Origin of the sequence: Janibacter hoylei PVAS-1 (assembly GCF_004025845.1) — a bacterium.
GTDB lineage: Bacteria > Actinomycetota > Actinomycetes > Actinomycetales > Dermatophilaceae > Janibacter > Janibacter hoylei.
On the sequence record NZ_PIPF01000010.1, the window covers coordinates 1 to 54,905 of the forward strand.

The 54,905-nt window shown below is 72.5% G+C and carries 54 protein-coding genes and 4 tRNA genes (1 of these 58 running past the window's edge); 13 read left to right on the forward strand and 45 right to left on the reverse strand.

Going from position 1 to position 54,905, the window contains the following annotated elements; genetic code table 11:
- Positions 1-57: 57 nt before the first annotated feature.
- From rplA to CWN80_RS10010, 5 genes are all read right to left on the reverse strand, one after another.
- A complete protein-coding gene (gene rplA, locus CWN80_RS09990) occupies positions 58-801 on the reverse strand; it encodes a 50S ribosomal protein L1 (RefSeq protein ID WP_007928729.1) in 744 nt (247 codons plus the stop codon).
- An 81-nt stretch (positions 802-882) separates the two neighbouring features.
- Complete coding sequence (rplK, locus tag CWN80_RS09995; RefSeq protein ID WP_007928727.1) at positions 883-1,320, reverse strand: 50S ribosomal protein L11; 438 nt, start codon at positions 1,318-1,320, stop codon at positions 883-885.
- An 86-nt stretch (positions 1,321-1,406) separates the two neighbouring features.
- Entirely contained in the window at positions 1,407-2,279 is an 873-nt protein-coding gene (gene nusG / locus CWN80_RS10000; RefSeq protein WP_128277232.1) for a transcription termination/antitermination protein NusG, read from the reverse strand.
- 72 nt (positions 2,280-2,351) lie between these two features.
- Positions 2,352-2,624: a preprotein translocase subunit SecE gene (gene secE, locus CWN80_RS10005; RefSeq protein WP_040881485.1), complete on the reverse strand. Its 273-nt coding sequence runs from the start codon at positions 2,622-2,624 to the stop codon at positions 2,352-2,354.
- 38 nt (positions 2,625-2,662) lie between these two features.
- Positions 2,663-2,735: transfer RNA gene (locus tag CWN80_RS10010), tRNA-Trp, on the reverse strand.
- Positions 2,736-2,928: 193 nt separating this feature from the next.
- Between CWN80_RS10010 and CWN80_RS10015 the strand changes: the two genes are divergently transcribed.
- The 4 genes from CWN80_RS10015 to CWN80_RS10030 all read left to right on the forward strand — a co-directional run bounded on the left by CWN80_RS10015 (position 2,929) and on the right by CWN80_RS10030 (position 7,408).
- A complete protein-coding gene (locus CWN80_RS10015) occupies positions 2,929-4,227 on the forward strand; it encodes an aspartate aminotransferase type Ic (protein WP_128277233.1) in 1,299 nt (432 codons plus the stop codon).
- 2 nt (positions 4,228-4,229) lie between these two features.
- Entirely contained in the window at positions 4,230-4,730 is a 501-nt protein-coding gene (locus CWN80_RS10020) for a DUF5709 domain-containing protein (protein ID WP_040881484.1), read from the forward strand.
- 17 nt (positions 4,731-4,747) lie between these two features.
- A complete protein-coding gene (locus tag CWN80_RS10025) occupies positions 4,748-5,845 on the forward strand; it encodes an adenosine deaminase (RefSeq protein ID WP_128277234.1) in 1,098 nt (365 codons plus the stop codon).
- Between the two features lie 66 nt (positions 5,846-5,911).
- Positions 5,912-7,408, forward strand: a complete 1,497-nt coding sequence (locus tag CWN80_RS10030) for a S8 family peptidase (protein ID WP_238148185.1) — start codon at positions 5,912-5,914, stop codon at positions 7,406-7,408.
- An 80-nt stretch (positions 7,409-7,488) separates the two neighbouring features.
- Here the strand turns inward: CWN80_RS10030 and CWN80_RS10035 are convergent, their stop codons facing one another.
- From CWN80_RS10035 to CWN80_RS10080, 10 genes are all read right to left on the reverse strand, one after another.
- Positions 7,489-8,562 (reverse strand): UDP-N-acetylmuramate dehydrogenase, encoded by a 1,074-nt coding sequence (locus tag CWN80_RS10035; protein ID WP_007928721.1) that lies wholly within the window; start codon positions 8,560-8,562, stop codon positions 7,489-7,491.
- The gene (locus tag CWN80_RS10040; protein ID WP_040881482.1) at positions 8,562-8,987 is read right to left on the reverse strand and encodes a MaoC family dehydratase; all 426 of its coding nucleotides are present in this window, start codon (positions 8,985-8,987) and stop codon (positions 8,562-8,564) included. Before CWN80_RS10040 ends, CWN80_RS10035 begins: the two co-directional genes overlap by 1 nt.
- Before the next feature lie 2 nt (positions 8,988-8,989).
- Entirely contained in the window at positions 8,990-9,436 is a 447-nt protein-coding gene (locus tag CWN80_RS10045; RefSeq protein WP_007928717.1) for an FAS1-like dehydratase domain-containing protein, read from the reverse strand.
- Between the two features lie 92 nt (positions 9,437-9,528).
- Positions 9,529-9,699, reverse strand: coding sequence for a 50S ribosomal protein L33 (rpmG, locus tag CWN80_RS10050; protein WP_007928715.1), 171 nt, complete (start codon positions 9,697-9,699; stop codon positions 9,529-9,531).
- 165 nt (positions 9,700-9,864) lie between these two features.
- Positions 9,865-9,938, reverse strand: a tRNA-Met gene (locus CWN80_RS10055).
- Positions 9,939-9,975: 37 nt separating this feature from the next.
- Positions 9,976-10,048 (reverse strand) — tRNA-Thr (locus tag CWN80_RS10060).
- Positions 10,049-10,167: 119 nt separating this feature from the next.
- Complete coding sequence (locus CWN80_RS10065; protein WP_128277235.1) at positions 10,168-11,916, reverse strand: choice-of-anchor I family protein; 1,749 nt, start codon at positions 11,914-11,916, stop codon at positions 10,168-10,170.
- Between the two features lie 56 nt (positions 11,917-11,972).
- Positions 11,973-12,404 (reverse strand): acyl-CoA thioesterase, encoded by a 432-nt coding sequence (locus CWN80_RS10070; RefSeq protein ID WP_007928711.1) that lies wholly within the window; start codon positions 12,402-12,404, stop codon positions 11,973-11,975.
- 1 nt (position 12,405) lies between these two features.
- Positions 12,406-13,032 carry a DNA-3-methyladenine glycosylase I gene (locus tag CWN80_RS10075; RefSeq protein WP_192899859.1) on the reverse strand — a complete coding sequence of 209 codons (627 nt, stop codon included), beginning with the start codon at positions 13,030-13,032 and terminating at the stop codon, positions 12,406-12,408.
- Positions 13,033-13,104: 72 nt separating this feature from the next.
- Positions 13,105-13,190 (reverse strand) — tRNA-Tyr (locus CWN80_RS10080).
- Positions 13,191-13,270: 80 nt separating this feature from the next.
- Between CWN80_RS10080 and CWN80_RS10085 the strand changes: the two genes are divergently transcribed.
- Positions 13,271-13,765 (forward strand): YajQ family cyclic di-GMP-binding protein, encoded by a 495-nt coding sequence (locus CWN80_RS10085; protein ID WP_007928706.1) that lies wholly within the window; start codon positions 13,271-13,273, stop codon positions 13,763-13,765.
- 83 nt (positions 13,766-13,848) lie between these two features.
- Here CWN80_RS10085 and CWN80_RS10090 read toward each other — a convergent pair whose 3' ends face one another.
- From CWN80_RS10090 to CWN80_RS10135, 10 genes are all read right to left on the reverse strand, one after another.
- Entirely contained in the window at positions 13,849-15,198 is a 1,350-nt protein-coding gene (locus tag CWN80_RS10090) for an MFS transporter (protein ID WP_051988042.1), read from the reverse strand.
- Positions 15,199-15,302: 104 nt separating this feature from the next.
- The gene (locus CWN80_RS10095; RefSeq protein WP_007928702.1) at positions 15,303-16,967 is read right to left on the reverse strand and encodes an AMP-binding protein; all 1,665 of its coding nucleotides are present in this window, start codon (positions 16,965-16,967) and stop codon (positions 15,303-15,305) included.
- A 15-nt stretch (positions 16,968-16,982) separates the two neighbouring features.
- Positions 16,983-20,180 carry an acetyl-CoA carboxylase family protein gene (locus CWN80_RS10100; RefSeq protein ID WP_128277237.1) on the reverse strand — a complete coding sequence of 1,066 codons (3,198 nt, stop codon included), beginning with the start codon at positions 20,178-20,180 and terminating at the stop codon, positions 16,983-16,985.
- A gap of 16 nt (positions 20,181-20,196) precedes the next feature.
- The gene (locus CWN80_RS10105) at positions 20,197-21,393 is read right to left on the reverse strand and encodes an acetyl-CoA C-acyltransferase (RefSeq protein WP_007928697.1); all 1,197 of its coding nucleotides are present in this window, start codon (positions 21,391-21,393) and stop codon (positions 20,197-20,199) included.
- 52 nt (positions 21,394-21,445) lie between these two features.
- Positions 21,446-22,522 (reverse strand): acyl-CoA dehydrogenase family protein, encoded by a 1,077-nt coding sequence (locus tag CWN80_RS10110; RefSeq protein ID WP_007928695.1) that lies wholly within the window; start codon positions 22,520-22,522, stop codon positions 21,446-21,448.
- Positions 22,519-23,688 carry an acyl-CoA dehydrogenase family protein gene (locus CWN80_RS10115; protein ID WP_007928693.1) on the reverse strand — a complete coding sequence of 390 codons (1,170 nt, stop codon included), beginning with the start codon at positions 23,686-23,688 and terminating at the stop codon, positions 22,519-22,521. The genes CWN80_RS10110 and CWN80_RS10115 overlap by 4 nt, the downstream gene beginning before the upstream one ends.
- Positions 23,681-24,898 carry an acyl-CoA dehydrogenase family protein gene (locus CWN80_RS10120; protein ID WP_007928691.1) on the reverse strand — a complete coding sequence of 406 codons (1,218 nt, stop codon included), beginning with the start codon at positions 24,896-24,898 and terminating at the stop codon, positions 23,681-23,683. The genes CWN80_RS10115 and CWN80_RS10120 overlap by 8 nt, the downstream gene beginning before the upstream one ends.
- Before the next feature lie 15 nt (positions 24,899-24,913).
- Positions 24,914-26,440: a class I adenylate-forming enzyme family protein gene (locus CWN80_RS10125; protein WP_007928689.1), complete on the reverse strand. Its 1,527-nt coding sequence runs from the start codon at positions 26,438-26,440 to the stop codon at positions 24,914-24,916.
- Positions 26,437-27,255, reverse strand: a complete 819-nt coding sequence (locus CWN80_RS10130) for an SDR family oxidoreductase (protein WP_238148187.1) — start codon at positions 27,253-27,255, stop codon at positions 26,437-26,439. The genes CWN80_RS10125 and CWN80_RS10130 overlap by 4 nt, the downstream gene beginning before the upstream one ends.
- Entirely contained in the window at positions 27,255-28,016 is a 762-nt protein-coding gene (locus CWN80_RS10135) for an SDR family oxidoreductase (RefSeq protein ID WP_128277238.1), read from the reverse strand. The genes CWN80_RS10130 and CWN80_RS10135 overlap by 1 nt, the downstream gene beginning before the upstream one ends.
- Before the next feature lie 107 nt (positions 28,017-28,123).
- Here CWN80_RS10135 and CWN80_RS10140 point away from each other — a divergent pair, with 107 nt between their 5' ends.
- Positions 28,124-28,594: a MaoC family dehydratase gene (locus CWN80_RS10140; protein WP_007928679.1), complete on the forward strand. Its 471-nt coding sequence runs from the start codon at positions 28,124-28,126 to the stop codon at positions 28,592-28,594.
- Here the strand turns inward: CWN80_RS10140 and CWN80_RS10145 are convergent.
- Genes CWN80_RS10145 through CWN80_RS10155 form a run of 3 tightly spaced genes read right to left on the reverse strand, consistent with a single transcriptional unit; the run spans position 28,584 to position 31,056 of the window.
- A complete protein-coding gene (locus tag CWN80_RS10145; RefSeq protein ID WP_128277239.1) occupies positions 28,584-29,093 on the reverse strand; it encodes a thioesterase family protein in 510 nt (169 codons plus the stop codon). The two genes, CWN80_RS10140 and CWN80_RS10145, sit on opposite strands and share 11 nt — an antisense overlap.
- Positions 29,090-30,043, reverse strand: a complete 954-nt coding sequence (locus CWN80_RS10150; RefSeq protein WP_007928677.1) for an NADPH:quinone oxidoreductase family protein — start codon at positions 30,041-30,043, stop codon at positions 29,090-29,092. Before CWN80_RS10150 ends, CWN80_RS10145 begins: the two co-directional genes overlap by 4 nt.
- Before the next feature lie 11 nt (positions 30,044-30,054).
- On the reverse strand, positions 30,055-31,056 hold the full coding sequence (locus CWN80_RS10155; protein WP_007928676.1) for an NADP-dependent oxidoreductase: 1,002 nt from the start codon (positions 31,054-31,056) through the stop codon (positions 30,055-30,057).
- 135 nt (positions 31,057-31,191) lie between these two features.
- Between CWN80_RS10155 and CWN80_RS10160 the strand changes: the two genes are divergently transcribed.
- Positions 31,192-31,977: an SDR family oxidoreductase gene (locus CWN80_RS10160; RefSeq protein ID WP_007928675.1), complete on the forward strand. Its 786-nt coding sequence runs from the start codon at positions 31,192-31,194 to the stop codon at positions 31,975-31,977.
- 20 nt (positions 31,978-31,997) lie between these two features.
- On the opposite strand, the gene CWN80_RS10165 is transcribed toward CWN80_RS10160, so the two are convergent.
- From CWN80_RS10165 to CWN80_RS10180, 4 genes are read right to left on the reverse strand one after another with little or no spacing between them, the layout of a single operon-like run.
- Positions 31,998-32,678, reverse strand: coding sequence for a TetR/AcrR family transcriptional regulator (locus tag CWN80_RS10165; protein ID WP_040881489.1), 681 nt, complete (start codon positions 32,676-32,678; stop codon positions 31,998-32,000).
- Positions 32,679-32,688: 10 nt separating this feature from the next.
- Positions 32,689-33,729 carry a phosphotransferase family protein gene (locus tag CWN80_RS10170; protein WP_040881478.1) on the reverse strand — a complete coding sequence of 347 codons (1,041 nt, stop codon included), beginning with the start codon at positions 33,727-33,729 and terminating at the stop codon, positions 32,689-32,691.
- 15 nt (positions 33,730-33,744) lie between these two features.
- Positions 33,745-34,971: an acyl-CoA dehydrogenase family protein gene (locus CWN80_RS10175; protein WP_007928672.1), complete on the reverse strand. Its 1,227-nt coding sequence runs from the start codon at positions 34,969-34,971 to the stop codon at positions 33,745-33,747.
- A 41-nt stretch (positions 34,972-35,012) separates the two neighbouring features.
- Positions 35,013-35,681, reverse strand: coding sequence for an HAD family hydrolase (locus tag CWN80_RS10180; protein ID WP_007928671.1), 669 nt, complete (start codon positions 35,679-35,681; stop codon positions 35,013-35,015).
- Between the two features lie 146 nt (positions 35,682-35,827).
- Between CWN80_RS10180 and CWN80_RS10185 the strand changes: the two genes are divergently transcribed.
- Genes CWN80_RS10185 through CWN80_RS10195 form a run of 3 tightly spaced genes read left to right on the forward strand, consistent with a single transcriptional unit; the run spans position 35,828 to position 38,581 of the window.
- Positions 35,828-37,123, forward strand: coding sequence for an MFS transporter (locus CWN80_RS10185; protein ID WP_007928669.1), 1,296 nt, complete (start codon positions 35,828-35,830; stop codon positions 37,121-37,123).
- The gene (locus CWN80_RS10190; RefSeq protein ID WP_128277241.1) at positions 37,120-37,926 is read left to right on the forward strand and encodes an enoyl-CoA hydratase-related protein; all 807 of its coding nucleotides are present in this window, start codon (positions 37,120-37,122) and stop codon (positions 37,924-37,926) included. Before CWN80_RS10185 ends, CWN80_RS10190 begins: the two co-directional genes overlap by 4 nt.
- Positions 37,927-37,981: 55 nt before the next feature.
- A complete protein-coding gene (locus tag CWN80_RS10195) occupies positions 37,982-38,581 on the forward strand; it encodes a dienelactone hydrolase family protein (protein ID WP_007925642.1) in 600 nt (199 codons plus the stop codon).
- 3 nt (positions 38,582-38,584) lie between these two features.
- Here CWN80_RS10195 and CWN80_RS10200 read toward each other — a convergent pair whose 3' ends face one another.
- The 5 genes from CWN80_RS10200 to CWN80_RS10220 form a co-directional block, all read right to left on the reverse strand.
- On the reverse strand, positions 38,585-39,544 hold the full coding sequence (locus tag CWN80_RS10200; protein ID WP_007925641.1) for a phosphotriesterase family protein: 960 nt from the start codon (positions 39,542-39,544) through the stop codon (positions 38,585-38,587).
- 78 nt (positions 39,545-39,622) lie between these two features.
- Positions 39,623-39,949: a hypothetical protein gene (locus CWN80_RS10205; RefSeq protein WP_007925640.1), complete on the reverse strand. Its 327-nt coding sequence runs from the start codon at positions 39,947-39,949 to the stop codon at positions 39,623-39,625.
- Between the two features lie 27 nt (positions 39,950-39,976).
- Positions 39,977-40,540, reverse strand: a complete 564-nt coding sequence (locus tag CWN80_RS10210) for a methylated-DNA--[protein]-cysteine S-methyltransferase (protein WP_007925638.1) — start codon at positions 40,538-40,540, stop codon at positions 39,977-39,979.
- A complete protein-coding gene (locus CWN80_RS10215) occupies positions 40,537-41,016 on the reverse strand; it encodes an RNA polymerase sigma factor (protein WP_007925636.1) in 480 nt (159 codons plus the stop codon). Before CWN80_RS10215 ends, CWN80_RS10210 begins: the two co-directional genes overlap by 4 nt.
- The gene (locus tag CWN80_RS10220) at positions 41,003-41,530 is read right to left on the reverse strand and encodes a methylated-DNA--[protein]-cysteine S-methyltransferase (protein WP_040880801.1); all 528 of its coding nucleotides are present in this window, start codon (positions 41,528-41,530) and stop codon (positions 41,003-41,005) included. Before CWN80_RS10220 ends, CWN80_RS10215 begins: the two co-directional genes overlap by 14 nt.
- Positions 41,531-41,595: 65 nt before the next feature.
- Between CWN80_RS10220 and CWN80_RS10225 the strand changes: the two genes are divergently transcribed.
- Positions 41,596-42,588, forward strand: a complete 993-nt coding sequence (locus CWN80_RS10225) for an NADPH:quinone oxidoreductase family protein (protein ID WP_007925633.1) — start codon at positions 41,596-41,598, stop codon at positions 42,586-42,588.
- A gap of 156 nt (positions 42,589-42,744) precedes the next feature.
- Here CWN80_RS10225 and pepN read toward each other — a convergent pair whose 3' ends face one another.
- Positions 42,745-45,216 (reverse strand): aminopeptidase N, encoded by a 2,472-nt coding sequence (gene pepN, locus CWN80_RS10230; RefSeq protein WP_007925632.1) that lies wholly within the window; start codon positions 45,214-45,216, stop codon positions 42,745-42,747.
- 135 nt (positions 45,217-45,351) lie between these two features.
- On the opposite strand from pepN, the gene CWN80_RS10235 reads away from it, so the two are divergent.
- A complete protein-coding gene (locus tag CWN80_RS10235) occupies positions 45,352-47,670 on the forward strand; it encodes a molybdopterin cofactor-binding domain-containing protein (RefSeq protein ID WP_007925631.1) in 2,319 nt (772 codons plus the stop codon).
- Positions 47,671-47,681: 11 nt separating this feature from the next.
- Positions 47,682-48,158 carry a (2Fe-2S)-binding protein gene (locus CWN80_RS10240; protein ID WP_007925630.1) on the forward strand — a complete coding sequence of 159 codons (477 nt, stop codon included), beginning with the start codon at positions 47,682-47,684 and terminating at the stop codon, positions 48,156-48,158.
- A 12-nt stretch (positions 48,159-48,170) separates the two neighbouring features.
- Here CWN80_RS10240 and htpX read toward each other — a convergent pair whose 3' ends face one another.
- The 7 genes in view from htpX to CWN80_RS10275 are tightly spaced (at most 23 nt apart) and all read right to left on the reverse strand, a layout consistent with a single transcriptional unit that may run on beyond the window.
- A complete protein-coding gene (htpX, locus tag CWN80_RS10245; RefSeq protein WP_040880797.1) occupies positions 48,171-49,022 on the reverse strand; it encodes a zinc metalloprotease HtpX in 852 nt (283 codons plus the stop codon).
- A 23-nt stretch (positions 49,023-49,045) separates the two neighbouring features.
- Entirely contained in the window at positions 49,046-50,545 is a 1,500-nt protein-coding gene (locus CWN80_RS10250; protein ID WP_128277242.1) for a proton-conducting transporter transmembrane domain-containing protein, read from the reverse strand.
- Positions 50,542-52,014 (reverse strand): complex I subunit 4 family protein, encoded by a 1,473-nt coding sequence (locus tag CWN80_RS10255; RefSeq protein WP_128277243.1) that lies wholly within the window; start codon positions 52,012-52,014, stop codon positions 50,542-50,544. Before CWN80_RS10255 ends, CWN80_RS10250 begins: the two co-directional genes overlap by 4 nt.
- Entirely contained in the window at positions 52,011-53,858 is a 1,848-nt protein-coding gene (locus CWN80_RS10260; RefSeq protein WP_128277244.1) for an NADH-quinone oxidoreductase subunit 5 family protein, read from the reverse strand. Before CWN80_RS10260 ends, CWN80_RS10255 begins: the two co-directional genes overlap by 4 nt.
- Positions 53,855-54,154 carry an NADH-quinone oxidoreductase subunit NuoK gene (nuoK, locus tag CWN80_RS10265; protein ID WP_007925622.1) on the reverse strand — a complete coding sequence of 100 codons (300 nt, stop codon included), beginning with the start codon at positions 54,152-54,154 and terminating at the stop codon, positions 53,855-53,857. Before nuoK ends, CWN80_RS10260 begins: the two co-directional genes overlap by 4 nt.
- Complete coding sequence (locus tag CWN80_RS10270) at positions 54,151-54,663, reverse strand: NADH-quinone oxidoreductase subunit J family protein (RefSeq protein WP_007925620.1); 513 nt, start codon at positions 54,661-54,663, stop codon at positions 54,151-54,153. Before CWN80_RS10270 ends, nuoK begins: the two co-directional genes overlap by 4 nt.
- Positions 54,660-54,905: the 3' end of a NuoI/complex I 23 kDa subunit family protein gene (locus CWN80_RS10275; RefSeq protein WP_007925618.1), read on the reverse strand. Its footprint extends 276 nt past the window's final position; the window shows 246 of its 522 coding nt (coding positions 277-522); its start codon lies beyond the right edge, outside the window; its stop codon occupies positions 54,660-54,662. Before CWN80_RS10275 ends, CWN80_RS10270 begins: the two co-directional genes overlap by 4 nt.

Sequence of the window (54,905 nt, forward strand, 5' to 3'; positions counted from 1 at the left end):
GAGCACCCCATGAATCCGCCCGCGGGAGACGCCCCCTTCGTCAGGTGCGGCGCGGTGTCACTCGCCGGCGGGGACCTCGTCGGCGGCGACCGGGGCGGTCTCCTCGAGGAGGTTCTTCACCCGCGAGCTGTCGAGGACGATGCCCGGACCCATGGTCGTGCTGAGCACGGCCTTGGTGATGTAGCGGCCCTTGGAGGCGGACGGCTTGAGGCGCAGGATCTCCTCGAGCGCGGCCTGGTAGTTCTCCACGAGCTGGGTCTCGCCGAAGCTCGCCTTGCCGATGATGAAGTGCAGGTTGGCGTGCTTGTCGTTGCGGAACTCGATCTTGCCGCCCTTGATGTCCGAGACGGCCTTGGCCGTGTCCATCGTGACGGTGCCGGTCTTCGGGTTCGGCATGAGGCCGCGGGGACCGAGGACCTTGCCGAGACGGCCGACCTTGCCCATGAGGTCCGGGGTGGCGACGACGGCGTCGAAGTCCATCCAGCCGCCCTGGACCTTCTCGAGCATGTCGTCGGACCCGACGAAGTCGGCGCCGGCCTCGCGGGCGGCGTCGGCCTTGTCACCGTTGGCGAAGACGAGGACGCGGGCGGTCTTGCCCGTGCCGTGCGGCAGGTTGACCGTGCCGCGGACCATCTGGTCCGCCTTGCGCGGGTCGATGCCGAGACGGAAGGCGACCTCGACGGTCTCGTCGTAGGTCTTCTTCGCGCCGTCCTTGGCGAGGCGGATCGCCTCGAGGGGGGCGTACGCGAGGTCGCGGTCGATCTTCTCGGCCGCGGCGCGGTAGCTCTTGCTGCGCTTCATGAGTGCTCCTTGGTGGTGGTGGAGGTGTGGTGCGGGCCAGCGCGGGCCCTCCCACGGGGGTGGCTGGATCAGCCGTCGGGCTCAGACGCCCGGGGTCTCGATGCCCATCTGACGCGCGGTGCCGGCGATGATCTTCATCGCGGCGTCGATGTCGTTGGCGTTGAGGTCGGGCATCTTGGTCTCGGCGATCTCGCGGACCTGGTCCTTGGTCAGCGAGGCGACCTTGACCTTGTGCGGCTCGCCGGAGGCCTTCTTGACGCCCGCGGCCTTCTTGATGAGCTCGGCAGCCGGCGGGGTCTTCGTGATGAAGGTGAACGAGCGGTCTTCGTAGACCGTGATCTCGACCGGCACGACGTTGCCGCGCATGTCCGCCGTGGCGTCGTTGTACGCCTTGACGAACTCCATGATGTTGACGCCGTGCTGACCGAGGGCCGGGCCGACGGGCGGGGCCGGGGTCGCGGCGCCAGCCTGGATCTGCAGCTTGATGTAGCCGGAGACCTTCTTCTGCTTGGGAGGCATGCGGTGTTCCTACTTCCGTGTTGTGGGCCGACGCCGTGGGCGATGACCCGGTTGCATGAGGTGCCACCGATCGGTGGCACCGACCATCAGATCTTGGCGACCTGGTGGAAGCCGAGCTCGACCGGGGTCTCCCGGCCGAAGATGGAGACGAGGACCTTGAGCTTCTGGCTCTCGGGGAGGATCTCGGAGATCGTCGCGGGCATCGTCTCGAAGGGGCCGTCCATGACCGTGACGGACTCGCCGATCTCGAAGTCGACGTCGACGGCGGTCGCGGCCGGCGCGGAGCCGGTCTGGGCGGCGGCACCGGGAGCGGCTGCGGCGGCCGGCTTGTCGAGGTCGGCCGGCTTGATCATCGTGAAGACCTCGTCGAGGCTCAGCGGCACCGGGTCGTGGGCGTTGCCGACGAAGCCGGTGACACCGGGCGTGTGCCGCACGGCGCCCCAGGACTCGTCCGTCAGGTCCATGCGGACGAGGACGTAGCCGGGCATCCGCGGCTGCTTGCGGACCTTCTTCTGACCGGACTTGATCTCGGTGACCTCGTCGATCGTCACGGCCACCTCGAAGATGTAGTCCTCCATGTCGAGGTTGGCGACACGGGTCTCGAGGTTGTGCTTCACGCGGTTTTCGTAGCCCGCGTAGGTGTGGATGACGTACCAGTCGCCGAACTTGGAGGCGAGGTCGTCCTTGAAGGCCTGGACCGGGTCCTCGGCGTCCTCGGGCAGGACGTCACCGTCGGTGTCGACCTCGGCATCTGCCTCGGCAGGGGCCTCGGTCGCCTCGTCGGACTCGTCGGCGGCGGCCTCCTCGAGGGCCTCGTCCGCGGCGCGGGCGTCCTCGACCTCCTGGGCCGAAGGGAGGTCAGCCGGCGGCTGGGCGGCGTGCTCGGCCTGCTCGGCAGCGATGACGCTCGAGGTGCCCTCTGGGTCCTGGGGCTCGGGGGTCTGGGTCTGCTCGGACATGACCTGATTCCTTCACTTCGACAACTTCGGCGGCGCTGGGCGCGCCCGGGACGGACGGGTTCGCGGGCGGCGTCAGCCGCCGAACACCCAGAGCACTGCCTTGGTGAACGCCGCGTCCAGGCCGGAGACGATGAGCATCATCACGGCGACGAAGACGATCACGACGAGCGTGTAGTTGATCAGCTCGGACCGCGTCGGCCGGACGACCTTGCGGAGCTCGTCCAGCACCTGGGCGAGGAAGAGTCCGATCGACCCGAAGAAGCGAGAGATCGGGTTGCCGCCCTTCGGCCCGCGCCGCGCCTTGGTCGGCTGCGCTCCGAGCTGGCTCACGTCATCTCTTCTCATCCGGGATCACCTGGCTGCGCAACGGGTGTCGTGCAACGCAGGGCAGGAGGGACTCGAACCCCCAACCGCCGGTTTTGGAGACCGGTGCTCTACCAATTGAGCCACTGCCCTTCGGGAGACCGCGGTGGGGCCGATCTCCCGGGTCGGCTCCTCCCTTCGTCCCTGCGTGCGGGCACGCTGGAGAGTCTGGTCGAAGTCAACCGAGGGACAACCATACGTCACGTCGGGCACGCACCGCGAACCGGGGGCGAGGAGGTGCGGACCACCCTTCGCCCACGGCCCGCGAGGTGGAAGACTGGCGCCCGTGACCGAGCAGAGCAGCCGCCCCCTGTCCGACCTCTCCCCCGAGGAGCTCACCGCCCTCGCCGAGACCCAGCGCCGCGCCCACGCCGACCAGGCCGCCAAGGGCACCAAGCTCGACGTCACGCGCGGCAAGCCGAGCTCCGCACAGCTCGACCTCGCCGACGACATGCTCTCGCTGCCCTCCGCGACGACGGACCGCGCTGGCACCGACGTGCGCAACTACGGCGGCCTCGCCGGCCTGCCCGAGCTGCGCGAGATCTTCGCCGAGCTGCTGTGGGTCGAGCCCGAGCAGCTCGTGGCCGGCGGCAACTCGTCGCTGACGATGATGCGCGACGTCCTGGTCGACCTCCTCCTCTTCGGTGCCGTCGACTCCCCCCGCCCGTGGGCGAAGGAGGACAAGGTCACCTTCATCTGCCCCGTGCCCGGCTACGACCGCCACTTCGCCCTCCTCGAGGACCTCGGCATCGAGATGGTGACCGTGCCGATGAGCGACGACGGCCCCGACGTCGAGGAGGTCGCGCGGATCGCCGGCTCCGACCCGTCGGTCAAGGGCATGTGGGTCGTGCCGACCTATGCCAACCCGACCGGCGCGATCGTCTCGCACGAGGTCGCCAGCCGGCTGGCGGCGATGGAGACCGCCGCCCCGGACTTCAAGATCTTCTGGGACAACGCCTACGCCCTCCACCACCTCACCGAGGAGGAGGCCAAGAGCGCCGACATGATCACGCTGTGCTCCGGCGCCGGGCACCCCCACCGCACCGTCATGTTCGCCTCGACCTCGAAGATCACCTGGGCGGGCGCGGGCGTCGCCTTCCTCGCCTCGTCGACCGAGCAGGTCGCCTGGTACCTCGAGCACCTGGGCAAGGGCTCCATCGGCCCGGACAAGGTCAACCAGCTGCGGCACGTCGAGTTCTTCGGCGACGCCGACGGGGTGCGGGCGCACATGCGCCGGCACGCCGAGATCATCGCCCCGAAGTTCGCCGAGGTCGACCGGGTGCTCACCGAGCGCCTCGGCGGCCTCGGGGTCGCGACGTGGAACCGCCCGACGGGCGGCTACTTCGTCAACCTCGACGTGCTCCCCGGCACGGCCTCCCGTGTCGTCGCCCTCGCCAAGGAGGCCGGCCTGTCGCTGACCCCCGCGGGTGCCTCCTTCCCCCACGGGCAGGACCCGGACGACACCAACATCCGCCTGGCGCCCACCATGCCGCCGATGTCCGAGCTCACCGAGGCCATGGAGACGGTCGCCACGTGCGTCCTCATCGCGGCCGCGGAGCAGCTGGGCACGACCACCAAGGAGTGACCATGTCCGAGCGCGAAGACCTCGACACCGACCTGACGAGCTACAGCCTCGACGACGAGGACCAGCTGCAACCCGGCGACAGCCTCATGGGCAGCGGGACCGCGGACGAGGACCCGCTCGACGCGGGGTACTCCCCGCCCGACTCGGCGCGGGGCTCCTACGCCCACGGCGTCACCGCGGCGGAGCAGCGCGAGGGCGAGAGCATCGACCAGCGGCTCAAGCAGGAGGAGCCGGACACCACCTGGGAGGTCGACGAGCCCGGCCGCCGCGGGGACGACCGCATCGGCGGTGACGACCCGGACGCCATCGCCGCCGAGGACGACTGGATCGGCGACAGCGAGGTCGGCGACGCCCGCGCCGGGCGGCTCGTCAGCCCCGACGAGGGGGCCCACGACGACACCGACGACCAGGCCTGGGGCCGCGACGTCGGCGTCGACGGTGGCGCCGCCTCCGCCGAGGAGGCCGCCGTGCACATCATCGGCTCCGGCGAGGACGACGCCTGAGCGCGCCGGCCCGGGACCTGCGGACGCTCCCGAAGGCGCACCTGCACCTGCACTTCACCGGCTCGATGCGGGTGGAGACGGTCAGGGACCTGGCCCGCGACCACGGCCTGCGGCTGCCCGAGTCACTGCGTGAGGGGTACCCGCCACAACTGTCCGCAGCGGACGAGCGCGGGTGGTTCCGCTTCCAGCGCCTCTACGACGCGGCCCGGCACTGCGTGCGGGGCGAGGCCGACATGCGCCGCATCGTCCGGGAGGCAGCGCTGGACGACGGCGCCGAGGGCTCCCGGTGGCTCGAGATCCAGGTGGACCCGACCTCCTACGCCGCCGCCGTCGGCGGCATCACGCCGGCGATGGAGATCGTGCTCGACGAGGCCCGCTCGATCAACGCCACGGCCGACGAGACCGGCTCGGCCCGCGTCGGGGTCCTCATGGCGGCCAGCCGCATCCGGCACCCGCTCGAGGCCCGCACCCTGGCCCGCCTCGCCGCGCGTCTCGCCGGGCACGGGGTCGAGGGCGTGCACGGCTTCGGCCTCTCCAACGACGAGCGAAGGGGGGCCACCCCCGACTTCGCCCCCGCCTTCCGGATCGCCGAGCGCGCCGGCCTCGCACTCGTCCCGCACTCCGGTGAGCTGCTCGGACCCGAGGCCATCGCGCAGACGCTGACGGCGCTGCACCCGCACCGGCTCGGTCACGGCGTGCGCAGCACGGAGGACCCACGGCTGCTCGCCGAGATCGTCGAGTCGGGGGTCGCCCTCGAGGTCTGCCCCGGCTCCAACGTCTCCCTCGGTGTCTACCGCGAGGCACCCGCGGTGCCGCTGCGCCCTCTCTTCGAGGCCGGCGCGACGATCGCCCTGGGGGCTGACGACCCGCTGCTCTTCGACTCGCGGCTGCTCGACCAGTACGAGACCGCCCGGTCGGTGCACGGCCTCGACGACGCGCAGCTCGCCGAGCTGGCGCGCGGCTCCTTCAGGGCGAGCCGGGCGCCACGCGAGGTCGTCGAGACGGCGGTGCGCGACATCGACGCCTGGCTCGCGACGCCGGCCTGGGGCCACCCCCTTCGTCGATCCGACGGCGTGACCGCAGATCCTGCGGCGTTCGACGCGCACGAAGCGTGATCCTCTGCCAAGATCGCCGTGCCGCGGCTCGACCCCCGGCTGCGGTCACCCAAGGAGGAAATGCACATGTCTTCACGCATGCGACCGCACAGCGCCCGGTGGGCGGCTGCCGCCGCCATCATCGGGCTCGGCGTCGTCGGCGCCCAGTCGGCCACCGGAGCGACCCAGGACGAGCCCACCTCGACCCCGGTCCCGATCTCGACCCCTGACGGCCAGATCTCCAGCTACGTCGTCAACGCCAAGGTGGCCAACCCCGGCCAGACGCGCAAGGTCGAGCGGGCCGTCGAGGCCGCGGGCGGCGTCGTCGTCCAGTCCTGGCCGCAGATCGGTGTCGTCATCGCGCACTCGACGAAGGCGAGCTTCCGCACCGACGTCATGGACCGCGCCCGCAACTCCGTCGAGTCCGTCGGGCCGACCCGATCCGTCGCCGTGAGCGAGGGCACGCCCGCCGGCGCCCAGGCCCCGTGGGGTCCTGGCAAGGGCCAGCTGAAGAAGGCCCGGACCAAGCAGGGCGACGTCTCCGAGGGCACTGCGGCCACGAGCACCGACCCGCGCGAGGGTGAGCAGTGGGACATGCAGATGATCAACGTGCCGCAGGCGCACCAGATCACCACCGGCTCCCCTGACGTCACGGTCGGCGTCCTCGACTCCGGCATCGACCCCGACCACCCGGACCTGGTCAACCAGATCGACCGCGCCAAGTCGGTCGGCTGCACCGACGCCGGCCGCCCGACGACCGGCGAGTCCGCGTGGGCCCCGACGACGAGCGACCACGGCACCCACGTCGCCGGCACCATCGGCGCCGAGCGCAACGGCGTCGGCATCGTCGGCATCGCCCCCGGCGCGAAGATGGCGTCGGTCAAGGTGGTCAACGACGATGGGTTCATCTACCCCGAGTACGCGGTCTGCGGCTTCATGGAGGCCGGCCTCAAGGGCATGGACGTGACCAACAACAGCTACTACGTCGACCCCTTCGAGTTCTGGTGCGGTGACCAGCCGGAGCAGGCTCCGGCCATGGAGGCCGTGCGTCGCGCCGTCACCTGGTCGACGGAGCAGGGCACCGTCCACGCGGCGGCGGCCGGCAACAGCGCCTACGACCTGTCGGACAAGACGACCAATGCGTCGAGCCCCAACGACGCGGAGACCCCGGTCGCGCGCACGATCAACAGCTCGTGCAAGGACATCCCGACCGAGCTCGACGGTGTCGTCACCGTCTCCTCCGTCGACCGCCAGGGCAAGCTGTCGTCCTTTTCCAACCGGGGCCTCGGCTCGATCGACGTCGCCGCTCCCGGCAGCTCGATCCTGTCGACGATCGTCAACGGCAACGGCTGGGGCCTGAAGAGCGGCACCTCCATGGCCTCGCCGCACGTCGCCGGCGTGCTGACGCTCATGAAGTCGGCGCACCCGACGTGGGGTCCGGAGAAGATGATCCGCGAGCTGCGCGCCCAGGCCACCGACACCCCGTGCTCGACCGCCACGCGCGGCGCCCCGTGCGTCGGGACGCCGGAGGAGAACTCCTACTTCGGTGACGGTCTGGTCGACGCCTACGCGGCGGTCCGCTGACCGCACGCACGATGCACGACGAGGGCCCACGGTCGACCTGACCGTGGGCCCTCGCCCGTCCCGCCGCTCGAGCGGCGGGGCTACAGCTCGTGGCCGACGAAGACCGGCTCGTTGACGAGCGTCACGCCGAAGGCGGACTCCACCCCGTCGCGCACCTCGCGGGCCAGGGCCGCGATGTCGGCCGCCGTCGCCGTGCCGCGGTTGGTCACGGCGAGGGTGTGCTTCGTCGACAGGGCGGCTGGCCCGGGCATCGCGTGCCCCTTGCCGAAGCCTGCCTGGTCGATGAGCCATGCCGCGCTCGTCTTGACCAGCCCCTCCCCCGCGGGGAAGACCGGTGGCGTCGGTCCCTGCGGCCCCAGCCGCTGGGCGGCGCGCTCGACGAGCTCGTCGAAGCGCCCGGCCGGCAGGATCGGGTTGGTGAAGAAGGAGCCGCAGCTCCACGTGTCGTGGTCCGCCGCGTCGAGCACCATGCCGCGGATGCCGCGCTGGGCCAGGACCGCCTCGCGGGCCGCGGCGAGCGGTACCCGCTCCCCCTGCTCCACCCCGAGCTGGCGTGCCAGGTCGGCATAGGCCACCGGCGCCGACAGGCCACCCCGGCCGAGGCGGAAGGTCACCTCGAGCACGACGTGACGGCCCGTCTCCTTGAAGACCGAGTGGCGGTAGGTGAAGGCGCACTCCTGCGCCGCGAAGGTGCGCTCGCGCCGCTCGTCGCGGTCCCAGACGCGCACGCGCGTGATGGTCTGCGCGACCTCCTGGCCGTAGGCGCCGACATTTTGCACCGGCGTCGCCCCGGCGAGCCCGGGGATGCCGGAGAGCGCCTCGATGCCCGACCAGCCCTCGGCGACGGCGCGGGCGACGACGTCGTCCCACACCTCTCCGGCGGCGACGACGACGTCGACGTGCTCGTCGTGCGTGGACTCGACGCGGACCCCCTTCGTCGCGATGCGCACGACGGTGCCGCGGAAGCCGTCATCGGCGATGACGAGGTTGGAGCCGCCGGACAGGAGCAGCAGGGGCGTGCCCGCCTCGTCCGCGGCCCGGACGGCCGCGACGACCTCGTCGAGGGTCTCGGCGGTGACGAGGGTGTCGGCCGGCCCGCCGACGCGCATGGTCGTGAGCGGCGCCAGCTCGACGCCGTGCTCGGTCGCGCCCATCAGTCGAGCCGGGCCACGGCGCGGCAGCGGCCGAGCACCTTGTCGTCGCCGCAGGTGACGGTCAGCTCGACGGTCGCCTCACGGGTCTGCTCGTCGAGGGACTTCACGACGCCAGCGACGGAGATCTCCGCCCCGGCGCCGTGCGGGACGACGACGGGCTTGGTGAAGCGAGTGCCGTAGTCGACGATGCGCCCGGCGTCGCCGACCCAGTCCGTGACGACCTGGACTGCCGCGCCCATCGTCCACATGCCGTGGGCGATGACGTCGGGCAGCCCGACCGCCTGCGCGGTCCGCTCGTCCCAGTGGATGACGTTGCGGTCGCCGGAGGCTCCTGCGTAGTGCACGAGGTGGGCCCGGGTGACGGGGATGGTGCGGGGCGGGAGGGACTCCCCTTCGCCGACGTCCTCGAAGCGGCGCACAGTCATGCTCACTCTCCTCCTCGCACGACGATCGTCGACAGGCTCGTCGCGACCGGCTGGTCCTGCGCGTCGACGATCTCGCTGCGCATCGTCACCATCTGGTGCCCGCCCGCGGCACGGATCGCATCGACGTGCAGGACGCCGCGCAGCTCGTCGCCGGCGACGATCGGGCGGTGGTGGGTGAAGCGCTGCTCGCCGTGGACGACGCGCGCGTAGTCGACGCCCGCCTCGGGGTCGGTGACGAACTGCGCGTCCGTACGCTGCCCCGGGATGACGGCGAAGGTCGGCGGCGCGACGAGGTCCGCGTAGCCCGCGGCCCGGGCGGCCTCGACGTCGTAGTGCACCTGGTCGGTGGCCCCGACCGCCGCGGCGAAGTCGCGGATGTGCTCGCGGCCCACGCTGAAGGGGGGCGTCGGGTCGTAGGTGCGCCCCAGGAAGTCCTCGTTCACGGCCATGCGGTCAGTCTAGGAGCGACGCCGCCGGCACGACGAAGCGGCCGTCGAGCAGGTGCTCGGCGGCCGCTTCGGCGCAGATGCGCTGCGCTGGGTCAGCGGGTCTCGCGGTGCAGGGTGTGCCGGCGGTCCCGCGAGCAGAACTTCATGAGTTCCATGCGGTCGGGGTTGTTGCGGCGGTTCTTCTTGGTGATGTAGTTCCGCTCCTTGCACTCCGTGCACGCCAGGGTGATCTTGGGGCGGACGTCGGCGCTCTTGGATGCCACGGTAAGAACCTGCTCTCGACAACTTCGGGTGGTACTCGCCTGCGCCGGTCTGCGCTGGGCGGGAGGTACGTGTGGTGCTGCAACGTGCAGCACGGCGACGCACAAGGATAGTCCACGGGCGACCCCCACCGGAAATCGGTGGTCGTTGGCACCCGTGGTGCTGCGTAGCGGGAGCGGGGCTCGATCCCGCGACCTCACGATTATGAGTCGTGCGCTCTAACCAGCTGAGCTACCCCGCCTTGGCGGTCGACCCGCGCTGCGCGCTGGTCGGACCCGAGCCCCCTGTCGGAATCGAACCGACGACCTTTTCCTTACCATGGAAACGCTCTGCCGACTGAGCTAAGGGGGCAGGCCCTCCGGATCGGAGTGATCCGGTGGACAACCTCGGGAGAGATTACACGGCAAGTGCCGTGGTCATGAAATCGGGGACCCGGCGAGGTCGCCGGGCCCCCGATCAGCGCCGCTCGATCAGAGCAGGTCGGTCTCGACGACGGGGCCGCGCACCGGCTCGTCGGTGTCGTCGCCGTCATCGGTCGGGCGCGAGGTCGGCTCGTCCGTCGGCTCGTCCGTGGGGTCCGTCGGCTCGTCGGTGGGGTCGGTCGGCTGGGTCGGCTCGGGCAGCGCACCGGGGGCGTCCACCTGCCAGATCGTCGTCGTCCCGGAGACCTCGTTGCCGACGAGCAGCAGCGGCTCGCCCGTCGGGCTGTCCACCGCGGGGATGAAGTGCACGCCCTCGGGACCCAGGTCGCCGGCCGTGCCGGCCTCCGGGTCACCGGAGAAGTCGCGGTTCTTGGCATACCCGACGATCTCGGCGCCGGTCGGGTCGGTGACGTCGACGACGGCGATGCCGGAGTCGCGCTCGAGCCCGACGAAGGCGTAGCTGCTGCCACCGATCGTGCCGATGTCCAGGCCCTCCGGCTCCGGCCCCTTGGCATCGCTGCGGCTGTCGAAGGAGTCGTTGTCGTCGTGGCCGGAGTTGAAGTGCTCGGGGTCGCGCTCGGCGACGAGCTGCTCGAGCGCGTCACCGCTGTCCCAGACCTGCGAGCCGTCGGCGCCGAGGATGCTCACGGAGCGCCCGCCGAAGGAGTGCAGCTCGGTGTACCCCTCGTCGCTGCGCGGCGAGGTGGTCGTCACCGTGAGCCGACCGAGCGACTCGTCGGCCTGGATCGCTTCGGCGTCGGGGAAGGCCGTCGGGTCGAGGTCGAGGTCCTTGACCCGCTCCTCCTCGGCGAAGCAGTCGTACTCGCGGGCATCGCCCTCGTTGGCCGTGACGACGTACTCGCCACCGGCCGGCGCCGTGTAGGCGACCGCCCCGTCGGGCATGTACATGCCCTTGACCGGGTGGGTGTCGACGGCGATCTCGTCGTCCTTGTCGGAGGCGTCGATGCCCTGGCCCTCGACGGAGTGGTCCTTGAGGCCGAGCGGCACGATCTCGCGGACGGTCGCACCGGCGACGTCGACGATCGCCACCGCATTGGCCTCCTGGAGGGTCACCCACGCGGTCGCCCCGTCGGCGCTCGTCGCGATGTACTCGGGCTCGAGGTCCTGGGAGACGGTGGCCCCCGGCCCGAAGAGCCGCACGCCTGCCGCACGCAGCTCGTCGGCGCGACCGTCGAAGGCGTCGAAGCCGGCGGTGCGCACCCGGGCGTCGGCGACGCCCCCGGAGAGGTCGACGACCGAGATGCTGCCGACCGGGTCGACCTGGCCGTCGCAGTAGCCCTCGGGCTCGCCCTCGTTGGCCACGAGGACCCGCTGCCCGTCGGGCGTGAAGGTCACCATGTCCGGCAGCGCACCCACGGTGAGGGTGCGCTCGGCCTCGAGCGTCTCGGCGTCGAAGAAGGAGACGCTGCCCGCGTCGGTCTTGTCGTCGGCCTGCTCGGCGACGACGACCAGGCCGTCGTGGACGTCGACCGAGTTGGCCCCCGGGGTGTCGAGCGAGCCGACTTCGGTGGGCGTCGTCGGGTCGGAGATGTCGAGGACGTCGACCGTCCCCGCCTTGGCGTTGACGACGAAGGCCCGCTGGGTGGTCGGGTCGTGGGCGACGATCTCCGAGGCGCCCTCATCGAAGGCTCCCGTCGAGAAGGTGCCGAGCAGGGTGAGGGTGACGTCGTCACCGGGGGCGGCCGTGGCGAGGCCGACCCCCACGGGGGTCACGAGGGCCGCGGAGAGGGCCAGGGCGAGGGCAGCGCGACGAGGGCGCTTCACAGGGGTGTGCATGGCCGGAACCTAGGGAGGTCACCCCCCACACCGTCGACCACCGGGTGAACGCCCCCTTAACCCTCGACGACCAGTCCCTCCAGAGATGGTCTGAGCGCCTCCGGGACGGGTGTGGGCCGTCGGGTGGTCGCGTCGACGAAGACGTGCGCCGAGGTCGCGACGGCGACGGGCACCCCGTCGCTACCACGCACGAGGGCGCACTCCCAGCGCACGCTCGTGCGCCCCACGCCCAGCGCACGCAGCCCCACCTCGAAGACGTCGGGGTAGGAGATCTCGGCGAGGTACCGGCAGCCCGTCTCGGGGATGAGGTTGATCGTGCCGTCACCGCGCGCCACGTCGAAGTCGTGCTGACGGAGCCAGTCGTTGATGACCGTGTCCATGACGAAGTAGTGCACCGCGTTGTTGACGTGGCCGAACTGGTCGTTGTCGCTCCACCGCGTGGGCACCGTGGCCCAGTGCGGGTAGCGGGTGCGGTCGAGGTCGCTCACGTCAGACATCGTGCACCGGCCTCCCGTCCGGTCGCCACACGCCGGAGGTCCCCCGGCGGTGGCTGTCGAGCAGGTGGGTGTCGACGATGCCGACCGCCTCCATGAGCGCGAAGGCCGTCGTGGGGCCGACGAAGGCGAAGCCGCGCCGCTTGAGCTCCTTGGCCAGGGCCCGGGACTCGTCCGACGTCGTCGGGATCTCGGCGGCCGTCCGTGGCCTGGGCGTGCGGTCGGGACGGAAGGACCACACGAGGGCGGGCAACCCCCCTTCGTCACGAAGGGAGCGGGTCGCCCCCGCGTTGCGGATCGTCGCCACGATCTTGGCCCGGTTGCGCACGATCCCGGCGTCGGCCATGAGGCGCTCGACGTCGGCGTCGCGGTACTCGGCGACGACGTCCGGGTCGAAACCGGCGAAGGCGGCCCGGAAGGCCTCGCGCTTGGCGAGGATCGTCGCCCAGGACAACCCCGACTGGAAGGCCTCGAGGCTCAGCCGCTCGAAGAGGCCGCGCTCGTCGCGCACGGGCATGCCCCACTCGGTGTCGTAGTAGTGCCTCAGCAGCTCGCCGTGGGCACCGTGTCCGTCCGCCCACGCCGGCCGCGCCAGCCCGTCCTCGCCCACCACCACGTCCATGCCGGCCATCGTGCCACCGGGGGACGACACGAGCCCCGCACCGAGATCGGTGCGGGGCTCGCGCTGCACTGCTGGTGGCAGGTGAAGGATTCGAACCTTCGTAGGGATAACCCGACGGATTTACAGTCCGTTTCCATTGGCCGCTCGGACAACCTGCCGTGTGCGTCTGGAAGGATAGCAAGCCGACCGCCCATCAACGCAATCCGGGCGCCCCCTCGGCGAAGGAGTCACCACCAGCATGGCCACGAGCAGCTTCGACATCGTCAGCAAGGTCGACCGCCAGGAGGTCGACAACGCGCTCAACCAGGCGGCCAAGGAGGTCTCCCAGCGCTACGACTTCAAGGGCGTCGGCGCCTCGATCGAGTGGAGCGGCGACAACGTGGTCATCAAGGCCAACAGCGCCGACCGCGTGCTCGCCGTCCTCGACGTCTTCGAGTCCAAGCTCGTGCGGCGCGGCGTCTCGCTGAAGAACATCGACTTCGGCGACAAGGAGCCGCAGGCCTCCGGCAAGGAGTACGTCCTGTCCGGCCCCACCAAGGAGGGCATCGACCAGGACAACGCGAAGAAGATCTCCAAGATCATCCGCGACGAGGGGCCGAAGGGGATCAAGCCCCAGATCCAGGGCGACGAGCTGCGGGTCACCGGCAAGTCCCGTGACGAGCTGCAGGAGGTCATCGCGCTGCTCAAGGGCAAGGACCTCGACGTGGCGCTGCAGTTCACCAACTACCGCTGAGCCTCTCTTCGCTCGGCACGCCGGGCAGCACGAGACGACCGGCCGCGACCCTCGGGTCACGGCCGGTCGTCTCGTCTGCGAGGTCAGACCGCCACGGGGGCGACGTCGTCCTCGGGGTCGCCGACGGGGTTGTCCGCGTCGTGCCGGCGCAGCAGGCGACCGAGCAGCGGCACGCACAGCAGCCCGATGCAGGTCGCGGCGATGAGCACCCACAGGCCGGACGACGGCGACCCGGTCGCCGTCTCGGCGAGGCCGAAGGCGTAGGGCCCGACGAAGCCACCGGTGAGGCCGATGGTGTTGACGAAGGCGAGACCGGCGGCCGCACCCACTCCCCCGAGCCGGGCCATGAGCACCGACCAGTAGAGCGGCTGGACCCCGACGATGAAGAGCATCGTCGCGCTGAGGATGATCATCCGAGCCACCGGCTGCTCGACGGCGACGAAGCACAGCGCCAGGACGATCGCCGCCACGGTCGTGATGCCGATCAGCCGCACCTCGCTGCCGGGGTTGCGCCGCAGGACGCGAGGCACGACGAGCACGCCGATGACCGCCCCGATGCCGACGACGCCGGAGATCAGCCCGATGAGGAAGGTGTCGGTGACGTCCATGGCCTGGACGATCGAGGGCACGAAGAAGATCACGCCGTAGGTCGCGATCTGGTTCATGAAGTAGATCGCCGCGACGGTCAGCAGGAAGGGCGTGGAGATCGCCTGGCGAACGATCGCGCCGGGGCTGCCGACGGGCTCCTCCGCGCCGACCGCGCGCCGGGTCAGCTCGGCGGCCTCGTCGCGCGTCAGCCAGCTCGCCCCGGCCGGCGAGTTGGGCAGGACGACGAAGATGATGACGCCGAGGAGCACCGTCGGGATGCCCTCGAGGACGAAGAGCCACTGCCACCCGTGCAGGCCGCCGACCCCGTCCATCTTCATCAGGGCGCCGCCGATCGGGTTGGCCACGATGAAGGCGACGGACGAGGCGGTGAGGATGAGCCCGACAGCGGTCGCGCGGTCCTTCTGCGCGAACCACGTCGTGATGAGGTACATGATCCCCGGGTAGAGACCCGCCTCCGCCGCACCGAGCAGCAGACGCAGGACGTAGAAGATGGCCGGGCTGGAGATGAACATCATCGCCATGGTGATCAGGCCCCAGGTGACGGCGATCCGGCCGATCCAGACCTTCGCGCCGATCTTGTGGAGGATCAGGTTGCTCGGCACCTCGAAGGCCGCGTAGGTGAGGAAGAACAGCCCGGCCCCGAGCCCGTAGGCCGCGGCGTCGATGCCGGCGTCGACCTCGAGCGAGGACTTCGCCAGCCCGACGTTGGTCCGGTCGACGAAGGCCATGAAGTAGGCCGCCATGAGCAGCGGGACCAACCGCACGAAGGCCTTGCGCGTGGCTCGCGCGTGCACCGCGTCCGACGCCGTTGTCGGTGATGTCATGTGAGCTCCTGTATCTGAAGGATGATTCAAGTTCATATTGAACTCGGATTCAGATCTGTGTCAAGGGTCACGTCGGTCAGCGGTCACCCGCGGGACGAAGGGGGTCAGGCCCTGGCCGCGACGACCTCGCCGGCCCGCTCGAGCAGCTCGCCCTTGCGGATCTTGCCGGTGTCCGTCAGCGGGAAGGCCGGCAGCACCTCGACGAAGGGCACCTTGTAGACCGCCATCCGGTCCCGTGCCCACTGCTCGACGTCGGCGCCGGTCACCTCACCGACCGTCGTCACGAAGGCCACGGGACGCTGGCCGCTCTCCGGGTCGGGCGCGGGGACGACGGCCACGGTGTCGATGGCCGGGTGGTCCACGAGGAGCGACTCGACCTCCGCCGGGAAGACGCTCATGCCGTTGACCTTGATCATGTCCTTGGCCCGGGCCAGGTAGTGCAGGCAGCCGTCGTCGTCGAGGTAGCCGGTGTCCCCCGTGTGCAGCCAGCCGTCGCGCAGCTGTCGCGCCGTCGCCTCGGGGTTGCGCCAGTAGCCGGTCGTGATCGAGGGGCTGCGCAGGATGATCTCGCCCGGCTCCCCGAGCGGCATCGGCTCGGCGGTCACGGGGTCGACGACGAGGACGTCGGTGCCGGGGACGGGCAGCCCGCAGAAGACGGGCGTCGTCGTCAGGTCGTGGTCATCGGCCTGGAAGCCGTGCGGCACGACGTCGATGGTGTGGCTCTCGGTGAGTCCGTAGGACCCCTCGCGCAGCACCGAGTGCCCACCGACGACCTCCGCCCACCGGCGGCGCACCTCCGGCGTGAGCTTGCGGATGAAGGACATCGCCATCGGCGAGGTGAAGCTCGACAGGTCACGATCGGCGATGTCGGGCAGGTCGAGGATCGCCAGGTAGCTCTCGACCGTCGCCGCGGTCGTCGTCACGCCGTGGCGCTCCACGAGGTCGACGACCGTCGCCGCGTCCCACCGCGAGAGCAGGACGCTCGTGCCACCCATGACGAGCGGGATGAGGATGCCCAGGTCCTCACCGGCGATCCAGAAGACGGGGACGAAGCACAACGAGACGACCTCACGCCCCAGACCATTGGCCCCCGCCCCGCTCAGCGCCGTGTAGACCATGTGCCGCTGGGAGTGCTCGCATCCCTTGGGCAGGCCGGTCGTGCCGCCGGTGTAGTTGAGCGCGGCGAGCGCATCGAGGTCGCGGGCCGGCTCGGGCAGCGGGTCCGCCGTGAGGGCGTCGACCCAGGCCACGACCTCGACCCCCGCCTGCCGAAGGGAGGAGACCTCACCTCCCACGACGACGACCGTGGCCACCCCGGCCTCGGCCGCGGCCGGCAGGAGTCGCTCGGCGAGCGTCACGTGGGTGACGACGACGCTCGCCCCGCTGTCGGCGAGCTCGTGGACGAGCTCGGCGTGCTGGAACATCGCGTTGACGGGCACGTGGACGCACCCGGCGCGCAACGTGCCGAGGAAGGCGAGGACGAACTGCGTGGAGTTGCCCAGGTGCACGCCGACGCGCTCGCCGGGGGCCACCCCCTTCGCCCGGAGCCACCCGGCCCAGCACGCGTGCTGCGCGGCGACGTCGGCGTAGGTGAGCACCTCCTCCCCCATGACCACCGCATGGTGGTCCGGCTGCTCGACCGCCCACCGGTCGACGTACTCCGGGACGGTCAGCTCCCCGAAGGGGTGGGCGACCTCGCGGGGCGTGTCGGCGGGACGCACCCGCTCCTGCCGCGCGCGGACGTCTGCGAGGTGCTGCGTGTACTCCATCAGGCACTCCTTGGCTCACCAGGTGTCGACGTACCCCCGTGGCACGTCGGTGTGGTCGACCTCGCCCAGGGCCGTGGTGATCCACTGCCGGGTGTCGACCGGGTCGATGACGTCGTCGAGCTCGACGACGGCTGCGGCGTTGACCGCGCGCCCGCGCTCGTACATCTGCGCGAGCAGCTGCGCCTCGAGCTCCGCCCGCTCCGTGGGGTCGGCGACCGCCTCGAGCTCGCGACGGAAGCCCAGCCGCACGGCGCCTTCCAGCCCCATGCCGCCGACCTCGCCGGTCGGCCAGGCGAGCGTCGCGGCCGGCCGGTGGAAGCCGCCAGCCGCCATCGCCTGCGCACCGAGGCCGTAGGCCTTGCGCAGGACGACGGTGACGACCGGTACCCGCAGGTGCGCCCCGATGACGAAGAGCCGCGCGAAGTGCCGCACCGTCGCGGTGCGCTCGTGGTCCGGGCCGACCATGAATCCCGGGGTGTCGCAGAGCGACACGACCGGAAGCCCGTGCGCGTCGCAGAGCTGGAGGAAGCGCGCGAGCTTGTCGGCCGCGGGGCTGTCGATGGCGCCGCCGAGGTGTCGCGGGTTGTTGGCGACGAGACCCATCGGGCGCCCCTCGATGCGCACGAGCGCGGTGATGACGCCCGGGGCGAAGCCGGCCCGCAGCTCGAGGACCGAGCCCTCGTCGGCGAGGGTGTCGATCGCCCGGCGCACGTCGTAGGCCCGCACCCTGCTCTCCGGCACGACGTGACGGAGGTGGCGCTGGTCGGGGGCGCTCCACTCCTCGCGACGACCCTGGAAGTAGCCGAGGTAGCGCTGCGCCACGGCGACCGCCTCGGCCTCGTCGTCGACGACGACGTCGACGACACCGTTGCCGCCCTGGACCTCGATCGGGCCGACCTCCTCGGGGGCGAAGACGCCGAGGCCGCCCCCTTCGATCATCGCGGGGCCGCCCATGCCGATCGTCGAGTCACGGGTGGCGATGATGACGTCGCAGCAGCCCAGCAGGGCGGCGTTGCCGGCGAAGCAGCGCCCGGCGGCGATGCCGATGGTCGGCACGAGCCCGCTGAGCCGGCCCATCGTCGCGAAGGTCGGCACGTCGAGCCCGCTGGCGACGGTGGTGTCGGTGTCTCCGGGGCGACCGCCACCCCCTTCGGCGAAGAGGACGACGGGCAGCCGCTGCTGCTCGGCGATCTCGAGCATCCGGTCGGTCTTCTTGTGGTTGAGGTAGCCCTGCGTGCCGGCGAGGACCGTGTAGTCGTAGGCGAGCACCGCCACCCGCGGGCTCGTCCCCGGCGCCGTCGTCACCCGCCCGATGCCGGTGACGATGCCGTCGGCCGGGGTGGTCGCGACGAGCTCCTCCTCCGTGCGGCGCGCCCGCTGGGCGGCGACCGCCAGCCCGCCGTACTCGACGAGGCTGCCCTCGTCGAGCAGGTCGGCGAGGTTGTCCCTCGCGGTCCGCTGACCGCGCGCGTGGCGCCTGGCGACCGCCTCGGGGCGGGCCGCGTCGAGCCGCCGCTCCTGCCGCTCGCGCAGGCGGGTCAGGTCGGCCCGCTCTGCGTCGAGGTCGGGTCCCTCGTCGACGGCCGCGGCCTCTTCCCCCACGGACGACGGGAGCAGCCGCACGAGCAGGTCCCCGGCAGCCGTGGTGGCCCCCGGCCGGGACCGCACCTCCGTCACCGTCCCGGGGGCCGGTGCGGTGACGACGTGCTCCATCTTCATCGCCTCGACGACGAGCAGGGGTGCGCCGAGGGCGACCTCGTCACCGGCCCCGACGAGGACCTCGAGGACGGTGCCGGTCATCTCGGCGCGCACCTCGCCCGGGGCCGTGTCGTCCGCCGACCCCCCGGCGTCGACCGTCGCCAGCACCCCTGAGGACTCGATCCACCCCGTCGTCACCTGCCAGCGTGCGAGGTCGTCGTGGGCGAGCAGCTCGCGCAGCAGGGGCAGGGTCGTCTCGACCCCGTCGATCGAGCACTCGAGCGCGGCCCGGCGCGCCTTGTCGAGCGCGCCGGCGAGACCGCCGTGGCTGTGGGTGACGACCTTGGCGACGAGGGAGTCGAAGGCCCCGTCGACCCGGGCGCCCTCGACGAGATGGGTGTCGACCCGCACCCCCGGGCCGCTCGGCCAGGTCAGGCCGGTCGCCACCCCGTGCGCGGGCAGGAGCGCGCCGTCGGAGCCGACCCGCTCGGCCGTGACGCGCAGCTCGACCGCAGACCCTCGCACGGCGGGTGGGTCGGCCAGGCCGAGGTCGCCGAGGGTGCGGCCGGTGGCGAGCGCGAGCTGGGTGAGGACGAGGTCGACCCCCGTGACCAGCTCCGTCACGGGGTGCTCGACCTGCAGGCGCGGGTTGACCTCGATGAACCACCAGCGGGTCGGGTCGTCGGCGTCGAGGAGGAACTCCACGGTCGCCAGCCCGCGGTACCCACGACCGACGAGCAGCCGCACGGCGGCCTCGTGCAGGGCCGCGCGCACGTCGTCGGGCAGGTCCGGTGCGGGCGCGACCTCGACGACCTTCTGGAAGCGGCGCTGGAGGGTGCAGTCGCGCTCGCCGAGGTGGGTGACTCCCCCTTCGCCGTCGGCCGCGACCTGCACCTCGACGTGGCGCGCGCGCTCGACGTAGAGCTCGGCGAAGAGGTCACCGGAGCCGAAGCTGCGCTCGGCCTCGGATCGCGCCCGCTCGACGGCGGGGGCCACCGGCTCACCCGCCGGCACCGCGCGCATGCCCCGGCCGCCGCCACCGGCCGCGGCCTTGATCATCACGCCGCCGGGCAGCTGCGCCCGCGCGAAGTCCTCGACCTCGGCGACGCTCGCCCCGACGTCGGTGGCCGGCAGGACCGGCACGCCGGCCTCCTGCGCGGCCGCACGCGCCCGCCCCTTGTCGCCGAAGAGCTCGAGCAGCCCGGCGTCGGGGCCGACGAAGGTCACGTCGGCGTCCGCGCAGGCCCGCGCCAGCTCCGGTGACTCGCTGAGGAAGCCGTAGCCGGGGTGGAGCAGGGTGCAGCCGTGCTCCCGGGCACCGGCGACGAGGGCCGCGGCGTCGAGGTAGGCCGCCGGGCCCTCGCCGGGGAGCACGTGGACGCCGCTCGCCAGACGCGCGGCGAGGCCGTCGGCCTCGGCACGCGTCACCGCGACGACCGCCTCCAGCCCGGCCTCCCGGGCCGCCCGCACGATGCGGACGGCGATCTCACCGCGGTTGGCGACGAAGACGCCCATGGTCTCTCCCTTCGGCTCAGAAGATCTCGAAGAGGCCGGCCGCGCCCATGCCGCCCCCGACGCACATCGTCACGACGCCGTAGCGGGCTCCGCGCCGCTTGCCCTCGATGAGGACGTGGCCGGCCATGCGGGCGCCGGACATGCCGTAGGGGTGGCCGATGGAGATCGCGCCGCCGTTGACGTTGTACTTCTCGGGGTCGATGCCGAGGGTGTCGCGGCAGTAGAGCGCCTGGACGGCGAAGGCCTCGTTGAGCTCCCACAGGCCGATGTCGTCGACGGTCAGGCCGTGCTGCTTCAGCAGCTTCGGCACGGCGAAGACCGGGCCGATGCCCATCTCGTCGGGCTCGCAGCCGGCGACGGCCATCCCGCGGAAGGCGCCGAGCGGGGTCAGGCCGCGACGGGAGGCCTCCTCGGCCTCCATGACGACGGCGGCGGACGCGCCGTCGGACAGCTGCGAGGCATTGCCGGCGGTGACGGACAAGCCCTCGGTGCCGTCCTTCGCGAGGACCGGGCTGAGCTTGCTCAGGTCCGCCAGCTGGGTGCCGGGGCGGTTGCCCTCGTCCTTGGTCAGGGTCACCTGCTGCGAGCCGACCTCGCCGGTCGCCTTGTCCTTGGTGAGCATCGTCGAGGGCAGCGGGACGATCTCGTCGTCGAAGGCGCCGGCCTCCTGCGCCGCAGCGGTGCGGCGCTGCGACTCCAGGGCGTACTCGTCCTGCGCCTCGCGGCTGATGCCGTAGCGGCGGGCGACGACCTCGGCGGTCTCGAGCATCGACATGTACGTCGCCGGCACGTGCTCGACGAGCCACGGGTCCTGGGCGCGGTAGGTGTTCATGTGCTCGTTCTGCACGAGCGAGATCGAGTCGACACCGCCGCCGACGGCGACCTGTTGGCCGTCGAGGATGACCTGCTTGGCGGCGGTCGCGATGGCCATGAGGCCACTGGCGCACTGCCGGTCGACGGACATGCCGGCCACGCTCACGGGCAGGCCGGCCCGCAGGGCGGCCTGACGACCGATGTTCATCGCGGTCGAGCCCTGCTGGAGGGCGGCGCCGATGACGACGTCCTCGATCTGCTCGCCCTCGACGCCGGCGCGCTCGACGGCGTGCCGCACGGCATGGCCGATGAGCTCCTGGGCCTGGGTGTCGTTGAAGGCGCCGCGGTAGGCACGGCCGATCGGGGTACGGGCGGTGGAGACGATGACGGCTTCGCGCATGGTCACTCCTGGTCTGTGGGTCGGGTCGAAGGGGGTGGGTCGAGTCTGTCGGTCAGCTCACCGGCAGGTCCACGAGGGCCGCGAGGTCGCTGCGGTGTCGGTCGGGAGTCCCGAGGGCCAGTCGGTCGGCGGCAGCCCGCTTGAGCCGGGTGTGCACGGGCGCCTCCCACGTCATGCCGATGCCGCCGTGCAGTTGCAGGGCCTCCTCGGTCGCGCGGACCGCGGCGTCGGAGCAGTAGGCCGCGGCCGTCGCGGTCGCGATCTGCGCCTCCGGGCCGTGCGGGTCGTCGGCGAGCACGCCGGCGGCCTGACGCGCCGCGGCCTGCGTGCCGACGAGCAGCAGGTAGAGGTCGGCCAGGCGGTGCTTGATCGCCTGGAAGGAGCCGATCGGCCGGGCGAACTGCACCCGGGTCTTCGCGTACTCCACCGTCGTCTCGAGGGACCACTGGGCCAGGCCGAGCTGCTCGGAGGCGAGCAGGGCGGCGCCGGCCGCCAGACCCGCGTCGACCGCGGCACGCGCCGCGTCGCCGGTGGCGATCTCGCTGCCCTGCCCCGTGACCGTCACCCGGGCGAGCGGTCGGGTCATGTCGAGCGAGGTGATCGGCTCGAGCTCGACGTCGTCCCGGCCGAGGGCACGAAGGGAGGTCTCGCCCCCGTCGTCGGTCACGGGCACGAGGAAGAGGTCGGCGGTCAGCGCTCCGGCGACCGGGGCGACGACGCCGTCGACCGGCGACCACGCGCCGCGCCGCGCGGTCCACGGCAGGGCGAGGGTCGCGACGACCTCGCCCGAGGCCAGCCGCGGCAGGTGGGTCTCGTCGCCGGCCGACAGCAGCGTGGTCGTCGCGACGACGGCACTCGTGAGGAAGGGCGTGGGCGCGACCGCCCGGCCGAGCTCCTCGAGCACGACGGCGGCCTCGCGGGCGCTCGCGCCGACCCCGCCGAGCGACTCCGGCACGAGCAGGCCGGCGACGCCGAGCTGCTCGGCGAGGGTGCGCCACAGAGCGCTGACGTCGGTGTCCGGCTCGTCGGCCAGGCGGGCCGGCAGTCCCTCGTCGAGGGAGCGCTGGAGGGTCGAGCGGACGCTGCCGCGCAGCGACTCCTCGACGTCGGTGTAGAGCAGGTCGGTCATCGCGGCACGTCCTTGAAGGCGATGCCCTTGTCAGGGCGGTGGTCCGGGGGCAGGCCGAGCACCCGCTCGGCGATGACATTGCGCATGATCTCGCTCGTGCCCCCTTCGATCGAGTTGCCCTTGGCGCGCAGGTAGCGGTAGCCGGGGCCGTGGCCGAGGAAGGAGCCGCCCTCGGGGCGGACCATGGTCCAGTCGTGGTACTCGAGCCCCTCCTCGGGCGCGAGCTCGAGGGCGAAGGCGCTCACCTGCTGCGCCTGGTGGGCGAAGGCGAGCTTCATCGCCGAGCTCTCCGGCCCGGGCTGCCCGGCCTCCAGGCCCTGGCGCAGCCGCTCGCCCGCGAGCCGGGTCACCTCGGTCTCGACCCACCACCGCATGAGGTCGGCGTGGGTACCGGGGGTGCGCACCGCGGGGTCCTCCCGCCAGCGCTGCGTCACCAGACCGATCTGGCCGGCCTCGCGCTCGCTGCCGGCACCGATGGCCACCCGCTCGTTGTTGAGGGTCGTCGTCGCGACGCGCCAGCCCTCGCCGACCTTGCCGACGCGGTGTGTGTCGGGCACCCGCACCCCGGAGAGGAAGACCTCGTTGAACTCCGCCTCGCCGGTGATCTGGCGCAGGGGGCGAACCTCGACGCCCGGGTCGGTCATGTCGACGAGGAAGTAGGTCATGCCGGCGTGCTTGGGCACCGAGGTGTCCGTGCGGGCCAGCAGGATCGCGAAGTCGGCGTTGTGGGCCCCGGAGGTCCACACCTTCTGCCCGTCGACGACCCACTCGTCACCGTCGGGCACCGCGCGCGTGGCGACCCCGGCGAGGTCGGACCCGGCGCCCGGCTCGCTGAAGAGCTGGCACCAGATCTCCTCGCACGCGAAGAGGGGCCGCAGGTAGCGCTCCTGCAGCTCCTGCGTACCGAAGGCGAGGATCGTCGGGGCCGCCATGCCGAGGCCGATGCTGTTGCGCCCGACGTCGGGGCGCGGGGCACCGGCCGCGTCGAGCAGGGCGTCGACCTCGAGCTGCCGGCCGCGCGCCAGGCCCAGTCCACCGCGCCCCTGCGGGAAGTGGACCCACGCCAGGCCGGCGTCGAACTGTGCACCGAGGAAGTCGGCGGGAGCCGTCGTCTGCGGGTCGTGGCTCGCGAGGAGCTCCTCGACCCGTCGCTGCAGGTCAGTCACGGGCGCTCCTCCTGCGGATCTCGTGACGGGCCAGCGCGTTCTTGTGCACCTCGTCGGGGCCGTCGGCGAAGCGCAGCGTGCGCACCTGCGCGTACCACTCCGCGACGGGGAAGTCCTGGCTCAGGCCGCCGGCGCCGTGCACCTGCACCGCCTTGTCGACGATCCACTCCACGGTGGCCGGGGCGGCGATCTTGATCGCCTGGATCTCGGTGTGCGCCCCCTTGTTGCCCACGGTGTCCATGAGCCAGGCGGCCTTGAGGGTCAGCAGGCGCAGCTGCTCGATGCGCACCCGGGACTCGGCGATCCAGTCCCGGATGACGCCCTGGTCCGACAGCGGCTTGCCGAAGGCGACCCGGCTCGCGGCACGGTCGATCATCAGCTCGAGCGAGCGCTCGGCGATGCCGGTGAGGCGCATGCAGTGGTGGATGCGGCCGGGGCCGAGGCGGGCCTGGGCGATGGCGAAGCCCGCGCCCTCCTCGCCGATGAGGTTGCTCGCCGGGACGCGCACGTCGGTGAAGTCGATCTCGGCGTGACCGCCGTGGTCGCGGTCGTCGTAGCCGAGGACCTTCATGCCGCGACGCACCTCGACCCCGGGGGTGTCCCGCGGCACGAGGATCATCGACTGCTGCCGGTGGCGGTCCGCCGACGGGTCGGTCTTGCCCATGAGGATGAAGACCTTGGCATTGGGGTTCATCGCGCCGGAGATGTACCACTTGCGACCGTTGATGACGTACTCGTCACCGTCGCGCACGATCGAGGTCTCGATGTTGGTCGCGTCCGAGCTGGCCACGCGCGGCTCGGTCATGGCGAAGGCCGAGCGGATCTCGCCGGCGAGCAGCGGGGTGAGCCACTGCTCCTGCTGCTCGGGGGTGCCGAACATGTGCAGCACCTCCATGTTGCCGGTGTCCGGTGCGGCGCAGTTGGTCGCCACCGGTGCGATGTGCAGGCTGCGACCGAGCACCTCGCACAGCGGCGCGTACTGGAGGTTGGTCAGGCCGGCGCCGTCCTCACCGGGGAGGAAGAGGTTCCACAGCCCCTGGCTGCGGGCGGCCTCCTTCGCCGGCTCGATGATCGGCGGTGGCGCCCACACGTCGGGCGCGGCGTCGAGCTGCTCCTGGTAGGTCGCCTCGATGGGGTAGACGTGCTCGTCCATGAAGGCGGTGAGCTGCTCGCGCAGCTCGAGGGTCCGGGCGTCCAGCGCGAAGTCCACGGGTCGCTCCCTTCGTCAGGTGGTGGGTGTGGCGGCCCGGGCGGGCCGCTCGCCGGAGGTGGCGATGGTCGGTCGGTCGAGGGCCCGCTTGAGGATCTTGCCCGTGGCCCCCTTGGGCAGCTCCTCGACGAGCTGGTAGATCCGGGGGACCTTGTAGGCCGCCAGGCGCTCCTCGAGCCAGGAGCGCAGGGCGGCCGGCTCGATGTGGGCACCGGGCTGCGGGGTGACGACGGCGGCGATCTCCTCGCCGAGCCGCTCGTCGGGCACGCCGATGACGGCGGCCTCGCGGATGTCGGGGTGGCCGTAGAGGACCTCCTCGACCTCGCGGGGGTAGACGTTGTAGCCGCCGCGGATCACGAGGTCCTTCTTGCGGTCGACGATCCACAGGTCGCCGTCCTCGTCCATCCGGCCGATGTCGCCGGTGAGGAACCACTCCCCCTCGAAGACCGCGGCGGTCGCGTCGGGGCGCTGCCAGTAACCGCTCATGACGTAGGGGCCGGCGATGGCCACCTCGCCGGTCTCGCCGGGCGGCAGCTGGTTGCGGTCCTCGTCGAAGATCGCGAGCGCACCGCCGGGCAGGGCCCGGCCGACGCTCATCTCCTTGCGCGGGAGGTCGGCCCGGTTGAAGGTCGCGGCACCCGCGGTCTCACTCAGGCCGTAGCCGTCGAGGACGACCGCGCCGAAGCGCTCGCGGAAGGCCTTGGCCACCTCGAGCGGCAGCGCCGCGCCTCCCGAGCACGCCAGGCGAAGGGAGGTCAGGTCCTGCGGGGCGACGTCGGTGTCCGCGTGGAGCATCGCATTCCACATCGTCGGGACCCCGGCGACGGCGGTGAGCTGCTCGTCGGCGGCCATGCGCAGCAGGCCCGCCGGGTCGAAGGGCCGCTGCAGCGACAGGCAGCCACCGGCGGTGTAGACGGTGAACATCACCGACGACTGGCCGAAGACGTGGAAGAGCGGCAGGGCCGTGCCCATGCTCTCCCGCGGCCCGAGGTCGAGCGCCTCGGCGAGCGAGGCACCGCAGCCGAGCAGGTTGCCGTGCGTGAGGATCGCGCCCTTGGGGGCGCCCGTCGTGCCCGAGGTGTAGAGCAGCACGGCCGGGTCGTCGGTGGCGACGGAGGCCGGATCGGGCGACCCCTCGGGCTGCGGGACGCACCCCGGCTCGAGGACCCAGGTCGCGAGACCGCCCTCCTGCGCGGTCGCGGTGAGCGCCTGCGACCCCTCGTGCCAGCCGATCGCGAAGGTGCAGCCGGCGTCCTGGACGAAGTGGGTCAGCTCGCGCTGGGTGCACAGCGGGTTGACCGTCACCGCGGTCGCCCCGAGGGCGAGGACGGCGTGGTAGGTGAGGACGAACTCGGCACTCGTCGGGACGACGAGCAGGACCCGGTCACCGGGGCGCACGCCCCGACGGGTCAGCTCCTCCATCGCGCCGCGGATGCCGGTGCGCAGCTGCGCGAAGGTCCACGAGCGCTCGCCCTCGCGCAGGGCGGGGGCGTCCGGCGTCGTGTCGGCCCAGCGCCACATCAGCTCGGCGGTGCCGCTCATCGCGTGCTCTCCCTCAGGTGGCGCTGGTAGCGCTGCATGCCGCCGATCCACCGGTCGTGGTCGTCGACCTTGCGCCGGAGGAACTCGCGCACGTCCTCGTGCGGGGTGATGAGGAAGCGGCCCTCGGCGACGGCGGCGAGCACCTGGTCGGCAACGTCGCGCGGAGTGAGCACCTCGCCGGCGCCGGTGACCGCGGCCGCGGCGACCCGGCCGCCTGCGTCGTCGCCGGAGGTCATGCCGCTGCGCAGCATGTCGGTGTCGACACCCATCGGGCACAGGCAGCTGACCCCGACGCCGTCGTCGCCGTAGGTCACGGCGAGCCACTCGGCGAAGGCGACGGCACCGTGCTTGGAGACGGAGTAGGTCGCCGAGCCGATCTGCGTGAGCAGCCCTGCGGCAGAGGCGGTCGAGACGAAGTAGCCGGCGCCGCGCTCCACCCAGCCGGGCACGAGCTGACGGGCGGCGCGCACGTGCGCGAGGAGGTTGATGTCGAGCGCGGCCTGCCACTGCGCGTCGCTGGCCGAGAGGCCGAGGCCGTCGCCGATGCCGGCATTGGCGAAGAAGAGGTCGACCGGGCCGTGGGCCTGCTCGGCGGCGGCGATCATCGCGGCGATGACCTCGTCGCTCGAGGCGTCGCCGGGGACGGCGACCGCGTCGAGACGCTCGGCCGTCGCGACCACGCGCGCCTCGTCGAGGTCGGAGACGATGACGTGCGCACCCGCGTCGACGAGGGCCTGGGCGATGGCGGCACCGATGCCGCCGGCGGCGCCGGTGACGACCGCGACCTTGTCCTGGACCTGCATCGGAGCGCCCATCAGTCGCACGGCCCGCCGGCGACGTAGAGGACCTGACCGGTGGTGAAGCCGGCCCCCTCGCTCGCGAAGAAGGACACCGCGTGGGCGATGTCGGCCGGGGTGCCCGTGCGGGCGACGGGTACGGCAGCGCTCGCCTGCGCCTTGAGGTCCTCGAAGGAGATCCCGATGCGCTCGGCCGTCTCGGCGGTCATCTCGGTCTCGATGAAGCCCGGCGCGATGGCATTGGCCGTCACGCCGAACCTGCCGAGCTCGATGGCCAGGGTCTTGGTGAAGCCCTGCATGCCGGCCTTGGCGGCCGAGTAGTTGACCTGGCCGCGGTTGCCCTGGGCGGAGGTCGAGGAGAGGTTGACGATGCGGCCGTACCGCTTGGCCGTCATGTGGGTCTGGCAGGCGCGCGTCATGAGGAAGGCCCCGCGCAGGTGCACCGCCATGACCGCGTCCCAGTCGGCGACCGACATCTTGAAGATCAGGTTGTCGCGGATGATGCCGGCGTTGTTGACCAGGACAGTCGGCGGGCCCAGTTCGTCGACGATGCGCTGCACCGCGGCGGCCACCTGCTCCTCGTCGGAGACGTCGGCCCCGACGGCCAGGGCACGACCCCCGGCGGCGGTGATCTCCTCGACGAGGGGCCCGCAGGCCGACTCGTCGAGGTCGAGGACGGCGACGGCCATCCCGTCGGCGGCCAGACGGCGGGCGACGCCCGCGCCGATGCCCCTGGCCGCGCCCGTGACGACGGCGACGCGCTGCTGGTCTGTGGTCATGTGAGAGCTCCTGTGGTCTCGACTGCCTGATGACCTCGACGCTACTTGAAGCCGGGTTCAAGTTCAACTAGGTTCGAGGGACCAGATCGTGACCGAAGGAGCTCACCGTGACCCAGACCGCGCAGCACCGCCCCACCTCCGTGCAGGACCTCAAGGACCTCGTCGGTACCCGGCTCGGCCCGACCGAGTGGCACGTCGTCGACCAGGCGAAGATCGACGCCTTCGCCGACCTCACCGGCGACCACCAGTGGATCCACGTCGACCCGCAGCGGGCGGCCGACTCCCCCTTCGGCTCGACGATCGCGCACGGGCTCTACAGCCTCTCGCGCACGCCGGCCTTCCTGGAGGAGCTCATGGCCTTCGACGGCTTCGCGCACAGCCTCAACTACGGCTACGACAAGGTGCGCTTCATCCACCCGCTGCCGGTGGACTCGCGCATCCGCCTCGTCGCCGAGCTGACATCGGTCGAGGAGACCGGCCCGGGGGCGGTCAAGGTCGTCACGACCCTCACCGTCGAGGCCGAGGGCATCGACAAGCCGATCCTCGTCGCGGAGTCGATCGGCCGCTTCAGCGCCTGACCCCGATGGCCCCGCACGTCGGGGCCGGCCAGGGCAGTGCCGCGTGGGCCGCCACGAGCTCGTCGATCCGCTCGGCGATCGTGGGGGCCCACGCGCACGCCCGGCGGGTCGTCAGGTCGACGTGCGCCTCGAGGACCTCGAGCAAATTGGCCACCTGCCCGGTCGTGCGGTCGACGACGAAGGAGATCGCGTGCATGACCTTGTCGCCACGCGCCACCCAGCGCAGGTGCACGCTCACCTCGTGGCCGACGTGCACCTCGCCGAGGAAGCGCAGGTGCTGCTCGACGCTGAAGATGCTCCAGCCGGTCTCGGCCCGGTAGGCGTCGTCGACCCCGAGCGCCGTGAGCGCCGCCTCGGCGCCGCGCAGGTGCAGGTCGTAGTAGCGGGCGACGTTGACGTGGCCGTTGACGTCCTCCCACTCCGGCGGGGCCGTCTCGACGATCACCGCCGGGAGGGCGAGGACCTCCTGGATCGAAGGGGGCGGCGCCGCGGTCGTCATGGGAGCAGCAGCACCTTGCCGGTGACCTGCCGGGTCTCGAGCGAGCCGATCGCCGCAGCCGCCTCCTCGAGCGGGTAGGTCGTGCCGAGCACCGGGTCGAGGGCGCCGCTGCGCAGGTGTGGGAGCATCGCCTCCCACTCGGTGCCGATGTGCCCGGGGCGAGGCATCGCGTAGGCGCCCCAGCCGACCCCGACGACGCTGATGTTGTTGAGCAGCAGCCGGTTGACCTTGACCTGCGGGATGTCGCCGGCGGTGAAGCCGATGACGAGCAGGCGACCGTGCTCGCGCAGCGCACGCAGCGAGTCGGTGAAGCGCTCGCCACCCACGGGGTCGACGACGACGTCGACGCTCGCCTTGCCCACGGCGTCGAGGAAGCCGTCGGCGAGGACGACCTCGTCGGCACCTGCGGCCCGGGCGATCTCCCCCTTCGCCTCGGTGGAGACGACACCGATGACCCTGCCGGCACCGAAGGCCTTGGCCATCTGGATCGCGGCGGTGCCGATGCCACCGGCGGCGCCGTGCACGAGGACGGTCTCGCCCTCGGCGAGGTGACCGCGCTCGAGCAGCGCGAAGTAGACGGTCGCGTAGTTGAAGGTGAAGGCGGCACCCGCCTCGAAGCCGACCTCGTCGGGCAGGCGGAAGGTCAGGTCCGGGCTCGCCTGGGCGACCTCGGCGAAGCCCCCGAGCATCGTCAGGGCCGCGACCCGGTCACCGGCGGCGAAGCCGCTGCCCTCGGGCGCGGCCGTGACGACCCCGGCCACCTCTGCCCCCGGGACGAAGGGGAGGTCCGGCTTCATCTGGTAGAGCCCGCGGGTCTGGAGCAGCTCGGGGAAGGCCACGCCGGCGGCCTTGACCTCGATCGTCACCTGGCGCGGGTCCGCCGGTGCGGGGACGTCGACGAGCTCGACGGCCTCGGGGCCGTCGAGGGAGGAGATGTGGATGGCGCGCATGTGGGGCCCTTTCAGATCGCGAGGAGGAGCTTGCCGGTGTTGACCCCGTCGAAGAGGCCGAGGAGTGCGTCGGGGAAGGCGGGGACGCCGCCCTCGAGGATCGTCTCGGTCGCCACGAAGCGACCGTCGCCGATGAGCTCGCTGATCCCGGCGATCGCCTCGCCGTAGCGGTCCTCGTAGTCCATGACGACGAAGCCCTGCATGCTCGCGCGGAAAACCAGCAGGGCCATGTAGCGCCGCGGCCCCTCGGCGAGGGTCTCGTCGTTGTAGGTCGAGATGGCGCCGCAGATGGCGATGCGCGCGCCGTGCGCGAGATTGGCCAGCGCGGCGTCGAGCAGCTCGCCGCCGACGTTGTCGAAGTAGACGTCGACACCGTCGGGAGCGGCCCGGCGCACCTGACGCAGCAGGTCACCCTCGCGCCGGTCGATGACTTCGTCGAGGCCGAGGTCGCGCAGCCAGGCGACCTTGTCCGGGCCGCCGGCGACGCCGATGACCCGGCACCCCTTGGCCTTGGCCAGCTGGGCGACGGTGGATCCCACAGCGCCGGCCGCGGCCGAGACGAGGACGGTGTCACCGGGCTGGGCCCGGCCGACGTCCTCGAGCCCGAACCACGCGGTCATGCCGGGCATCCCGAGCGCGCCGAGCCAGGTGCTCATCGGGGCGACGTCGAGGTCGAGGCGGGCGACCCCCTTCCCGTCCGAGATCGCGTACTCACGCACCCCGAAGGTGCCGCTCACGACGTCACCGACGGCGAAGTCGTCGTGCTGGGACGCGACGACGGTGCCGGCGCCGAAGGCGCGCATGACGGCGCCGATCTGCACCGGCGGCAGGTAGGAGCGCACGTCGTTGAGCCAGCCGCGCATCGCCGGGTCGAGCGAGATCTGCTGCAGCTGGACGAGGAACTCCCCCGGCCCCGGCTCGGCGACCTCGGTCGTGGCGAGCTCCCAGGTGCTCGCGTCGGGGCGGCCCTGTGGGCGGGCGGCGAGACGGATCTCCTGCGAGGTCCGGGACATGTGAGCTCCTGTGGTCGACGTGCCGGTGCGGCGCCAGCCTGTCACAATATGAATCCGGCTTCAACTACTGTTGAACCCTGATTCAGGTCACGCTACGGTCGAGGGGACACCCCCCCTTCGAGCGTCAGGACTGACATGGACCTCACCGCACTCTTCTCCCTCGAGGGCCGCGTCGCCCTCGTCACCGGCGGCAGCCGCGGCATCGGCCGGATGATCACCGAGGGACTGCTGGCGCAGGGCGCCACGGTCTACATCACCGCCCGCAAGGAGGAGGCCTGCCGGGCCACCGCGGCCGACCTGTCGCAGCAGTACGGCGAAGGGCGCTGCGTCGCCCTGCCCAGCGACGTCTCGACGACCGCCGGGATCGCTGCGCTGCTCGACGCCTTCCGCGAGCACGAGGACCACCTCGACGTCCTCGTCAACAACGCCGGCGCGGCGTGGGGAGCGGGCTTCGAGGAGTTCCCCGAGAGCGGCTGGGACAAGGTCATGGACCTCAACGTCAAGGCGCCCTTCTTCCTCACCCAGGCGGCCAAGGCGCTGCTGCTCGCCGGCCGCGAGCGCAGCGGTCGCCTCGCCAAGGTCATCAACATCGCCTCGATCGACGGGCTCTCGCTCAACCCGCTGGAGACCTACAGCTACCACGCGAGCAAGGCGGGGGTCGTGCACCTGACGAAGCGCCTGGCGGTCCGGCTCGCACCCGAGGGCATCATCGTCTCGGCGATCGCGCCGGGCGCCTTCGCGTCGTCGATGAACAAGGAGGCCCGTGACGAGGAGGAGGCGACCGCCGCCCAGATCCCCTCGGGCCGGATCGGGCGTGACGAGGACATGGCCGCCGCGGCGGTCTACCTCGCCTCCGACGCCGGCGACTACGTCGTGGGCAGCACGCTCACCGTCGACGGCGGGGTCAACATCGCCCGATGAGGGCGGGCGGGTCCTGCGCGTCAGTCGGCGCGCAGGACCGGCTGGGTCAGGCCGAGCGCATTGGTCCACAGCCGGGTCGCGGTCGTGACGACGTCGTCGACCGTCTCGGGGCCACCGATGACGAAGACGTCGTAGGCCAGGCGGGCCACCATGCCCGACAGGGCCATCGCCGCGAGCTCCGGGTCGACGTCACGGTCGGCGAGGCCGCGCTCCTGCAGGTCGCGGATGGCGCGCGAGTTGCGGGCGACGAAGGCCTCGCTGCGCGCCCGACGCAGCTCGCGGAAACGGGGATCGACGGCAGCGACCTGCTGGAGCAGGACGTTGAGCTTGGCATTGCGCCGGAAGGCCTCGAAGTAGGCCCGGTTGCTCGCGGCGATGATCGCAATCGGGTCGTCCGTGGTCTCGATGCGCCCCGTGCCCGGGTGGAGCATGTCGCTCTGCGCCTCGTGCAGCACGGCCGCGAGGACCTCGTCCTTGTTGTCGAACCACGTGTAGAAGCTGCCGATCGAGCACTTCGCCTCGGCGGCGATGTCGACGAGACGCGAGTCGACGTAGCCGTCCCGCTCGAAGACCGTGCGTGCGGCCGCGATGAGCGCATCACGGGTCCGCTTACCCCGGGCGGTCTGGGGCAGGGACCCCAGCCGCTCGACGTCGACGAGGTCGGGGACCTCATGGGTGGCGGTGTCGCGCTCGCTGGGCATGGCGGACACCCTAGTCCGCCGAGCCGTCCAGGACGGTGTGCGCGAAGTGGACGAGCTGGTCGACCGCCTCGGCCGGGATCGCGCCGAGCGCCGTGAGGTTGCGCGGGTCGTCCTGCTGCCGGCGGCGCACCCCCTCGAGGATGATCGCGAGCTTCCACAGCCCGAGCGCGTGCCAGAAGGGCACGGCGGAGACGTCACGGCCGGTCGCCCGTGCGTAGCGGTCGACGAGCTCGGCCCGGGTGGCGAAGCCCGGGGTCGTCGACGCGTCGAAGCGCATCGTCGGCGGGTCGCCGGCCATGGGCCAGTAGGCGAGCAGCGTGCCGAGGTCGGCGAGCGGGTCGCCCAGCGTGCACAGCTCCCAGTCGAGGATCGCGCGCACCCGGGCGGTCTGCGGGTCGATGATGACATTGCGCAGGTGGCTGTCGCCGTGGACGAGGACGACCTCGTGGGCTCCCGGGTCGAGGGCGACGAGTCGCTCGGAGAGCCGCTCGAGCTCGGGCACGTCGCGGGTGCGGGAGAGCTCCCACTGCCCGGCCCAGCGCCGCAGCTGGCGGGCCGCGTAGGGCTTGTGGCTGGCCAGGTCCGCCAGGCCGACGCCCTCGAGGTCGACGGCGTGGATGCGGGCGAGGGTGTCCACGAGTTCCAGGCCGGTCGCGTGGCGCGCGTCCGGGCCGAGCCGCTCGGCGTCCTCGCGCCCGTCGAGGACCGCTCCCTCGACGAAGGAGACCGCGAGGAGCGGCACGTCGGTGACGGCCGGGTCCTCGCACAGCCCGTACACGACGGGCACCGGCACGTCCGTGCCCTGGAGCGCGGAGAGGATCCGGTGCTCGCGCGCCACGTCGTGGGCCGAGGCGAGCAGCTCGCCGAGCGGTGGCCGGCGCAGCACGACGCGGGCCCCGCGGGCGTCCGTGGCGAGGTAGGTGAGGTTGGACTGCCCGAGCCCGACCCGGGCGTAGTCCACCGGCTCCTCGATGCCGATGCCCAGGCCGGCCAGCCACCGGGTCGTCGCCCCGGTGTCGAGCCCCTCCGTCACGTCATTTCGATCGCTCATGCCTCATCCTCGCCGTCAGCCCTGGTCCTTGCCCCACTGGGGGCTGCGACGACGGTACTCCCGTCGTGCGATGGTCATCTTGTGCACCTCGTCCGGACCGTCGGCGAGGCGAAGGGTGCGCATGTGGGCGTACCACTGGGCGAGCGGGAAGTCGTCGCTCACGCCGCCACCGCCGTGGATCTGGATGGCCCGGTCGAGCACCTTGAGCGCGACGGCGGGCGCGGCGACCTTGATGGCGGCGATCTCGGTGCGCGCCACCTTGTTGCCCACCGTGTCCATCATGTGCGCGGCCTTGAGCGTCAGCAGCCGGGCCATCTCGATCTCGATGCGCGACTCGGCGACCCAGTCCATGACATTGGCCCGGTTGGCCACCGGCTCGCCGAAGGTCACCCGCGACTGGGCGCGGTCGATCATCAGGTCGAGGGCCCGCTCGGCGACCCCGATGGCGCGCATGCAGTGGTGGATCCGGCCGGGCCCGAGGCGGGCCTGGCTGATCATGAAGCCGTCACCCTCGCCGGCGAGCAGGGCCTCGCGGGGCACGCGCACGTCGGTGAAGGTCACCTCGGCGTGCCCCTCGCGGTCCATGTAGCCGAAGACGGGCAGGCCGCGCTCGATGCGCACCCCCGGGGTGTCGATCGGCACGACCATCATCGACTGCTGGCGGTGGGTGGGGGCCGACGGGTCGGTCTTGCCCATGACGATGAGGACCTTGCAGTTCTGGTGCAGGGCGTTGGAGGTCCACCACTTGCGGCCGTTGATGACGTACTCGTCGCCGTCGCGGACCATCGACGTCTCGACATTGGTCGCGTCCGAGCTGGCGACGGCCGGCTCCGTCATGGCAAAGGCGGAGGCCATCTCGCCCGCGAGCAGGGGCCCCAGGTAGCGCTCCTTGTGCTCGTCGGTGCCGAAGAGCGTGAGCACCTCCATGTTGCCGGTGTCGGGCGCATTGCAGTTGATGGCCTCGGGGGCGATCTCGATGCTGCGGCCGGTGATCTCGGCGATGTGGGCGTACTCGAGGTTCGTCAGACCGGGCCCCCACTCGGGGTGCGGGTGGAAGAGGTTCCACAGGCCCTGCCGACGGGCCTCGGCCTTGAGGTCCTCGAGGACCTGCGGGTGGTGGTTGGCGTCGCCGGAGGCGCGCATCTGCTCGCGGTAGACGCTCTCGGCCGGGTAGACGTGCTCGTCCATGAAGGCGAGCATCCGGTCGCGGTAGTCCTGGCCGCGTTCGCTGAGGTCGAGCATCGTGGGGTCCTTTGGTCGGGGTCGTGGTGGTCGAAGGGAGATCAGGCCGGGGTCGGCCTCGGCAGGACGAGCACCTCGCGGACGGCGCGGACGGTGTCGGCAGCGGTGCGGTGGTGGATGCCGCGGATGCCCAGGCGGGCCGCGCCGACGAGGTTGTGCTCGAGGTCGTCGACCATGACGCACTGCTCGGGCGCGAGGCCGAGGCGGTCGGCGGCGATGGCGTAGATGCGTCGCGAGGGCTTGCGCACGCCGACCTGCCCGGAGATCACGGTGACGTCGAAGAGCTCGTCGAGGTCGACCCGTGCGTAGCAGTCGCGGCCCAGCGAGTTGGAGACGAGCGCGACGGGCACGCCGGCCGCGCGGACCTCGCGGACGAGGTCGACCATCGGCTCGTCGAGGTCGAGGTGGTGCGCGAGCCGGGCGAGCAGTCCGCGAGCCTCGACCCGGCCACCGACCTCGGCGATCGCTGCCGCGAAGGCGTCCTCGAAGCCCTCGTCGTCCAGCCGCCCGACCTCGTGCTCGCCGAGCGCGGTCCGGGCACCCTCGTGCGTCGCGAGGAGGCGCAGGGCGGTGCGCGGGTCGAGGCCGGACTCGACGGAGAGGGCGCCGAAGGCGCGCTCGAGCGGGACGGTGAGCACTCCCCCGAAGTCGACGAGCAGCGCTGCGGCAGCGGGCTGCCGGCGCTGGGTCGTCGGCGACGTCGTCGTCATCGTGCGCTCCTGGGGTCGATCGGCTCTGGTCGACCGATGTCCCTCACAGGTATACTTGAACTCGGATTCAGATACAAGCCTGACGAGGAGCCGAGATCACCACCACGACCGCCCCGTATCGCAGCGCCACGGCGACCGCGATCGCGGTGCTCTTCGGCATCACCGGCCTGGGAAGCGCCGCCGTCGCGGTCGCGCTGCCCACGCTCGCCGAGGACCTCGAGGTCAGCACCGGCCGCGCCGCCCTCGTCGTCAGCTGCTACTCGCTCGCCCTCGCCGTCGGCAGCGCGGTCTGCGGGCGCCTGGGCGACCTGCTCGGCATCCGCCTGCCCCTGCTCGTCGGCCTCGCGATCATGGTCACGGCGGCCAGCGCCGGGGCACTCGTCGACTCGCTCCCGGCCCTCGTCGTGACGCGCACGCTGCAGGGGCTGGGCGCCTCGGCGGCGCCGGCCCTCACCCTCGCCGCGGTCCAGGCCCTCTTCGCCGGCGACGCCCGGGCGCGTGCCCTCGCGACCTATGCCGGCATCGGCGGCACGGTCAACGCGCTCGGCCCGGTCATCGGGTCGGCGCTCGTCGACCCCTTCGGCTGGCGCCCGGTCGTGGCCATCCCCGTCGCCACCCTCGCCCTCGCCCCCTTCGTCTGGCGGGTACTGCCCTCCGACCGGCAGGCCGGCGCCACCCTGGACCCCGTGGGGACCCTCCTCGTCGCGCTCGCCGCGCTCGGCGCGGTGCTCTCGCTCCAGGCCGCGACACTCGGGCCGCCCGTCGCGCTCGTCGGCCTCGCGCTGCTCGTGCTCGCGACGCCGACGGCCGTGCTGCGATCCCGCCGGGTCCCCACCGGGATCGTGCCGGCCGCGCTGCTGCGCAGCGACGCCGCGGTGCGCTCCCTGCTCACCGCGGCCAGCCTGTCGTCCGCGTGGTTCGGGATGCTCGTCGCGGTGCCGACGAGCTTCGCCGGGCGCGGGTGGACCGGCGTGCAGGTCGGCCTGCTCCTCGTGCCGGCTGCGGTTTTGGGCGTCGTCGCCCCGCGCATCACCGGCCCGCTCCTCATCCGGCTCGGCGCCGTCCGCAGCCAGCTCGTCGCGACGACGGGCGTCACCGCCGCGGTCCTGCTGGCCGCGCTCGGCACCGCTGCCGGGCAGCCCGCGCTCGTCGTCGCCGCGACGCTCGCGCTCATGCTCTCCTTCGGCCTCGGGCAGCCGGCGATGACCACGCTCGTCGCCGACTCCGTCCCGCGGGTGACGCGCGGCGGCGCGCTCGGCCTGCTGACGCTGTGCTTCCTGCTCGGCGGCAGCCTCGGCGCGGCGGCCGTCGGCGGCCTCGGCGACGCCCTCGGCTGGCCACGCGCCCTCGCCCTGCTCGCCGCCCTCCCGGCGATCGGCGCGCTCGCCTTCGCCCGCCCCCTTCGTCCGAACCCGATCCTCGACACCCAGGAGCATGCATGACCACCGACCACGTCCTCGACGACCTCACCGACGGCATCCTGACGATCACGCTCAACCGGCCCGACCGCCGCAATGCGATGTCACCGGAGATGATCGAGCGTCTCGGCGACCTCCTCGAGCGGGCCGACACCGACCCGGCCGTGCGGGTCGTCGTCCTCACCGGCGCCGGACGCGCCTTCTGCTCCGGCGGCGACGTGCAGCAGTTCGACGCGGACGGCGGCGAAGGGGGCGGCGCCAGCGAGGTCGACCCGGCCGCGGTCGCCGAGCAGCTGCGCCACCAGGAGCGCACCGTGGGGCGCCTCCACGCCCTGCGCGTCCCGGTCGTCGCCGCCCTGCCGGGCGCGGCAGCCGGCGCCGGCCTGGGGCTGGCCCTCGCCGCCGACCTGCGCATCGGCACGCCCCGCACCGTCGTCGCGACGGCCTTCGCGAGCATCGCCCTGTCCGGCGACTTCGGTGTCGCCTGGCTGCTCGAGCGGCTCGTCGGGCCAGCGGTGGCCCGCGAGCTGATGTTCTTGAACCCGCGCCTCGACGGGCAGGCCTGCCGCGACCTCGGCCTGCTCAACCGGATCGTGCCGGAGGAGGAGCTCGCGGCGCGCACCCGCGAGCTCGCCGAGCAGCTGGCGGCCGGCTCGGCGGGCACGCTCGCGAGCATCAAGCGCAACCTCCTCGAGGCACCGACTCAGACGCTCTCGGAGTCGATGGCTGCCGAGGTGCCGCGGCACAAGGCGTGCGGCCTGACCGCCGACCACGTCGAGGCGGCCCGAGCCTTCGTCGAGAAGCGGCCGCCGGTCTTCGCGCGCTGACGAGGTCGGGCTGCTCCCGCGCGACGCTGTCGGCGCACGGGTCTACGGTCAGGACATGGCACAGGTACTGCTCTTCCCGTCGGTGCTCGGTGTGCGTCAGGGCATCACCGACCTCGCCGAGGCACTCACCGCCGCCGGCCACAGCGTGACCACCGTCGACCACCTCGAGGGCGTCACCTTCGACGACTACCCGACCGCCGCAGCCCGCTCGCAGGAGATCGGCTTCCCCGCGCAGATGGCCTACGCGCGCGAGGCCACCGAGGGGGTCGCCCCCTTCGTCGCCGTCGGCTTCTCCAACGGCGCCGCCATGGCCCAGTGGGTCGCCGCCCAGCGCCCGGCCGACGCCCGCGGCGTCGTCATGGTCGGCGGCGGGATGGCCATGCGCCACCTCGAGGCGACGTGGCCGACCGGGGTGCCGGGGCAGGTCCACGTCACCGCCGGCGACCCCTTCCACGAGGAGGACCGGCAGGTCGACCCGATGGTCGACGAGCAGCTCCAGGACGACGTCGAGCAGGCCGGCGGCGCGTACTCGTACGTCGAGTACCAGGGCGAGGGACACCTCTTCAACGACCCGACGCTGACGTCGGAGTACCAGCCGGAGGAGGCGCGCATCCTCACCCGGCGGATCATCGAGTTCGTCGACGAAGTCGGCTGAGCCTCACTCGAAGTAGCGGCGGGGGTTGTCGACGAGCATCGTGTCGATGTCGCCCTCGCTCGCCCCGCCCTCGAGCAGTGCGGGGATGACGTCCTCGCTGATGTGGCGGAAGTTCCACCGCGGGACGACCTGGCGCTTGGCCTCGGGGTCGAACCAGTCGATGAAGCACGAGGCGTCGTGGGCGAGCACCATGCGCTCGGCGTAGCCGCGACGCAGCAGCTCGAGCACCGTGGCGACCCGGTCCTCGAAGGGCAGGAGCACGTCGAGCCCGAAGCGGTCCATGCCGAGGTAGGAGCCGGCGTCGGCGACCCGGCAGAGGTAGTCGACGTCGGTCGTGTCGCCGCTGTGGCCGATGACGACCTTGCCCAGGTCGGCGCCCTCCTCCGCGAGCACGCGCTGGGCGACGAGCCCGGACTGCGTGTGCGGGTTGGTGTGGACGGTGATGGGCGCGCCGGTGCGCACGTGGGCCTGGGCCACCGCCCGCATGACCCGCTCGACACCCGGGGTCAGTCCCTGCTCCTCGATGGCGCACTTGAGGAAGCCGGCGCGCACCCCGGTGTCCGAGATCCCCTCGGTGAGGTCCTTGACAAAGAGCTCGGTGAGCGGCTCCGGGACGTCGAAGAGCAGGCCGGGGCCGGTGTGGTGGAACTGGAAGGGGATCTCGTTGTACGTGTACACGCCCGTCGCGACGACGATGTTCAGGTCGACCTGCTCGGCCACCCGCTGGACCCGCGGCAGGTAGCGGCCGAGACCGATGACCGTCGGGTCGAGGATCGTGTCGATGCCGAGGCCGGGCAGCTCGCCGAGGTCCGCGACGGCCTCGGCCACCTTGGTCTCCTCGTCCCAGTCGGACTGGTAGTTCTGCCGGTACTCCTCGCCGACGACGAAGATGTGCTCGTGGGCGAGGACCCGCCCCAGGTCAGCGGAGTCGACACTCCCGGTCACGGTCGGTACGGCCACCATGGCGAACTCTCCTTCGAGTTGGGTGGCCCGAGCCTAGGCGTAATGTGAACTCAAGTTCAAGTGTGGCACGGCAGGCGGTCAGCGCAGCACCTGCCCCCGCAGCTCCGGGAGCAACCACGCCGCGGCTCCCGCCCCGACGAAGGCGACGGTGAAGCGCGAGAAGACGATGACCTCGCCCGAGGCTCCCCCGCGCTCGAGGACGACGGGGACGGTGAGCGGCGCGACGACCGACGCGATCCGCCCGAATCCGGCCGCGGCACCGGCACCGGTGCCCCGCAGCGCTGCCGGGTGGATCTCGGGCGTGATCGCGTAGAGCGCACCCCACGCCCGAGGTTGCGGTGCCCGAGCCGAGCAGCACTCTCGCGTGCTGGCGGGTGAAGGGGAGGCGCCCCAGTCCCTCGGCACGGGTCGCCCCGGCCGGTGGGGTGCTGCTCATCGAGCTGCCTCGAGCTCGAGCAGCGCGTGCTTCGCCTCGGGGCCGCCGCGGTATCCCCCGTCGCTCCCGTCGCTGCGCACGACCCGGTGGCAGGGCAGGAGCAGGGGCACGGGGTTGTGAGCGCAGGCGCTACCGACGGCCCGGACCGCGCGGGGCCGGCCGGTCATCGCGGCCACCTCGGCGTAGGTGGCGGTGCGGCCGAAGGGGATGCCCGGCAGCGCCGTGACGACCTCCCGGCGGTAGCCGTGGAGCAGACGCAGGTCGAGCGGCACCTCGGGTGCCGGCCCACCGCTGAAGTAACCGTCGAGACCGCGGGCCACGTCGTCGAGGCGCGCCGGTGCCTGCAGCACGCGGGAGCTGACCCGCTCGGCGAGGTCGGCCAGCACGGCGTCGTGACCCTCGACCTCGAAGCCGACCCGCACGACGCCCTCGGGTGTCGCCGCGACCAGCAGGGCACCGAGGGGCGAGTCGAGCACACGGTAGGCGACGTCGAGCAGGCCCTCGTCGGCCGCCCGGGTGACGAGCCGCGCGTGCAGGCGGTCGATATCGGTGGCGGTCATCGGATCTCCTTGTCCCGCAGGGTCTTCAGCCCGTCGCTGGCGGCGCGACGGGCGGCGGCGGGTGACCCGCCGACGAGGTCGACGATCTGCGCGTAGCTCAGACCGCCGAGGTAGCGATAGGTGATGACGTGGCGCTGCTTGTCCGGCAGCGCGGCGACGTGCCGCCAGATGCCCGCGTCGCCCTGCTCGGCGGCGGACGTGGCCCGCTCGGGCAGCTCCGCGACGGGGTCGGTGGCCCGCCGAGCACGCGCCCGGTGGACGTCGATGCACTTGCGTCGCGCGACGGTGACGAGCCAGGCCTCGACGTCGAGGTCGGTCGGCAGGTCCGGCCACGCCCGCAGCGCCGCGACGAAGGTCTCGCTCCACGCATCGTCCACGTCGGCGGCGTCGACGAGACCGCGGCAGACCGACAGCACCCGCGGCCCGTGCTGCCGCACGACCTGCTCGAAGGGGGCGGGCCCCTCAGAAGAGCGCATCGCGCTCCCGGGCCGGGGGCTCTTCGAGGGCGAGCAGCGTGCGCTTGCGGTCGAGCCCGCCGGCGTAGCCGGTGATCGAGCCGTCGGCCCCGACGACGCGGTGGCAGGGCACGAGGAGCGAGATCGGGTTGGCCCCCACGGCGCGGCCGACGGCCTGGGCTGCACCACCGGTCTCGCGGGCGAGGTCGCCGTAGGTGACGGTCTGGCCGTAGGGGATGCGCTCGAGCAGCGCCCAGACCCGCTGGTGGTGCTCACCCCCGCGCAGCTCGTAGGGCGTCGTGAAGTCTCTCCGGCTGCCCGCGAGGTACTCCTCGAGCTCGGTGGCGAGGGTCGCGAGGACCGGCTCGGCGGCGGGGTCGACGCGGGGTCCGTGATCAGCGCCCTCGGGCAGGGTCCAGTGGCCGGGGAAGTACAGGCCGACGACCACCGCCCCCTCCCCGGTGGCGTGGGCTCGGTCGACGACGGCAGTCAGTTCGCCCAGCTGCGTCGCGAGGACCGCGTGCCGTGTCGTCATGAGGTCGATCATGTCCCATGGACGTCTGCGGGAGCAGATGTGTGAGATCGGTAGCCTCCCGACCCATGAGCATCCGCGCCTGGCAGGTCCACGCACTCGGCGACGCCGCCGACGTCCTCACCCTCGGTGACATCGAGCGCCCCACCCCCGGCCCCGACCAGGTGCGCGTGCGGGTGCGAGCGACGGGCGTGAACTTCGCCGACACCCTCCTGTGCCGCGGCGAGTACCAGGTCAAGCCGTCGCCCCCCTTCGTCCCGGGGCTCGAGGTCTGCGGTGACGTCGTCGAGGTCGGCGAGCGGGTCACCCACGTCGCCGTCGGCGACCGGGTGCTCGGCGGCACGGCGCTGCCCCACGGCGGCTACGCGCAGGAGTGCCTCCTCGACGGCGCGAGCACCTTCATCGCGCCGGAAGGGCTCGACGACGCGGGGGCCGCGGCGCTGATGATCAGCTACCAGACCGGCTGGTTCGCGTTGCACCGCCGGGCTGCGCTGCAGGCCGGCGAGCACCTGCTCGTCCACGCTGCCTCCGGTGGGGTCGGCTCCGCCGCCGTCCAGCTCGGCAAGGCGGCCGGCGCCCACGTCATCGGCGTCGTCGGTGGTGCTGACAAGGTGGCGATCGCCCGCGAGCTCGGCTGCGACGTCGTCATCGACCGACGGGAGCAGGACGTCGTCGAGACGGTCACCCAGGTGACGGGTGGCCACGGCGCAGACGTCGTCTACGACCCGGTGGGCGGCCCGTCGTACACCGCGAGCACCAAGTGCATCGCCTTCGAGGGGCGGATCGTCGTCGTCGGCTTCGCCAGCGGACGGGTGCCCGAGCCGCGCCTCAACCACGCGCTCGTCAAGAACTACTCGATCCTCGGCCTGCACTGGAGCCTGTACCAGCAGCATGACCCGGCGGCCGTGCAGGAGGCGCACGCCGACCTCGTCCGGCTCGCCGACGCGGGCGCGGTGCGGCCGCTCGTCGCGGAGACCTTCGGCTTCGACGAGGTCCCGGCGGCACTCGCCCGCCTCGCGGGCGGGTCGAGCACCGGCCGGATCGTCGTCACCGGTACCTGACCCACGGCGCATCTCCCTAGGGAAATTCGGCCCCCGTGCGCATTTCCCTAGGGAAATGCGGCCCCGGCGAGCATTTCCCTAGGGAAATTCGGCCTCCCGTGGGCATTTCCCTAGGGAAATGCGGCGAAGGGGGCAGCGGGGCCCCCGTCGTCCGTCCTAGGCGGACGCGGGCGGGAAGGCACGGCGGGAGGCCAGCGCCTCCTCGAGCTCGGACTGCGCGTCGACGATCGCGCGCCGCACGCCCTGCTGCAGCTCGCCGGCGAGCGCCGCACGGGAGTGCGCGAGGGTCTCGTCGCTGACGAAGCGCGAGGGATAGGCCATCGACGCCACCCGCGAGAGGGCGTCCTCACCCAGCCAGGCGGTCATCGGCGGGATGTCGGTGAAGTACCGCGACACGTAGGGGGCGACGAGCGTCCGGTCCTGCGGCCCCCAGAAGCCGGCGGCGATCGCGACGAGCTCGTAGTTGCTGCGCTCGCGGTTGGTCGTGAGGTCGGCCCAGGCCGCGGCCTTCGCCTCGGCCGTCGGGATCGCGGCCCGGGCGGTGAGGGCGCCGAGCTGCCCCGTCATCGTCCGGTCCTGCTCGAGGGCCGCGTCGATCTCGGGTGCACCGATGAGACCACGCCGGCTGAGCTGGCCGAGGAGGATCCATCGGAAGTCAGCATCACCCTCGAGCCCGGCGGGCAGGTCCCGCCCTTCGGCCCAGGGGACGAGCCGGCGCTCGACGTCGTCCGTCGTCCGCGCCACGAGTCGCGCGGCGTGCAACGCCCGGGAGGAGCCCGGCTCCGCGTCGGCGAGGACCTGCTCACCGACGGCAGCCATCCGGGCCCGCGCGGCGTCCTGCTCGGCCTCCGGCAGGAGCACCCGGATGACACGGTTGGTCAGGTGCATGCCGGCGCGGGCGAAGATCGAGTCATTGGTCTCGGTGACGAGTGCGGCCTCGCCGAGGTCGACGAGCAGGCGCGGGTCGACCTGGGCGAGCGCGACCCCGTCGCGCAGACCGACCCACAGGACCGCCCGGGCCTGCTCGTCCGTCATGCGGGGCAGCTGCCCCCCGAGCGAGCGAAGGGAGGTCCCGTCGAGGATCGGCGTGGCCCACGTCAGGTCGCCGGCATTGGGCAGCACCAGCTCGGCACCGGTGTCGAGGCCGTCGACGGTCGCCCGGTCGGCGTCGAGGGTGAGCTGGACCCGCGAGGTCTCGGCACCGTCGGTGTAGGTCGCGATGTCGAAGGCGTGCGGTCGGTCCGCGGGGTGCTCCGGCGGTGCGGTGCGGGTGACCGAGCCGTCGCGCCCGACCTCGATCCGGTCGACACCGGCCGTCTCGAGCCAGGCGCGGCTCCAGTCGGCGAGCGGCTGGCCGCTCGCGGCCTCCATCGCGCCGAGGAAGTCGGCGAGCGTGCCGTTGCCGAAGGAGTGGTCGCCGAGGTACTGCCGGATGCCCTCGAGGAAGGCCTCGTCGCCGATGAACTCGATGAGCTGGCGGATGACCGCGGCGCCCTTCGCGTAGGAGATCCCGTCGAAGTTGGCCAGCGCCGACTTCGCGTCCGGGGCGGGCGACCCGGCGACGGGGTGGGTCGAGGGTGCCCGCTCGGCCCCGTAGCCCCAGGACTTGCGCGACATCGTCGAGTCGACCCAGGCCTCCGTGTAGTCGGTGGCCTCGACGAGGCACCGGTGGGCCATGTACTCGGCGAAGGACTCGTTGAGCCACAGGTCGTCCCACCACTTCGGGCTGACGAGGTCGCCGAACCACATGTGCGCCATCTCGTGGCTGATCGTGTTGGCGCGGGTCAGCAGCTCGTCACGCCCGACGGCACCGCGGAAGAGGTAGGCGTCGCGCACGACCACGCAGCCCGGGTTTTCCATCGCGCCCGCGTTGAACTCCGGCACGAAGACCTGGTCGTAGTCGTCGAAGGGGTAGCGGATGCCGAAGATCGAGTGGAAGTAGTCAAAGCTGCGCCGCGTGACGTCGAGCATCTCGGGCGCGTGCTCACGCAGCTGCTCCTCGAGGGAGCGTCGGGCCCACAGGCCGAGGCGGATGCCGTCGTGCTCGCCGGTCACCGACACGTACGGGCCCGCGCACAGCGCGACGAAGTAGGTCGACAGCGGGCGGGTCTCGGCGAGGTGCCACACCCCGCCGTCGGCGATCTGCGCCGCGCCGTTGCCGATGACCTGCCACTCCTGCGGCGCCTTGACGCACACCGCGTAGGGCGCCTTGACGTCCGGCTGGTCGATGCAGGCGAAGACGGCCGGCGCCGCGTCGAGGAAGAGGTGGCTGAAGACGTAGTCCTCGCCGTCGGCGGGGTCGGTCGCCCGGTGCAGGCCCTCGCCGTCGTGGCTGTAGGCCATCGTCGCGTCGACCTCGAGGACGTGCTCGCCGGCGGTCACCGCCAGCGGCAACCTCCCTTCGCGAAGGGAGGTGACGTCGAGCTCGACGCCGTCGAGTTGGGCGTGGTGCAGGGTCTCGGGCTTGACGTCGACGAAGGTCTGCCCGTCGGCGGCCGCTGTCAGGTGGATGCGGGTCACCGACCCGAAGGTCGCCGCCCCTCGGTCGAGGTCGAGCTCGACCTCCATCCGGGTCACGGACAGCAGATCGGCGCGGGCGATGGCTTCGTCACGGGTGAGGGAAGGCACGTCTGCATCCTGTCACCCCCGGGGCCGGCACGCCGTGCCACATGGTGGACGCCGGGTCCCCTCCGGTGGCGAGCCTCCGGTGGCAGGTGTCTACTGCTGGGTAACGACGACGATGTCGATCCCCTGGAGGCAGCCATGTCGGACCACCACACCATCGCCGAGCGCGTGGGCACCGGGCCCAGCCGTCGTACCTTCCTCGGGTACGTCATCGCCGGCGCCACCCTCGTCACGGGGGCGGAGATGAGTCTGGGCACCGAGTCCGCCGAGGCGGTCGTGCCCACCCCGCCACAGCCGGCCGAGATCCTCGACCTCAACGACCTGCTCACCCTGGCGGCCGCCCCGACGTCCGCACTCATCACGGTGACCATCGGCTCCGACGGACGCGCCTCCTTCGCCCTGCCGCGGGCCGAGGTCGGGCAGGGCATCGTCACCTCGACCGCGATGATCATCGCGGAGGAGCTCGACCTGCCCGTCGACCGGGTCGACGTCAGCCTCGCCGAGGCGCGGCCAGAGCTGCTCTTCAACCAGCTGACGGGCGGCTCCAACACGACGATCTCGACGTACACGCCGATCCGCGTCGCCGCGGCCCTGGCACGGCAGCAGCTGCTGCGGGCCGCCGCGACGGTGCTCGGCACCACCATCGACGCCCTGACCATCAAGGCCGGCATCATCAGCGACGCGCTCGGCAACACGCTGGGCTTCGGCGAGCTCGCTCAGCGCGCTGCCGTCACGAAGACGACGCGGGCCCAGGTCTCCCTCAAGGAGGGCTCGGCGCGCACGGTCGTCGGCACGCCCCAGGGGCGCACCGATGCACGGGCCGCGGTGACGGGGGCCAAGATCTTCGCCATGGACGTCAAGGTCGCCGACGCCCTGCCGACGATGGTCTGTCGCCCACCGACGCACAACGGCCGCCCGGTCGCGCTGCGCAACGCGGCCGAGATCACGGCCATGCCGGGCGTCACGGACGTCGTCAAGATCGCCACGGGCATCGCGGTGCGGGCCCGGACCTTCGGCCAGTGCATCGACGCGATCCAGCGGATGGACGTGGAGTGGGAAGGGGGCCGCCTCGCCGGCGCCTCCGACGCCTCCGTCCTCGCAGGCGTGCGCAAGGCGGAGCTGCCGATGCTCACCCCCAAGGTGTCGCTGCTCGCCAAGAAGGTCGACGCCTCCTTCACCTTCCGCTTCCGCAGCAACTCCTCCCTCGAGCCCAACTGCGCGATCGCCGACGTGCGCTCCGGGTCGGCGACCATCTGGGGCTCCCTGAAGTCGCCGGTCGTCGCCCAGGAAAACATCGCCCTCGAGCTGGGCCTGCCCGTCTCCAAGGTCAAGGTCCACGTCACCCAGGGCGGCGGGTCCTTCGGCCGCAAGCTCTTCCACGACGCGGCCCTCGAGGCCGCGCGCATCTCGAAGGCGATGGGCAAGCCGGTGCGCCTGATGTGGCACCGGGCCGACGAGCCCCGGCAGGGCCGGCTGCACCCGCTGGCGACCTCCCGGGTCCGGGCGGCCTACCTCGGCGGTGACGTCCTCTCCTTCGAGCAGAAGCACACGAGCGTCACGACCGACTTCGGCCACGGGCTGGGCGACATCATCACCAACCACGCGGCGAAGCTGCCGGTCGGGCAGCTGACCTTCGCGCAGACGATCTTCGCCCTGACCCAGGAGCTGCCCTACAACTTCGGCCTGGTGACGCAGTCGCTGACGGAGACGGACGACCGCTTCAACACCGGCAGCATGCGCCAGATCTACTCCCCCGACGTGCGCTGCGCCAACGAGCTGGTCGTCGACGAGCTCGCCCGCCGGATGCGTCTGGACCCGCTGGCCTTCCGGCGCAAGTTCCTCCGGGACAAGCGGGCCGAGGCCGCGCTCGACAAGGTCGCCGAGATCGGTGACTGGGGGCGCGACATGCCGGAGGGGACCGCGCAGGGCATCGCGATCCACAAGGAGTACAAGGGGGCGACGGCCTGCCTCGTCGAGATCGACTGCCGCCCCGAGACGGTCGACCGCAAGGTCCGTGACGCGGTGACCGGACCCCGGGTGACAAAGGTCGTCTTCGCCGTCGACGCCGGGCTGGTCATCAACCCGATGGGTCTCGAGGCGCAGATGCTCGGCGGGGTCATGGACGGCATCGGCCTGGCCCTGACGTCGAGCTGCCACCTCGAGGAGGGGCACTTCCTCGAGGCGAGTTGGGACAACTACTTCTACACCCGGCAGTGGAATGTCCCCCCGGAGATCACCGTCGAGATCATGCCCTCGGACTCGAAGCAGCCCGGCGGCGCCGGCGAGGCGGGCGTCGCCTCGAGCTTCGCCGCCATCGCCTGCGCCTACGCCCGGGCCACCGGTCGCATGCCCACGGAGTTCCCCATCAACCACGCCGACCCGGTGACCTTCGAGGTCAAGAGCTTCGTCCCGTCCGTGCCCCAGTCCCCGACCGACGGTCTCGACCACACCCGCTGAGGAGCGCCGCCATGTCCAGTCACACCTTCGTCCTCAACGGCGAAAAGGTCACCGTCGACGTCGAGCCCGGCGTGCGCCTCCTGTGGGTCCTGCGGGACGTCCTCGGCGTCACCGGCCCCAAGTACGGGTGCGGGATCAATGTCTGCAAGGCGTGCACGTCGCACATCAACGGCAAGGCCTTCAACCCCTGCGCCGTGCCGATCGACAAGATCTCGGAGAGCGACGAGATCACGACGATCGAGGGTCTCGCCGACACCGTCGACGACGACCTGCACCCGATGCAGGAGGCATGGATCGAGCACGACGTCGCGCAGTGCGGCTACTGCCAGCCGGGCCAGATCATGGCCGCGGTCGCCCTCGTGCGCAAGGTGCAGCGGGAGGGCCGCGCGATCACGGAGGCCGACCTCGACACGATCCGCAATGTCTGCCGGTGCGGCACCTACCCGCGCATCCGCGACGCGATCAAGGACGGCGCCCAGCGCATGTGAGCGCCTGCCCGATCAGCGCTGGTGGTAGCCCCCGACCATCCCCTCGAGCCGCGCGATGCGGTCGGCCATCGGCGGGTGGGTGCTGAAGAGCTTGGACATGTCGCGGGCGCTGAAGGGGTTGGCGATCATCATGTGGCTCGCATTCTGCAGCTGCGGCGTCGGCTCGAGCGGTGCCCGCTGCACGCCCAGCTCGAGCTTGCGCAGGGCGGAGGCCAGGGCGAGCGGATCGCCGGTCAGCCGGGCGCCGTCCTCGTCGGCGTCGTACTCACGGGTGCGTGAGATCGCCATCTGGATGACCATCGCCGCGAAGGGGGCCAGCAGCGCCACCACGATGGCGGCGATCGGGTTGCGGTCTCGCCCGCCGAACCACAGCGCCATGGAGGCGACGGAGGAGACGACGCCGGCGATGGCACCGGCGACCGAGCCGGTGAGGATGTCGCGGTTGTAGACGTGCATGAGCTCGTGGCCGAGGACCCCGCGCAGCTCGCGCTCGTCGAGCAGCTGGAGGATCCCCTCGGTGCAGCACACGGCGGCGTGATCGGGGTTGCGCCCGGTGGCGAAGGCATTGGGCGCGGCCGTCGGGCTGACGTACAGGCGCGGCATCGGCTGATTGGCGCGCTGGCTCAGCTCCTGGACGATCCGGTACATCTGCGGGAACTGCTGCGGGTCGGCCGGCACGGCGCGCATCGCCTTGATGGCCAGCTTGTCGGAGTTCCAGTACGTGTAGGCCGTCGTCGCGACACCGAAGAGCGCGAAGAGCCACAGGTAGCGGGCCCCGCCGATGCCGTAGCCGACGAGGAGCAACAAGGAGAAGATGGCGCCGAAGAGCGCTGCGGTCTTCAGCCCGTTGAAGTGGTTGTGCATGTCATCTCCAACGTCGCGACGGGTCAGGTCGTTCCCGCGCCGAGGAGCACGACCGGCGCGAGGGTGGCGGCGAGCAGCACGAGACCGCTGACGACGGCGATGACCGTGGCGGTGGTGTCGACGTCCTCGGGGGCCCGCGGGCCCTCCTCGGGACGCAGCACGAGGGCCACCCACCGCAGGTAGACGGCCAGACCGACGACGGCCGCGACGACGGCGGGCAGGGCGACCCACCACAGCCCCTGGTCGGCGAGGGGCCGCAGCGCGAGGAACTTGGCGAGCAGTCCCGCGACGCCCGGCGGCAGCCCGGCGAGGGTGAGCAGCGCGAGCGTGAGCACCGCGGCGTGCAGGGGCCGGCGCCGCAGCAGACCGCGGTCGTCCTCGAGCGAGCGGGGCCCGTCGACGGACAGGGCCGCGACGACCGCGAGCGCGGCGACGACCGCGACGACGTAGACGGCGAGGTAGCCGATGGCGGCGGCCGTGTCGGCGGCGACGAGCGGTGCCAGCACCCAGCCGCCCTGCGTCACGCCGGACCACGCGATGAGCCGAAGGGGGTCGCTCGCCCGCAGGGCGAGCACCGCGCCGAGGAGCATGGAGAGCACTGCGAGCACCGACAGGGCCGGCTGGACGGCGGCGTGCACGCTGACGGCACCGCGGACGACGGCCGTGAGACCACCGAGGGCGGCGACCGTCGAGACACTGGCGAGGAGCAGGGTGACCTCGACGCCGGCCCGCGGGTAGGTCGTCGGCGCCCAGGCGTGGAAGGGCACGAGCGAGAGCTTGAAGCCGACGGCCGCGACGAGCAGGACGATGCCGAGGGTGAGCACCGGTCGCAGCAGCTCCTCCTGCCCGGGCGCCCACGATGCGGCCCCGCCGAGCCGGATGCTGCCGGTGGCCGTGACCCACAGGCCGGCGCCGACGACGGCGACGGCGAAGGAGGCGATCGAGGTCGTCACGAGGTTGAGCGCACCGCTGTCGCGGGTGCCTCCCCGCAGGACGGCGAGCGCGACGATCGGCAGCGTGGCCAGCTCGAGCCCGACGAGCCAAGTGCCGAGGTCGTGGGCGACGGCGACGACGGTCGCGCCGGTGACGGTGGCCAGGAGCAGCGCCACCTCGACCCCGGGGTCGGCGTGCGCGCGTCCGTCGGGGCCCTCGGTGGGCAGGCCCCGCGCGCGGGCGAGCAGGGCGAGCACCGCGAGCCCTGCAGCGGCGGCGAGGGTCTGGAGCAGCGCGCCGGGGCCGTCGACCCGCATGAGGCAGTCGCTGGCGACGAGCCCGGGTGGGTCGGCGACGGCCAGCGCCGGGTCGTCGGCGAAGCACAGCGTCGCGATCTCACCTCCGCCTGCGGCGCGCAGGCGCAGGACGACGGAGGCCACGAGCGAGAGGGTCAGCGCGAGGGCGCCGACGACGAGGGCCGGCAGGCGGCGGCGGGGGGTGACGGCGTCGACCGCGAGGGCGGCGACGGCACCGAGCGCGGGCGCGAGGACAGGGGCGGCGATGCCGAGGGCCAGCGTGGGCGTACTCATCGCGTCACCACCCCCGCGAGGGCCGGCTCGGTCACGGCGAGCAGCAGGCCGGGCACGAGCCCGAGGACGACGACGGCCAGGCCGAGCAGGGCGGCCGGCAGCAGGTCGGTGCGGGCGATCTCCCGGGCCCCGTCGGCGCCCGCGTCGCCCTCGCCCCACCACACAGCGCGCAGGACACGGAGGGAGTAGGCGGCACCGAGCGCGGCGCCGATCGCCGCGACGACGGCGCACACGACGAAGACCGTGGCGGGCCGCCCTGCGGCCGGGTCGAGCGCCGCCACGACCGCGACGACCTCACCCCAGAAGCCGGCGAGGCCGGGCAGGCCGAGGCCCGCGGCGAAGCCGAGGACGAGCAGCAGACCCGTGGCGGGAGCGCCCTCCCGCAGGGCGGCCCGGGGGCGACTCAGGTCGTCGTCGCCCCACTGCTGCTTGAGCGCCCCGACGAGGAGGAAGAGCAGGGCCGAGATCACGCCGTGCGCGATGTTGGCGTAGAGGGCCGCGGCGACGCCGGTGTCGCTGCCGCTCGCGAGCGCGAGGGCGACGAAGCCCATGTGCGCGATCGAGGACCAGGCGACGAGCCGCTTGAGCTCGCGCTCGACGAGGCAGACGAGGCCGCCCCAGACGATGCCGACGACACCGCAGATCGCGAGCACCGGGGCGACGCGGGCGAAGCCGTCGGGGACCGTGGCCAGCGGGAGCCGGACCAGGCCGTAGGTGCCCATCTTGAGCAGCACGGCGGCCAGCAGCATCGACCCTGCCGTCGGCGCCGTGGTGTGGGCGAGCGGCAGCCACGAGTGCAGCGGCCACACGGGCACCTTGACCGCCAGACCGAGGGTGAGCAGCACGGCGACGAGCAGCTGGGTCGTCGAGCCGAGGCCTTGGCCGCCGGTGGCTGCGAGCGCGCCGAGGTCGGCGGTCCCGGCGCGGCTCACGAGCAGCAGCACCCCGAGGAGCATGAGGGTGGAGCCGAGGCCGGTGTAGAGCACGAAGCGGGCCCCGGCCTCGCGGCGGGCCTGCGGGTCGCGGTCGTCGCCGAAGCGGGTGATGAGCACCCAGACGGGCACGAGCACCAGCTCGAAGGCGACGACGAAGAGCAGCGCGTCTCGCGCGGCGAAGGTGGCGACCGCCCCGGCGAGCGTGAGCATGAGGCACCCGACGAAAGTCGCGGAGCTGCCTCCTCTGGGCTGCTGCGACCACGTGGTCAGGCAGGCGGCCGCGGTGACGGCTGCGGCGAGCACCGCGAGCGGCCCGCTGATGCCGTCGAGGGCGAGGTGGACGCGCAGATCGAGGGTCGGCAGCCACGGGAAGTCGACGACCGCGCCGCTCCCCCACGCGACCCCGACGAGCCCGAGGGTGGCGAGGGCGCCGGCCAGCCCCGCACGGGCGGCGACCCGTCCGGACAGCTCGGTGCCGCCCCCGAGGAGCACGGCCCCCAGGAGCAGCGGCAGGACGCAGGCGAGGCCGATCACGAGGGACCCACCAGGGCGAGGGCGGTGACGAGGCCGAGGAGGAGCAGCCCGCCCCCGAGCAGGACCAGGCCGGAGGTCGGCCGGCTGCGGCGGTGCCCGGCCGTCCCGGCGTCGGACAGGCCGAGCACGCCCCAGGCCGCGCCGCGGACGTAGGTGTCGAGGACGGCCCGGTCGACGAAGGAGACGAGGCGGCCGGCGGCGGTGACGGGCGTGACGACGAGGACCTGCTGGGCGCGGTCGAGGCCCAGGCCCGCGCCGACGGCACGCCCGACCGGGCCGTCGGCGAGCCGGCCCTGCGCGCCGAGGCGCTCGAGGGCGTAGCCGAGGACGATGCCGGCGACGACGAGCAGGAGCACGAGGGCGAAGAGCCCGAGGGGTACGTGCCCGGTCGCGGGTAGTCGGACCCCGAGGGCCAGACCACCGATGGTGCTCGCGACGGCGAGGACGAGCAGGACACCGGCGACGGCACCGGGCATGACCGCCCGCGAGCGCACCCGCTCCTGCTCGCCGATGACGACGAGGAGCAGCACCCGGGTCGCGTAGGCGGCGGTGAGCACGACGGTGAGGAGCAGCGCGGCGAGGACGAGGTGGGCGACCGGCCCCCGCGCGCCGATGTCGTCGCCCACGGCCGCGACGACGTGCTCCTTGGTGAGGCCGCCGAGGACGAGCGGCACCCCGGCGAGGGAGACGAGCCCGGCGGCCCAGGCGACGAGGGCGACGGGGTGGGCCCGGCCGCTGCCGACGAGGGCCCGGGCGGCGGTGGAGCCGCGGGTCGTCGCGAGCCACCCGACGGTGAGGAAGAGCAGCGCCTTGAAGATCGCGTGCCCGTAGAGGTGACCGAGCGCGGCCCCCGCGGTGTGGCCGGCTCCCGCCGCGGCGAGGGGGGCGAGCATGACGCCGACCTGGCTGATCGTCGACCAGGCGAGCACCCGCTTGACGTCGGGCTCGGCAAGGGCGCAGAGGGCGGCGAGCACCATGGTCACCGCGACGGAGAGCCCGAGGAGGGCGCGGGCCGCGTCGGCCCGCAGGAGGAGCGGGAGCAGCTGGGTGAGGACGACGGTGCCGGCCGCGACCATCGTCGCGGCGTGGATCAGGGCGGAGGCCGGGGTCGGGCCCTGCATCGCGTCGAGCAGCCAGTGGTGGAAGGGCAGCTGCGCCGACTTGCCGAGCACCCCGATGACGAGGAGCACGAGCGCGGCCGACCGCGTCCCGGGGTCGGCGGCCGCCGAGGTCCAGTGGTCGACGACGCCCGCGCGGGCGGTGGTGCCGGCGCCGGCGACGAGCACGGCGGTGCCGAGGACCAGCCCGACGTCGGCGACCCGGGTGACGAGGAAGGCGGCGTGCGCTGCGCGCCGGGGCTCGGGACGACGGGACCAGTGCCCGATGAGCAGCCACGAGCACCACCCCATGACCTCCCAGCCGACGACGGTGAGCAGCAGGTCGGCGGACAGGACGACGAGGAGCATCGCCGCGCTGAAGAGCGCCACGGTCGCGTGGAAGCTGCCGCGCCGGTCGTCGTCGGCGAGGTACCACGCGGAGTAGACCTGCACGAGCGCGGTGATGAGGGCGACGACGAGGGCGAGGAAGGCGCTCGTCGCCGACAGCGCCACGCCCAGCGGCATGTCGAGCCCCCCGAAGACGTGGCCGGGCCCGGTCGCGAGCTCCTCGGCGAAGGGAGCCCCGCGCGCCCCCGTCGGGGCGCCGGCGAGCGCGACGACCGCGAGGACGAGGGTGGCAGCGCCCCCGACGACGGCGACGAAGGCGGCCAGGGTGCCCCGTCGGGCGATGCCCAGGGTGAGCGCGGCGGTCAGGCTCGGCAGCGCGAGCAGGGCCCAGGCCGTCATCCGGCGTCCTGTGACAGGTCGATGTGGGCGCGGCGCCGGTAGGCCGCGACGATGACGGCCAGGGCGATGACGACCTCGGCTGCCGCGATGGTGATGACGAAGAGCGTGAGCACCTGGCCGGACCACGTGCCGTCCGCGCCGAGGGCGCCCGCGGTGACGAGGAGCAGGCCGCCGCCGGCGAGCACGAGCTCGGCGCCGACGAGGAAGAGGACGGCGTGGCGGCGGGCGAGCATGCCGTAGAGCCCGAGCGCGACGAGCACGCAGGCGAGCGTGTAGGGGCCGGCGGTGTGGATCATCGCTCCTCCCCCGGCGGGGTCGCGGTGAGGCCGGAGACGGCGAAGGCCCCGACGAGGGCGGCGAGCAGCAGTAGCGAGAGCAGCTCGAAGGGCCACACCCACGTCGAGAAGATCTGACGGGCCAGCTCGTCAGTGCCGCCGGGGCGCAGCTCGGCGCGTGCGGCGGTCGGCAGGAGCACGGAGGCGATGAGGGCGCCGGTGCCCGCGCCGACGAGCGCGGCGAGCACCCGGTGGCCTGGGCCGGTCGAGTGCTCGGTGCGCGGGCCGATGGGTGCCCGGGTCAGCATGAGCGCGACGACGACGAGGACGACGACGGCCCCGACGTAGACGAGCACCTGCACGAGGGCGACGAGCTCGGCGCCCAGCACGAGGTAGCAGCCGGCGAGCCCGAGCAGGGCGACGACGAGCCAGAGTGCCGAGTGGACGACCTGGCGGGTGGTCACCGCGAGCGCGGCGGCGGCAGCGGTCACGAGCCCGGTGGCGGCGAAGGCGAGGTCGAGACCGGTCACCGGCGTCCCCCGCGGGCCGGTTTGTTGGCGGAGGTCACCTCGGGCGCCTCGGCGGCGCCGGGGTCGAGCGGCGGCGGTGCCGGCACGTCGGCCGCCCACTGCCCGAGGCGCTCCTTCTCGTGGAGGAGGTCACGGATGTCGGTCTCGGCGTACTCGAACTGCGGGCTCCAGAAGAGGGCGTCGAAGGGGCAGACCTCGATGCAGATGCCGCAGTACATGCACAGCGAGAAGTCGATGGCGAA

Excerpts from the sequence above, each read along its gene's own strand:
- CWN80_RS10040 (WP_040881482.1), bottom strand. The coding sequence starts at position 8,987 with ATGACTGTGCGCCGCTTCGAGGACGTCGGCGAAGGGGAGTCCCTCCCG.
- CWN80_RS10065 (WP_128277235.1), bottom strand. The coding sequence starts at position 11,916 with ATGCACACCCCTGTGAAGCGCCCTCGTCGCGCTGCCCTCGCCCTGGCC.
- CWN80_RS10180 (WP_007928671.1), bottom strand. The coding sequence starts at position 35,681 with ATGACGACGACGTCGCCGACGACCCAGCGCCGGCAGCCCGCTGCCGCA.
- CWN80_RS10200 (WP_007925641.1), bottom strand. The coding sequence starts at position 39,544 with ATGGTGGCCGTACCGACCGTGACCGGGAGTGTCGACTCCGCTGACCTG.
- CWN80_RS10210 (WP_007925638.1), bottom strand. The coding sequence starts at position 40,540 with ATGACCGCCACCGATATCGACCGCCTGCACGCGCGGCTCGTCACCCGG.
- rplA (WP_007928729.1), bottom strand. The coding sequence starts at position 801 with ATGAAGCGCAGCAAGAGCTACCGCGCCGCGGCCGAGAAGATCGACCGC.
- CWN80_RS10110 (WP_007928695.1), bottom strand. The coding sequence starts at position 22,522 with ATGACCGACCTGCTCTACACCGACGTCGAGGAGTCGCTGCGCGGCAGC.
- CWN80_RS10100 (WP_128277237.1), bottom strand. The coding sequence starts at position 20,180 with ATGGGCGTCTTCGTCGCCAACCGCGGTGAGATCGCCGTCCGCATCGTG.
- CWN80_RS10090 (WP_051988042.1), bottom strand. The coding sequence starts at position 15,198 with ATGACATCACCGACAACGGCGTCGGACGCGGTGCACGCGCGAGCCACG.
- nusG (WP_128277232.1), bottom strand. The coding sequence starts at position 2,279 with ATGTCCGAGCAGACCCAGACCCCCGAGCCCCAGGACCCAGAGGGCACC.
- CWN80_RS10135 (WP_128277238.1), bottom strand. The coding sequence starts at position 28,016 with ATGACCACAGACCAGCAGCGCGTCGCCGTCGTCACGGGCGCGGCCAGG.
- CWN80_RS10175 (WP_007928672.1), bottom strand. The coding sequence starts at position 34,971 with ATGCTCGACCTCAGCGAACGCGGCCAGGACTACCGCGACCGGATGCTC.
- CWN80_RS10145 (WP_128277239.1), bottom strand. The coding sequence starts at position 29,093 with ATGACGACCGCGGCGCCGCCCCCTTCGATCCAGGAGGTCCTCGCCCTC.
- CWN80_RS10225 (WP_007925633.1), top strand. The coding sequence starts at position 41,596 with ATGAGCATCCGCGCCTGGCAGGTCCACGCACTCGGCGACGCCGCCGAC.
- CWN80_RS10235 (WP_007925631.1), top strand. The coding sequence starts at position 45,352 with ATGTCGGACCACCACACCATCGCCGAGCGCGTGGGCACCGGGCCCAGC.
- CWN80_RS10130 (WP_238148187.1), bottom strand. The coding sequence starts at position 27,255 with ATGGGCGCTCCGATGCAGGTCCAGGACAAGGTCGCGGTCGTCACCGGC.
- secE (WP_040881485.1), bottom strand. The coding sequence starts at position 2,624 with ATGAGAAGAGATGACGTGAGCCAGCTCGGAGCGCAGCCGACCAAGGCG.
- CWN80_RS10150 (WP_007928677.1), bottom strand. The coding sequence starts at position 30,043 with ATGCGCGCCATCCACATCTCCTCCCTCGACGGCCCCGAGGCCGTCGAG.
- CWN80_RS10125 (WP_007928689.1), bottom strand. The coding sequence starts at position 26,440 with ATGAGCGGCACCGCCGAGCTGATGTGGCGCTGGGCCGACACGACGCCG.
- CWN80_RS10160 (WP_007928675.1), top strand. The coding sequence starts at position 31,192 with ATGGACCTCACCGCACTCTTCTCCCTCGAGGGCCGCGTCGCCCTCGTC.
- CWN80_RS10240 (WP_007925630.1), top strand. The coding sequence starts at position 47,682 with ATGTCCAGTCACACCTTCGTCCTCAACGGCGAAAAGGTCACCGTCGAC.
- CWN80_RS10075 (WP_192899859.1), bottom strand. The coding sequence starts at position 13,032 with ATGGACGTGGTGGTGGGCGAGGACGGGCTGGCGCGGCCGGCGTGGGCG.
- CWN80_RS10095 (WP_007928702.1), bottom strand. The coding sequence starts at position 16,967 with ATGGAGTACACGCAGCACCTCGCAGACGTCCGCGCGCGGCAGGAGCGG.
- CWN80_RS10260 (WP_128277244.1), bottom strand. The coding sequence starts at position 53,858 with ATGACGGCCTGGGCCCTGCTCGCGCTGCCGAGCCTGACCGCCGCGCTC.
- CWN80_RS10190 (WP_128277241.1), top strand. The coding sequence starts at position 37,120 with ATGACCACCGACCACGTCCTCGACGACCTCACCGACGGCATCCTGACG.
- CWN80_RS10105 (WP_007928697.1), bottom strand. The coding sequence starts at position 21,393 with ATGCGCGAAGCCGTCATCGTCTCCACCGCCCGTACCCCGATCGGCCGT.
- CWN80_RS10020 (WP_040881484.1), top strand. The coding sequence starts at position 4,230 with ATGTCCGAGCGCGAAGACCTCGACACCGACCTGACGAGCTACAGCCTC.
- CWN80_RS10170 (WP_040881478.1), bottom strand. The coding sequence starts at position 33,729 with ATGAGCGATCGAAATGACGTGACGGAGGGGCTCGACACCGGGGCGACG.
- CWN80_RS10155 (WP_007928676.1), bottom strand. The coding sequence starts at position 31,056 with ATGTCCCGGACCTCGCAGGAGATCCGTCTCGCCGCCCGCCCACAGGGC.
- htpX (WP_040880797.1), bottom strand. The coding sequence starts at position 49,022 with ATGCACAACCACTTCAACGGGCTGAAGACCGCAGCGCTCTTCGGCGCC.
- CWN80_RS10165 (WP_040881489.1), bottom strand. The coding sequence starts at position 32,678 with ATGCCCAGCGAGCGCGACACCGCCACCCATGAGGTCCCCGACCTCGTC.
- CWN80_RS10035 (WP_007928721.1), bottom strand. The coding sequence starts at position 8,562 with ATGGGCGCGACCGAGCACGGCGTCGAGCTGGCGCCGCTCACGACCATG.
- CWN80_RS10215 (WP_007925636.1), bottom strand. The coding sequence starts at position 41,016 with ATGCGCTCTTCTGAGGGGCCCGCCCCCTTCGAGCAGGTCGTGCGGCAG.
- CWN80_RS10045 (WP_007928717.1), bottom strand. The coding sequence starts at position 9,436 with ATGGCCGTGAACGAGGACTTCCTGGGGCGCACCTACGACCCGACGCCC.
- CWN80_RS10220 (WP_040880801.1), bottom strand. The coding sequence starts at position 41,530 with ATGACGACACGGCACGCGGTCCTCGCGACGCAGCTGGGCGAACTGACT.
- nuoK (WP_007925622.1), bottom strand. The coding sequence starts at position 54,154 with ATGATCCACACCGCCGGCCCCTACACGCTCGCCTGCGTGCTCGTCGCG.
- rplK (WP_007928727.1), bottom strand. The coding sequence starts at position 1,320 with ATGCCTCCCAAGCAGAAGAAGGTCTCCGGCTACATCAAGCTGCAGATC.
- CWN80_RS10085 (WP_007928706.1), top strand. The coding sequence starts at position 13,271 with ATGGCCACGAGCAGCTTCGACATCGTCAGCAAGGTCGACCGCCAGGAG.
- CWN80_RS10030 (WP_238148185.1), top strand. The coding sequence starts at position 5,912 with ATGTCTTCACGCATGCGACCGCACAGCGCCCGGTGGGCGGCTGCCGCC.
- CWN80_RS10195 (WP_007925642.1), top strand. The coding sequence starts at position 37,982 with ATGGCACAGGTACTGCTCTTCCCGTCGGTGCTCGGTGTGCGTCAGGGC.
- CWN80_RS10250 (WP_128277242.1), bottom strand. The coding sequence starts at position 50,545 with ATGAGTACGCCCACGCTGGCCCTCGGCATCGCCGCCCCTGTCCTCGCG.